Consider the following 53109-nt stretch of genomic DNA (forward strand, 5'->3'; position numbering starts at 1 on the left):
CCATTGAGATTGGAGGTGGTGCCTGTTTCGCCGTTGTTGACCACGATGCTCACGAAGGGCAGCCGTTCACGGGTGTTGGCATCCCGCACCGTGCCCTGCACCTGGTATACCTGTGCATGGGCAAAGCTCACCTGTAAGCACAGGCACACATAAAGCAGGAGGCGAAGCAGCGATAGGGGCATGCAGTAAAGATATGAAAAGAATGGTCGCCTCCTCTACTTGCGGGAGCGCCGGGCTATACCTGAATCGAAAGCGAATTTAGAAGGTAAGCGACATGGCCATACCCATTTGCCCGTTTGGCAGCACAACAGGGAACATGGCCGTGTTCAACCCGCCCCCCTGTGTGAGCTTGGCATGCACCCAGTAGACGGTGTTCACGGTGAGTATACCTACACCGGCGCCAGCCAGTACATCCGAGAGCCAATGCGCATCGTTCAGCACTCGCAGCACGCCGGTTCCGCCGGCTATACCATAACTCACCACACTCACCCAAGGGCTCTTGTGACGGAACTCCTTGTCCATGAAAGTGGCGATGGTGAACGCGTAAGCCGTGTGGCCAGACGGAAAGGCATACGGTTTGCCATTTGGTCTGTCCCTATCGGTAAGCTTTTTAGTAGGCCAGACAATGGCCGAGGCCAGCGCCCCCGAGGAAAGGAGCAGCAGCGTCTGGCGGCCCAGTTCGTGCCTGTTCTGCGACGAGATGATGTTGAAGCCATACAAGCCAACCAGCGGGGCCAGCATGGCAAAGTCATCGGCGTTGGTGGCAAAGTCCGGGAAAACCTTGTGTCGGTAGTTGAACACATCATCGCTGTTTAGGATACCGTGCCCGCCCATGGTATAGAGGCCGGCACCGATCAGCGCGACGGCAGGTATAACTGCCCGCTTCAGATAGCGTTTGTTGTCGCCCTCCAGTCGCTGCGACTCTGTGAAGGGGTGTTTCTGCCCAGGAAGAATCGTGTCGGCCGGAAGTGTGAAGAAATCTTTTCCCACAGACCTGAGCGTGTCGGGTTTTGGTTTCTGCTGCGGGGGCTTCTGTACCTGCGCCAGGGCTGTGGCAGGTGCGAAAAGTACACTAAGCCAAAGAAGGTGGATCGTTAATAGCTGGTTTAATTTTATCTGCATGCTCTGGGAAATTCGTCTGAACTCAATATGCAACAAAAGGCACATCCGTGAATTTTAACGGTTACCCTTGCCATGGGTTTTGAAAGGTAGCTACAAAGTATTGCACCACACAGTCACCAGCTGGAAGTCATAGGAACTTTATCGGTCTACTTCGCCCAGCACGATATCCACAGAGCCGACAATGGCAATAAGGTCGGCCACCATGCAGCCACGGCTGATTTCGGGTAGTACGGACAGGTTCACAAAGCTTGGGGCACGGCCGTGGCAGCGGAAAGGCACGTCGCTGCGGTCGGTGGTGCGGAAGAAGTAGCCCAGCTCGCCACGCGGTGTTTCGCCCCGGAAGTAGAGCTCCTGCGTGCCCGTCATGCGTAGCTTTTTGGGGCAGGCCGCCTGCGGGTCAAAGTCGGGGGTGCGCTTGTGCTCGCCCGTCAGTTTGTCGAGGCACTGGCTGATGATCTTCACTGACTCGCGGCACTCGAGTGCCCGCACGTAATTGCGGTCCCAGCAGTCGCCGGTGCTGCCCATCATGCCTTCACCGATCGGTACTTCAAACTCCAGTTCCGGGTATACGCTATACCCATCCACACGGCGCAGGTCGTGGCGCAGGCCGGAGCCACGCAGCATGGGGCCGGAGCAGCCGTAGTTGATGGCCACATCCAGCGGCAGCACGCCCACGTTCGCCGTGCGGTCGATAAAGATCTTGTTAGTTAGTAGGATGGTGTCGAGCTCGTCGAGCTTGGGCTGCAGGTAGTGGATGAACTCGCGGCAGCGCTCCTCAAAGCCAATAGGCAGGTCGTAGTACAAGCCACCTACCCAGATGTAATTGTACAGCATGCGGGCTCCGGAAGCCCACTCGAGCAGGCGCTGGATGTGTTCGCGGTCGCGCAGCAGCCACAGGAACGGCGTGAAAGCCCCGATGTCGATGGCGTAGGTGCCGATGGCCAGGAAGTGCGAGGCGATGCGGTTGAGTTCCGTTACCAGTACCCGGATGTACTCGACGCGTTTCGGAATCTGGTCTGTTATACCCAAAAGCTTTTCCACGCCCATGCACCACACATGCTCCGAATTCATGGCAGCCAGGTAATCCATGCGGTCCACGTAAGGAATGGTCTGGTTATAGGCCATGCTCTCGGCGTGCTTCTCGAAGCAGCGGTGCAGGTAGCCAATGTGCGGCGCCACCTCCTGCACAATTTCCCCGTCCGTGACCACCTCCAAGCGCAGTACACCGTGCGTGCTCGGGTGCTGCGGCCCCATGTTCACGATCATTTCACCCGCCTGCAGGTGTTCCAGGCTGAACTTGTTCGGCTCCGATTGTAGCAGGTATTCTTTGTGCGTGGTAGACAAGGTGCGAATGATGAGTGACGAATGAATAATGCGTGATGTAGAGCAAAGTTCGGAAAAATAGGGGAATTGTGAAGGGCTTTGTGAGGCAGAGATAAATGAAGAAGAAATATATAGTTTAGTGTATATATTGTATATTCGGTAGTCTGATTCGAATCATCTGCTAAAGTCGATCAAACCTGACTGTTTAAGCCATTTAAAAATGCCGTTGCAGTGCCAGCAATAAATAGAAACTATGAAAAGAAACTTGCTTCCAATCAGCTTACTCTTTCTATTCACTTCCTGCGAAAAAGAAGAAAGCCTGGATTACAAAGAAGGCCTTACAAAACAGGAGTGGGCACAAGTGACAGGTATAGTTGACAATATTTATTACGGAAATATCAAGCAATTCTACAGGATAAAATTCCGGGCGGACAATACCTATGAAATGATACTGGATTACGGCGGAGTTTCTGAATTTCCGGACCCGGTGAAGTTAGACACCCTATCTGGAAGATACGCTATCGACAAGGACATTATCGAATTCCATGGGCCAGTCGATACGCTTTATGCAGGCGACGAGAGAATCGAGACAAAGGTCTTTATCAATAGCTGGAAGATCACTTATCTAAACGCAAATACGCTCCGGACGGAACCTGTTGCCGGCTACTCCGCACCTGAACAACCCGGGTTAACCATCGGCGTGAACTCTTACCTATTTAAGCCCCATCAGCCATAATACTATCTATTGTGAAGCGGCGCTTTAAAGAAGCCTAAAACGGCGCGAAATACATGCTGCAAAATAATATCTGAATGAAAACAACTACAAAAATAGGGCTCATCGGGGGCATTGTGCTCATACTGGCCATCGGCATGGCATTCCTGTATAGCAAAGGGTTTTTTGAAGCCAGCGGTAAGAGTAACCAGGAGCTTGAAGATCTCCATCCACTTCTGTCGATCCAGAACCTCCATAGTTTCTATAACAGAGATGTGAGTAAGGAGTTTGATAAACTAGCTGAACATGCGTCTAGTGATCAGAACCTCAAATCGATCAAACTATATCAGTACAGTACTGGCTATGGAAAGATGCTTCTTGATAAAGAGTTTTTCTTTGATTTCAAGGGCAAGCCTGTCAGAAGTGTCGCTTACTCAGCTGATGGGGCGGATTTTTCGCACACCTACTACTTCTACAATGATCTTGGCCAAAACTACCTTGACGTATACATCGGCAGCAACAAGTATGATACCGTGTATACTTTTCGCAATTATAACGAGCAGAATCATGTCATTGATCAGGCGGAATATAACACCAAGGGAAATGGGTTAATAAAGTACACCACCTGGAATGCGAAATTGATTTCGGATAATGTACTGCGGCTGGAAGAGATTATCTATGATGATGACCTGGTGTCAAGCGACATCGTTCCCTCTTACAAACAGGACATGCACCTGACGCTGATCAGTCCAAACGAAGTAGAAGTCAGGACTGCCAGAACGGTGTATCAGGACACGGTACACAACTCTCACTACGAGGACGATTTTAAATTGGAAAATAGGCTGTTAGTTTCTGTTGAAAACCCGATTAGGTACGAGTTGGACAAAGACGGCGATTGGTTTACGGCAGCAGCAAAGGGTTATTCTTACAGAAGAGAGTTAAGCTACTATAAAGAAGGAGAACCAGAGCTAATACGAGACTTCAAGGTCAGTAAGGCAGTGCTTGAAAAGTTAAACGCGCTGGCGCAGACAGTACCTGCAAAAGCGTGGAAAAATCACAATAAAAAGCATTCGGCCATTTCACACAGGGCCGGGTTATTTAAAGCAGGCAAGTATGGCCAGCGCATCGACATAAGAGAGGCGAAAGCAATCGATGACTTTACGCCTGTGTTGTGGCACTTGGTGAGCCTGGACTCGGGAGACGTTGCCGGCTTTGAGAACAAGTGCTTTGTAGCTGGGTACAACACTCCTTTGCAGGATAAAGATGGGTTCAACCTCAGGTGTTTAGCCATTTATGAACGTGTGAATGGCAGTTACATCCTGCGTAAACAGTCCTTTAATGCGATCGAGACTTTCAATGACTACGAAGACGACTTTGCCTATGATGGTTTTAATGAAACAAATTTTTCTGTTAGCCTGGAAGGAGGAGAGGTAGTCGTTCATTACAGCTACATGAGAGGGGAAGCTTCCTATGCCTATGCCTATCAGGACGGAAACTGGGTTTTGGTGAACTATGAGTCAAGCCACAGGACCTGCTGCCAGGCAGAGTTCTACTCATATGATTACAGAACCCAGATGTACCATGCGTCCATCATGAGCACAACAGAGGATGCTACCGGAGATACGACCATCAATGTGCTGCAAAACAGGCCAATGGTGTACATGGATAGCATGGATGTGCAGCAATACGATTATGCGGAAACTGGATTGCTGATTAAGTAAGAAGCCAGGGTTAATCGTCTATGCAGGCGCGGGTTATAAGCCTGCTACTGCAAGGGTGCACACTCGATTTACTTTTGTCCATACTCCTCAACAGACGAAACAGCTTATACCGTGAATACGAAATAGCATTTCAGGTAGGGTTGCAGCACGAGTTGCCGCTGGTGCGAGCCTGTAGCCCCTACTGCTTCTCGGGTGGGAAGGTATAGCTGCGTCGGAAGGGGATAGGCATTGCGCCAGTAAACGATCTTTAAAGTCCTCTTAATCAAAACATAATATGCCTCAACAACAGGTGTAAAGTATATTCCCTATCTTTCACGCATCATGAAAGCAGCAGTACATACCAGGTATGGCCCTCCAGAAGTGGTCAGCATCAGGGAGGTTCCCAAGCCAGATCCGAAAGACAATGAGGTGTTGATACGGGTCTACACCTCGACCGTCAACCGCACCGACAGCGGGTTCCGAAGCGCCGAATATTTTATTTCAAGGTTCTGGAGCGGCCTGCTCAGGCCCAAGTGCCAAATACTTGGCTGTGAGTTCGCCGGCCAGGTAGAGGCGGTGGGCAAGGCAGTGAAAGCAGTAAAGGTCGGGGAAAAGGTATTCGGCTTCAACGACAAGAAATGGGGCGGACACGGTCAATACATCACGCTGGACGAAAACGACCCCTTCACGACCATACCCGAAGGCCTGACCTACGAAGAGGCCGCCCCGATCACAGAAGGAGCCCACTACGCACTGTGCCACATCCGGGCAGCAAAAGTCAGGAGCGGGCAGGAGGTACTGGTGTATGGCCCGACGGGTGCCATCGGCTCGGCCATGGTGCAGCTGCTCAAACATTTCGGGGCGCACGTAACGGCCGTGTGCCACACCCGGCATGTGCCGCTCGTCGAGTCGTTGGGCGCGGATGTGGTTATCGATTACACGCAGCAGGATTATGCCCAGACAGGCCGCAAGTATAGTGTGGTGTTCGATACCGTCGGGAAAACGTCGTTTGGGCACTGCAAACCGGTGCTGACGGAAAAGGGCCTGTACTTCTCTACTGAACTCGGCAAAAACTGGGAGAACGTATACCTGGCGCTGCTAACGCCGCTCAGAAAGGGCAAGAAAGTGATGTTTCCGATACCTACCATCAGCAAAGCAGATGTAGAGTTCCTCAAGCAACTGGTAGAGCGTAAGGAGTTTAAGCCTGTAGAGGACCGGCGCTATAACCTGGAGCAGATCGTGGAGGCTTACCGGTACGTGGAGACAGGGCAGAAAACGGGTAATGTGGTATTGACGCTGCCTTAAGAAAGCAAAACCCAGAACCGTAGGATAGAGCTCTTTAAGAGCTGATCGGCTCTGCAAAAACATGCTTTATCCCAACGGCTGCCTGATAAACAGTGCTGAAAATAAATTCGGCACCACCAGGCAGCTACGCCACAACCTAGGTTAGAAAAAAATACTTGTTTAATTTTCGGTTGCTGAACGAATGTCTTAATCACCTTCTTTGCAAAAAGAAACGTTATGACTTTCAAGCAACTACACGAGCAACCAGAGCCCCTCATGATCTGCAATGTATGGGATGCGGCCAGCGCCACGATAGCCGAACAGCAAGGCTTTCAGGCAATCGGAACATCTAGTGCCGCCATGGCCAGAATGCTTGGCTACGAGGATGGCGAAAAAATGGAATTCGCTGACCTGGTATACCTGGTTAAAAGAATTAAGGCCAGCACCAGCCTGCCATTTACAGTAGATATTGAAGCGGGCTTCGGCAGAACTCCTTCCGCCATCCTGGAAAACATCAAAGTGTTAGCCGATATAGGCGCCGCCGGCATCAACCTGGAAGACAGCGTAGTAGACAAAGAGAGAAGCCTCTGCGACAGCCATAGTTTTGCCAGAACGCTGGAATCGATCAAAGAGGCACTCCTCAGGGATGGAACGGATCTTTTCCTAAATGCCCGGACAGACACCTTCCTGCTCGGGCACCCTGACCAGCTGCAGGAAACCATCAGGCGGACCCAACTCTATGAGGCGGCAGGTGCAGATGGTGTTTTTGTGCCGTGCATGGTAAGCGAAGAAGACATTAGTGCCGTAACGCAATGCACCCGGCTGCCCCTCAACGTGATGTGCATGCCCAACCTCCCGGCATTTAAGCAACTGCAGGCTTTGGGGGTGAAGCGCATCAGCATGGGTAATTTTCTTTTTGAGAAGATGCATGAACAGTTTGGGCACACGCTGCATCGTGTAAAAAAGCAGGCAAGCTTTAACGCCGTGTTTGAGCCATGTTAGTGACAGATTCAGATAAAATAGAGACCTATTACAAAGCCCTGGTTGATCGAAATCAGGGTTTTGTAGGCATCTTCTTCGTCGGCGTGAAGACCACGTCCGTCTTCTGCATTGCCACATGCCGCGCCCGCAAACCAAAGGCAGCGAACGTGGAGTTTTTCACTACTTTCAAAGACGCGCTGGACCACGGCTACCGCCCTTGCAAAATATGCAGGCCAACCGAAAACGCCAACCTGGCCCCCGATCCGGTAAATGCCGCGATCGAGCTGGTCAGAAGTAACCCGAAGGAAAAAGTTTCTGACTATACCTTGCGGCAACAGCAAATCTGCCCTGTGTTGGTGCGCAGGTGGTTCAAGCAGCATTACGGCATCACCTTCCAGGCCTTTCAGCGGATGTACCGGATAAACCAGGCCTTGCTGGAACTGAAAGGAGGAAGAAGCGCCACCGATACCGCCTTCGACGCCGGCTACGAGTCGCTCAGCGGCTTTGGCTATACCTATAAAAAGGTGATGGGGAGTTCTCCCAACCAGGGCAAATCGAAGCGTGTGATCTTGCTGAATCGATTGACGACTCCGCTGGGCCCCATGATCGTGTGTGCCACCGAAAAAGGCATTTGCCTGCTCGAATTCGTGGACAGAAGAATGCTGGAAACAGAGTTTAAGGACCTGCAAAAGCTGTTGGGCGCTACCATTGTGACCGGGGAGAACCAGCATATTCAGCAAGCCCGTATGGAGGTAGCCGAATACTTTGCGGGCAGCCGCAAAACTTTTACTCTTAGCCTGGATACGCCGGGAACTGTGTTTCAGAACCTAGTTTGGGAGTCGCTCAGTCAGATTCCGTACGGGGAAACGCGCTCCTACCAACAGCAGGCCGAGTTGCTTGGAGCCCCAGCCGCCGTGCGGGCAGTCGCCTCGGCCAATGGATTCAACAGAGTAGCCCTCGTAATACCTTGCCACCGGGTTATCGGCAAAAACGGCAAACTGGTAGGGTATGGCGGTGGTCTGGAGCGGAAGCAATGGCTGCTGGAGCATGAAAAGCAGTATGCCGTGCAGTAGTCACCCAAAGTATATAACACTGACCTGATGCTATACCTCAAAAGAACTGATTCAGACGATCCCGACTTTGTAGCCTTGGTGAAATTGCTCGATGCTGACCTGGCCGTGCGCGATGGGGAGGAACATGCCTTTTATGCACAGTATAACAAGATCGATAAGATAAAGCATGTGGTGCTGGCTTGCGAGGGCGAAAAGGCGCTGGGCTGCGGGGCGATAAAGCAATACCAGCCGGGCGCCATGGAAGTAAAGCGCATGTACGTGCTGCCTGAGGGAAGGAACAAAGGTATAGCCAGTCAGGTGCTGTCGGAACTGGAAGCGTGGGCGCGGGAACTTCATTTTGAAAGGTGTATCCTCGAAACAGGCAAGAAGCAGCCCGAGGCCATTGCTCTCTACCAAAAGAACGGCTACCAGCCTATACCTAACTATGGGCAGTATGCAGAAGTGGAGAACAGTGTATGCTTTGAGAAAGTGCTGAACTAGGAGAAAGTGCTGAACTAGGTCACTTTTTACACTTCCGGCTTCGCCCGCTTGTCGGTAAAGGGTTCTTCGTGTGAGGTCAGCTTCACCGGCTCGCCCCTAAAGCCGCTGTTCTCGTTGTGCTGGTCGTAGGGCACTTTGATGCCGTGATAATAGTCCTGCAGTTGGTAGTCTTTGCGAAGCGGGTGGCCTTCCCAGTCGGCAGCGCAAAGGATGCGGCGCATGTCGGGGTGGTCTTTGAAGATGATGCCCAGCAGGTCGAAGATCTCGCGCTCCTGCCAGTCGGCGGTGCGCCAGATGTGGCTCACGGTCGGCACGACAGGTATAGGCTCTTCTGGTGTGTTGTTGCGCGGCACGATCACCTTGAGCATCAGTGAGTGGTCGTAAGGTATAGAGTAAAGATTGTACACCACCTCCATCGTACCTGCCTCCGGACCATTGTCTATACCTGTCACGCTGGAGAGAAAGTCGAAATAAGTCGCTTCGTTGTCGTGCAGCTCCAGGCATACCTCCGCCAGGCGCTCTGTTTGGATCACCAGGTAGGGCTGCAGGTTGTCGGTGTGCTCCGAAACGATCCCCTCCGGACCAAACTGCGCTACTATAAAATCCTTTATCTCCCCGAAGGTCATGTTATTTAGTGAATGAGTGATTTAGTGAATGAGTGAATTTTTAATGAGTAATAATTAATGACGAATGAATAATTCATCAGGCTCGAACTACCTGGCTGCTAACCTTAAGCTACCGGGTTTTGCTCTTCACTGGCCTCTGATGTTGTCGGGCCTTCAACAGACTTTTCATTCACTACTTCGGCCCCATCATTCGTGCTCACCGATTCTCCATTATTCATTATTAATTCCTCATTAGTCATTCCTTTTTCCATTCGTCTAGCCATAATCTGCTGCACGGCTCTGGGTTCGCGGATGGTTTCCTGGCGGATGATCTCCTGCAGGCGCAAAAAGCCGCCGATCAGTGCCTCCGGTCTGGGTGGACAACCGGGCACGTACACATCCACAGGTATGATGCGGTCCACGCCCTTTACCACATGGTAGCCGTGCTCCCAGTAGGGGCCACCGCAGTTGGAGCAGCTTCCCATCGAGATCACGTAGCGGGGCTCCGGCATCTGCTCGTAAAGACGGCGCACGCGGTCGGCCATTTTAAAGGTAACCGTACCAGCCACAATCATCACATCCGACTGACGAGGCGAGGCGCGCGGTATAATGCCGAAGCGGTCGAGGTCGTAGCCCGAGGCATAGGCCCCCATCATCTCGATGGCGCAGCAGGCCAGACCAAAGCCCATTGGGAACAGCGAGGTGAGTCGCGCCCAGTTGAGCAGGTCGTCCAGTTTGGTGATGATCACACCGCCTTCTCCCGTCTTGTCCTGTGGAATGTTCAATGGATAATGAATGATAAATAATGAGTAATGAATAGTGAGTAATGCTGGAGGTTCCTAAAATCGACTCCTTTCTATACCTTCCGTTTTCCTCTTTTGTCCTTTTTCACAAAGTCTTTTGTCAAGAACTATTTTCTTACTTCGTACTTCCGCTCGTTCACGCGCTGGTATACGTCCTTAGGTATACGGGATCGGCTTTGTGGCACCACGGGCTTGGGTCTGATCCAGTCGAGGTGGCCTTTTACCCAGGCATAAGCCAGGCCGAGCGCCAGTACACCAATGAAGATGAACATCTCGATCAGGGCAAACCAGCCCCACACGCCGTCGGTAGCTTCGATCAGGTCGCGGCGACCGAACACGGTGGCCCACGGAAACAGGAAGGCAAGCTCCACATCAAAAATGATGAAGATAAGCGCCACCACGTAAAACCGCGGGTTGAACTGCACCCACGAGTTGCCGATCGGCTCTTCGCCCGACTCATAGGTCGTCAGCTTCTCGGGGTTGGGCCGGCTGGGGCGGATAAGCCGGGCGGTAAACAGACCGATCACCACGAAAATAGCTCCCCCGATCAGGAAAAGCAGGATCGTTCCGAAGTCTGAAAGGTAGGTTTCCTCCATAGCGCCGCAGCAGTTTTACACAAATTTACGATAAAATAACTTCTTGGCATCATACCTGTGCACTGTCTCGCCTGAGGCAGGATACGCGTTAAGTTGAACAGGACATAATCAAAAGCGCCCGTTAATGATGGCTGACCAGTTCCTCGGCCGCCGCACAAGCCAGGGCCGGCCAACTTATACCTGAACACAGGGCAGGGGCGTTATACCAACAACCTTTCCCAGGCTATACCTGTACGAGAGAATCCACATCAAACGAAACCGCACATGCTCACCGGACGCGTCAATGCACCAGAGATCAACACCCCGCACGGCTGGCTCAACACCGACCGGAGCTGGTCTATCAAAGACTTCAGAGGCAAGATCGTATTGCTCGATTTCTGGACGCTGGGCTGCATTAACTGTCAGCACATCGTGCCGGACCTGAACCGGCTCGAGGAAGAGTTTGCTGATGTACTGGTCGTGATTGGCATACACTCGGCCAAGTTCGATGCCGAGAAGCAGACGGAAACCATCCGGCAGGCCATTCAGAAATTCGGAATAGCGCACCCGGTGGTGAACGATGCCGACTTTGCCATCTGGAACCAGTACGGCGTGCGGGCCTGGCCGACGACCGTGCTCATAGACCCGAACGGAAAAGTGGTGGGGCAACATGCCGGGGAGAATGTGTACAACACCGTGCGCCCCTATATCCAGCGCATGAAAGAGGAGTTTCAGGAGGAGCTCAACCAGAAGCCTATACCTGTGCAGCCTGAGAAGCTCGAGGCTAGTGTCCTGTCCTTCCCCTCCAAACTGATCAGCGACCCGGAAGGCAACCTATACCTGTCGGACAGCGGGCACAACCGCATCCTGAAGCTGAACCAACAAGGGCAAATATTGCAGGTGATCGGCAGCGGCGAACGGGGCATTAACAATGGCGGATATGCTGATTCTTCCTTCAACGAACCGCACGGACTGGCCTTACACGGCGATGTACTGTATGTGGCCGATGCCAAGAACAACGCCATCCGCAAAGTAGACCTGCAGCACCGGATGGTGAGCACGGCAGCCGGCACCGGCGAACTCGAATACTACTTTCACGACGATAAGCGCAGCGAACCCGTGAACCCCAACAGTCCCTGGGACCTGCTCATACACGGCAAAAGCATGTTCATCGCCAACGCCGGCAACCACCAGATCCTGCGCATGGACCTGGAGACCGAACAGATATACCGTTTTGCCGGCAGCGGCCGCGAAGCCCTCACCGACGGCCTGCTCGACGAAGCCGCCTTCAACCAACCCAGCGGACTCTCCATACGGGGAGAAGTGCTCTACGTAGCCGATGCCGAAGCCAGCGCCATCCGTACCGTCAACCTCAAAACAGGCATGGTGCTCACCCCGCTCGGTCGCGGCTTGTTCGACTTTGGTGATGTAGATGGCCACGTGGACGATGCCCTGCTGCAGCACTGCGTCGGGCTGGAAGTGATCGACAGCGACGTATACATCGCTGACACTTACAATGGCAAGATCAAAGTGCTTGATATGGAGCGCCACCGCGTGCGTACCCTCACCGCCGGTCTGCAGGAACCCAACGATGTGCTATACCTGAACGGCCGCCTCTGGGTCACCAGCACCAACAGCCACCAGCTCTTCCGGATCGACCTGCATACCGGCGCGAAGGAAGAAGTGAGCCTGAGTTAGAAAGTTAGAAAGTTTGGGAGTTAGAAAGTTAGTGCTTGTAGCGATATTACCCTGTAAGGTCGTTTCCTGTTTGGGAGCAATTATAGGAACAGGTCGCGACCTGTCCGGATCGCGCACGTGCAGCCATACCTAAACCTATACCTACGCCGCCACTTTCGCCTCGATCAGGTTGTTGCGCACCCGCTGGAAGAAGCGGAGTGTGACCTGGAAGATCGGGCTCATGATGAAGGTATAGAAGAAGGTGGCAATGAAGATCGGTCCGCCCAGCACATAGCCTATACCCAGAATCACACACTCCACCAGAATGCGGGTACGGCTTACAGACAGGTTCATTCGCTCCGACAAGGCCAGCATGAAGCCGTCGCGGGGGCCAGCACCCACACCACCTGCTATGTACAGGCCGCCGGCTATACCCGCTATTACCACCGAAACAGCCAGATTAAGATAGTCGAGGGGCGTGTTGGTGGCCGATGGCAGGATGTCGAGCCACAGGAACAGGTCCATGAAGGGGCCAATGAGCATAGCATTGAGGAAGGTGCCTACATTGATGTATTTCCGGTTGATGAACCATGAGATAATGACAAAAAGCAAGCCCACTGCCACGCTCCAGGTGCCAATGGTAAAGCCCATCTGCTGAAACAGCGCGACATTGAGCACCTCCCAGGGGTGCAGGCCCAGGTACTTCACCTTCACGGCAATGGCGTTGGCAAAGCCGAACAAAAGCAGGCCCAGGAAGAAGAAACTATAACTAACTACTTTTTCGCGCATAACTTGGCAGTCCCGGTTTAGTCAGGGACTGAGGAAGAACAAAATCGGGCGCAAGAAAGTTAATTTCAGCCGTAATAAGAAGAAACCAAAACGCACCACACACTATTGTAAAAGCAGTTATACCATAATTGACAAAAAAGTCTTATATTCATCCAGTATTTAGCTGTTTATTACCCCAATGAAGCGACCATTTTTGCTGCAATTGCTAGGCATTTGCTCTTTTTGTCTGCTGCTCGGTTCCGGAGCCTTTGCGCAAACCGAGATTGTCGACTACATGGGCCGCCCTGTCATGGCAAAGCAGTATCTGGACGTAAAAGGCTCGCCTTATTTAGATGATGAATGGCAGGAAGGCTGGGTTAAACTGCAGGATGGAAGAGAATACGCTGGTGTGCGGCTAAAGTACGACCAGGTGGCGGACGAATTGATGTTCAGTAATAAGAAAGGAGAAGCGCAGTTGTTTGTGCACCCAGTGGTAGCGTTTGAACTGAATAAACGGTTGTTTGTGAGCGGTTACAATCCAGTAGATGCTACACCACTGACAGCTTTTTATGAAGTGCTGGTGAATGGCCCCACCCAACTTTTAAAGCGCACATCTAAATGGGTGCATGAAGAAGTGCCATACAGTTCGGCTACGAAAGTGAGGAGCATTATAGAGCAGCAAAATTATTACCTGTCCGATCGGGAGGGTAGGCTAACTAAACTGAAGAAAGACAGAAAATCGCTGCTACAGGCGCTCGGCAGAAAGCAGGCAGATCTGGAAAAATACACAAAAGCTAACCGACTGGACCTAAGACAGGAACAAGACATGGCAAAGCTTGTGGCTTATTATAATACATTGTGATCAACCCTTAAACATTTAACTGAGTGATGTATGAAAACACTTGCTTTACGTTTTAGCCTGGCTTTGTTGGTAAGCTGTCTGTTTGGTCTGCAGGCAATGGCACAGTTCACACACACCAACGACATGGAGGCCCGTCCGGTACACGAGTACAATACCATCACCATGATAGGCTCCCCATACCTGCACAAAGAGTGGGCAAAGGGCACCCTCACGCTCAAGAACGGTACTGTATACCAAGGCATCGACCTGATGTACGATCAGGTGAAGGACGCCATTGTCTTCAGGACACAGAAGGGAGAGGTAAAAGAGCTGCTGGAGCCGGTGCAGGAGTTTAAGATAGGGTATATCGAAAGCAACAAGCAAATGGAGCGCACCTTCCGCTCGGGCTACACTGGCGAGGGCTTGTCGGCTAATGCCTTTCTGGAGGTGCTGGCCGACGGGCAGGTATCGTTGCTGAAGCGTACTTCCAAAAAGATTTTTGACCGCAAGCACTATAGCTCAGCTACCATCGACCGAGAGGTGCAGGCAAGCGAAGACTACTACATTGCAGTAGGCGACAAGGCAGTAAAGGTTAAGAAAACCAAGAACTCCCTCCTGACCGCTATACCTGACAAAAAGGACTACCTGGAGACTTACATCAAGTCGAATGCGCTGAACCTGCGTGAAGACCGTGACATGGCAAAACTAGTGGCCTACTACAACTCGCTGTAAACCGTTGTAAAGCGCTTTGAAGATATTTTAAGCAGCTGCCTCGTTCAGGGGTAGCTGCTTTTTTATTTGAAGGGCCTGCTGCAGGTGTCGCTCCTGGTGCAGCACCACAAACTCCAGCGCCTCCCCGATGCGAAGCTTCAGCAATCTGAAAAACTCCACAGGTATAGCTTTCTTGTGCAGGTTGGCTCCTTTGGCTTTGTCGAGAAGTTGTAGCAACTCGGTTTGGTGGTCGAGGAACTCCTCCAGCGTCTGACGGCCTAGCCGGCTGTTGTTGGGGTTCATATGCCGCACGGTTTTGCTCTTTTTCCCATTGTCGGGCCGCACCATGTCCAGCGACTTTATGCCCAGCCAGGTATAGCTGATCATCTGCTGCGGTTTAATGCCCGTGTTAGCAGCAATGCCCTTCGCCAGCGCCGGAATGTAGTAGCGGCTATACCTGTTGAGGTGCTCCAGGCACTCGAGTATACTCCAGCTATCCGGGGCAGGTTTGTGGTTGAGCAGTGAAAGCTCCAGCGGCACAAAAGCGGCTATCACAGTGTGCTTCTGGTTGCTAACGGTGCGGGAGAGTTGCTCTAAAGTGTTCATAGCGGTCAATCGTGTTCTGTTGTATGTACCGGAGGCAAACAAGCTCAACCTGATATGTATAATATAAAGTTAATATATAATTATACACCATCCAATACTTTTACCTCCGCTGCTCAAACCGCTCGAACCCTGCCAGCCCCTCCTTCTCCTCCACTTCCACTTTCTCGACCCGCGCACGGTCTGGGCCTTGGTGCGCCCATTTCTCCAGTTCCTTTAGCGCCTCAGGCTTTCCCTCGGCTTCCAGGTATACAGTGCCATCGGGCTCGTTCTGCACAAAACCATAGAGGCCAAGTTCCAACGCTTTGCCCTGGGTGCTGGCCCTGAAAAATACACCCTGCACCCGGCCGTGTATGCGCATGGCCACGCGCTTTTTGTCTTTGTTTTCCATCAGGTATAGGTATAGCTCGTTCACTCTCAAAAACGGAGTCGGCAGGTATAGGTTGAGAGGAATAGCAGCGCCCGCCGAAACAGAACGTTTCACCCCGCGAGCCGTGTTATCAAATGGAGCGGGAGTTTAGCGGATTCCTGAAATTTAGAGTATCTTTAACACCCCTGTCCGCCAAGTCGCGGGCCGGCTACAAGCTATACAATATGTCCCTATTATTCAACGATTTTAAGAGCTGGGAAAAGCATTGTGCTGAAACCGGCGAACCCCTATATCAGCCCGTGCTGGAGTACGAAATAGAGCAAAAAGGCCGCACCGAGGAGTTTATTTGGGAAAACATTGCCAAGGCCTACGAGGTGATGAAGGACGCCGTGCAGACCGGCCTGACCGAAGACATGACCTCGCGCTCCGGTATGGTGAACAACAGCGCCAAGAAAGTAGCGAAGTCGCCGGTAACGGTGCTGTCGCCGGAGTTTCAGATGCTGGTTTCGCGCGCGCTGGGTGCCAAGGAGGTGAACTCCTGCATGGGCCGCGTGGTGGCCGCGCCAACGGCCGGTGCTTCCGGCATACTGCCCGGCACGCTTACGACACTGCAGGAACTGCACGGCCTCGAAGACCGCAAGATTCATGAAGGTCTTCTGGTGGCCGCAGGTATAGCACTCATCATTGAGCAGAACGCCTCGCTGGCAGGCGCCGTGGGCGGTTGTCAGGCCGAAACAGGTAGTGCGGCAGCTATGGCAGCCGGCGCGATTGTGTATTGCCTCGGCGGCAATGTAGAGCAGGTGTTTGCGGCAGTGGCCATTACCATCCAGTGCATGTTGGGTTTGGTGTGCGACCCGGTAGCAGGCCTGGTAGAGGTGCCGTGCATTGTGCGAAACGCCAGTGCGGCGGCCATCGCCTACTCTTCTTCGCAGCTGGCCATCGCCGGCGTTAACCCGGTTATACCTGTCGATCAATGTGTGGCCGCCCTTGGTGAGGTAGGCGAGAGCATGGAGCGCAAGTACAAGGAAACCGCCCTTGGTGGACTGGCCAATACCCCCAAAGCCCGCGAGATCGAAAAATTCGTGCTGGTGCAGGACGTGGAGATTCTGCCGGACGAAGACGAGAACAGCTGATTTAAGTTAGAAAGTTAGAGAGTTAAAAAGGTAGAAAGTTTTCTGGCTGATAGGTATAGAAAGGCAGTGGCTGCAGAGGTCGCTGCCTTTCACTATCTATACCTATACCTGATGCCGCATCTCTTTGTGGCTTAATCTTATTTTCTATACCTGAAGATTGCTGGTCTGCTGACAAGTCGCTATACCTGCACTTCTCTCTTTTTGTCATTCTGTAAGAATCTTGGTAAAAAGGGGACCCTACACCGCTAGTAGCATCGGCTTAACCTCCCGGGTAAGGAGCTTTACGTGCAGATTCAGGCAAGTCACTATACCTGCGTTCGTGTACTTAAAATGGGGTGAGACGAGCCGTAAATACGTTGAACTTAACGGGCTCAGGCGTGTGTTGCCGCAGTAGCGGGGCAGTTCGTCACATTTTAGAGGTGGTTCATCACATTTTAAAGGATAAAAGTATTAAAGCCAGTAAGTTAGGCGTTGTTATTGCATACTGCCTTTGCATCAGCTTTAACCTGTACAGGACAATACATGAAGAAATTTTTTTGGTGGTGCGCCGGTGCCGACGATACCATACTTGAGAAATGCTCCAAGTCGGAGCACATAAAATATGCCGGTGTAGGCGCCACCGTTCTCTTTACAGGTGTGCTGGCCAGCTTATCGGGTGGCTACGCCCTCTACACTGTCTTTGATTCGGTGCCGATGGCCGTGACCTTTGGTCTGCTCTGGGGCGCCGTTATCTTCAACCTCGACCGTTTTATCGTTTCAACCATCCGCAAAGAAGGCCGCTTCTGGAAAGAGCTGCTGATGGTGACGCCGCGTATCCTGCTGGCACTGGTGCTGGCCGTGGTTATTTCCAAGCCGTTGGAGCTCAAGATATTTGACAAAGAGATACAGGCCGTCCTGAAAGAAAAGCAGGCTGAGCTCGCCATTCAGCACAAAGCGTTGGTGAACAAGCAGTTTGCCGAGGTCGACTCCGTAAAATCAGAGATTGCAGGTATACGGGCAGAGCTAGAAGCCAAAATACAGGAGCGTAACAAGCTTTACGAAATGGTAGCCGCCGAGGCCGATGGTACAGGAGGTACCGGCAAAATAGGCAGAGGCCCCATTTACGAGGAAAAGAAGCGGCAGTACGACAAAGTAGACGAGGAACTGAAGCTGCTGCAGGCCAGCGCCGCCGACAGAATCCTGGTAAAGGAGCAGCGCATCACCGACCTCATGAAGCAGTACGACAGCCAGGTAGCCGAAGGACAGCAGAGCTTCTCGAACTACGATGGCCTGATGGCCCGGATCGATGCCCTGAACCAACTGCCCTGGCTGCCGGTGTTCTTCATCACGCTGCTGTTCGTCTGCCTCGAAACTGCCCCGATCTTCACGAAGCTGATCACCAGCAAAGGCCCTTACGACGACATTCTGAAAGGCGTGGAGCACGAGCGCACCACGCAGGAAATGCACCGCGTGCAAGAGCGTCAGAAACAGTACGACACCCGCCATGCCGTGGCCGAAGCCAAATTTGCTGCCCGCCAGGAGTTTGAGATAGAAGCCAAGCGCGAGGAAGAGCGCATCAAGTCAGACGCTCACCTGGATGTGGTGCGTGAGTCTGCCGCCGTTTGGCGCGAGCGTAAACTGGCCGACATCAACCGTAGCCCCAACACCGCCGCTGATATATTGAACGACGGCGAGGAGAGTAGTTATTATCAATGGTAGGCAGGGCGTTGGAGCCTTTTAACTGGTTCTCCATTGGTCTGCATCCCTGTGTAAGATAGGGATCATGTGAGCAATGTTAGCCCAAGTGTCTTTACTGTCATTTCGACCTTTGGGAGAAATCTGAAGTAATGCCAATATACTGAATGCACCCAGATCTCTCCATTCTGTCGAGATGACAATGTTGGATAGTCCTGGCTAACGCCAATTGGCATCTCACTAGCTAATATCAGTTTTTGTATCGCTTTTGGGGCATACTTTTTCCAGAAGTTAGTATCTTGTTGCGTACTAACTTACAGGCTCATGACCGTTTCTAAAATGGCGCAAAACCTCATCGGCTCCGAGATTATCAAACTCGCCGGTGAAGTCAACGCAATGATTGCCAAAGGCGAGCAGATCTGCAACCTCACCATCGGCGACTTCGACCCCAAGATATTTCCTATACCTGGCGAGCTGCGTGCCGGCATTGCCGAAGCCTATTCCGAAGGCCATACCAATTATCCGCCTGCCAACGGTGTGGCCGTGCTTCGCAAAGCCGTAGCCGACTTCACCCGAGACCGCTTGGGCCTGACGTACCCCGAAAACGACATACTGGTGGCCGGCGGCTCCCGTCCGCTTATCTACGCTACCTACCTGGCCCTCGTAGACCCTGGCGACAAAGTGGTTTTCCCAACGCCATCGTGGAACAACAACCACTACTGCCACCTCTCCAGTGCCACGCCCGTGATGGTGGAGACCAGTCCCGAGAACAACTTTATGCCAACTGCCGCCGACGTGGCTTCCAGTCTGAAGGGCGCTACTCTGCTGGCGCTTTGCTCGCCGCTCAACCCGACGGGTACTATGTTCTCCAAAAAAGATCTGGAGGACATTTGCGATCTGGTGATAGCCGAAAACAAAAGCCGTGGCGCAGACGAGAAGCCGCTTTATATCCTCTACGACCAGATTTATTGGATGCTGACTTTCGGCGAGCACAAGCACTACGATCCGGTGAACCTGCGCCCTGAACTGCGCGACTACACCATTTACATCGATGGCACCTCTAAATGCTTTGCTGCTACAGGCGTGCGCGTTGGCTACGCCTTCGGCCCAACGGTGGTGATCGACAAAATGAAGGCGATACTCGGCCACGTGGGTGCCTGGGCGCCGAAAGCCGAGCAAATGGCTACCGCCCGCTTCCTGCACCAGACCGATGCGGTGGATGTGTTCCTGGATGAGTTCAAGCACAACGTGCGCGAGAGCTTAGATATCCTCTACCGGGCCTTCCAGGATCTGAAAAAAGAAGGGTTTAACGTGGATGCCATTGAGCCGATGGGTGCCATATACCTTTCCGCCAAACTCGATCTTGCCGGTAAAACCACACCATCCGGACAGGTACTCCAGACCAGCAAAGATATCAGCTTCTATATACTGCAGGAAGCCAAACTGGCTGTCGTGCCATTTTCTGCCTTCGGTTCTGCCCCGGAGTTGGGCTGGTTCCGTTTGTCTGTAGGCGGTGCCTCGCTGGACAGCATTAAAGACTCGCTGGGCAGATTGCGAGCAGCACTTCAAAAGCTGAAGTAAGGTATAGCTTAGCTCAAAGCAGTCAACTTTACGAATGAAGTAGCAGCAAAGCCGCTTCGGGTCAGTCCGGAGCGGCTTTGCTATACCTTCTCCGCCCCTACAGAGATTTGCCGCGAGATGCTTTCCTCCAGCGAGATAAACGTTTCGGTGCGGTGCACACCTGCTATACCTTGCATTTTTTCGTTGAGTACCTCGCGCAGGTGTTTGGTGTCGCGGCAAATGATCTTGACGAACATGCTATAGGCGCCAGTGGTGTAGTGCAATTCCACGATCTCAGGTATAAGACGCATTTTCTCCACCACTTCCTTGTAGGCCGACCCTTTCTCCAGAAACACTCCAATAAAGGCACATATGTCGTAGCCTATGGCAGCCGGGTTGATAAGCAACTGCGCACCCTGTACAACGCCCATCTCCGTCAGTTTTTTCAAACGTACGTGAATTGTGCCGCCCGATACGCCTAGCTCTTTGGCTATATCAGTATAAGCACGGTTCACATTCTGCATCAAAAGGTGCAGTATCTGGCGGTCGAGTTTATCAATTTGTAAATCCATACCCCTTTTTCTATCCTATATTTTAAAGATTTAACAAAAATGACTTCTATATATTTGATTATTTTCAACAAAATTACTTAAATGTTAAATATTTTTCAATAAAAAACTGTATTAGGTATGTTTGTAATACTATAAACCATTAAAAATTAGTTGAATGGAATTGCAAACACTCACACAGCCGACCGTGCTCGAAACTACCATGAAGCACTTGAGTCGCGCGTCTCTGCCCAAAGTGCTTAAAGTACAGCAAGGGATTATCCGTGCCACGCACGATTTTATGTTTAAAAAAGGCCTGACGCAGCTCATGCCGCTCATGCTATCACCTATCACCGATCCGCTCAACCACGGCGTAGTCGATGCCAGCATTGGCTATGCTGACCAACGCTGGAGCCTCACCAAGTCCATGATCTTCCACAAGCAACTGGCCCTGGTGAACTCCGAGCTCGATAGCCTCTACATCGTTTCACCGAACGTACGCCTCGAGTTTTCAGACCGCGCCGATACTGGCCGTCACTTATTCGAGTTCACGCAGGTTGATTTTGAGTTTCGTGGTAAAGACCGCTTTTTCGTGATGGAGTTTATGGAGGAACTGGTGAACTACATTTTCGCGAGTCTGAACCGCGATCTACCTGAAACCCTGATCGAATTGCGTGGCGAGTTGCTGCCACAGTACGAAAAGTGGCCCGTATACCGCACCGAAAAGCTGGAAGCCGCCCTTGGTCCGGATTATGAGAAGCTGAAATCGGAAGAAGCAACGGAGCCGTTCTGGCTGATCAACCACAAGCGAGAGTTCTACGACAAAGAAGACCCGAGCCGCCGCGGCACCTACCTGAACTATGACGTGATCTGGCCCGAAGGCTTTGGCGAAGGTTTGTCTGGTGCCGAGCGGGAGCACGAGTATAAGCAGATTCTGAAGCGCATGGAGGAAGTTGGAACCAGTCAGGAGACCTTCAAACACTACCTGGAAGTAGCCAAAGCGGGGTTATTGCCTAAAACGGCCGGTGCTGGTTTCGGGGTGGAGCGTATGACGCGGTTTATTTGTCGACTGAAGGATGTGGATGAAGTGACGGTGTTTTCGCGTAAGCCCTGCACTCCTGCAATTTTTTAAAGGTATAGGATATGGATGATGGTAATAATTGCCTGAGGAATCAGGCACTGAATGGAATGTAAAAGGCCTGCAAAGTTAATTTGCAGGCCTTTTTGTGTTTATGTGGTAGTCTATTGCGCGAGCGTCCACGCTCGTGTCTACTATAGAGAGACCTCTGGCCTCTAAAGCATTATTGGGTTAATTTAGCAGCTGGGGGCAAAAGGGCGTCGATTGTGCACGAGAATCCTGAAAATCCCTTAATCCTGCAAATCCTGATCCTACTTCCCCTCCCGCTCTCTCCAAAGCTGGTTAAACGACTTCGGCGCTACTTTGATAGGCTCGCGGCGCTTGCTCCAGGTATCTTTAAGCACTTGTTTCAGCACGAAGTTCTTTACGCCGGCAGGGGCCATGTTCAGCAGCTTGCGGCTCTTCATGGCCTTTAGCCACAGCTTAAATGTCGTGCGCTCGTTCTTCTCGGCAAAGCCTTGCTCTACACTCTGGCGGCGGTTAAGCAGCAGCAGGTTGTGGATATTTATCTTCACGGGACATACCGACGTACAGGCGCCGCAAAGCGAACTGGCAAAGCTCAAGTGCTTGTTTTCGGCCATGCCGTTGTAGTGCGGCGTGATCACGGAGCCAATCGGGCCGCTGTAGGTGCTCTCGTAGGTATGGCCGCCGATGTTCTTGTATACCGGACACACATTCAGGCAGGCGCCGCAGCGGATGCAGTTCAGAGCTTCGCGCTTCTCTGGCAAAGCCAGTAGCTCCGTACGGCCATTGTCGAGCAGCACCACATACATCTCCTCTGGTCCGTCCTTCTCGTTTGGCTGGCGCGGACCCGTGAAAATGGTGTTGTAAATAGTCACTTGCTGGCCGGTGCCGCTCGTGCTCAGCAGTGGCCAGAACAGGTCGAGATCCATCACCGAGGGCAGGATCTTCTCTATACCTACAATGGCAATGTGCGTTTTCGGGAAAGCGGTTGACAAGCGTCCGTTGCCTTCGTTCTCCGTTACAGCCACACCACCAATATCAGCCAGCAGGAAGTTGCCGCCGGTTATACCTACCTCGGCCTCGGTATACTTGGCGCGGAGCAGGCGACGGGCCGTGGCTACCAGTTCCTCTGCACTCTCGGTCGGGGCGATCTTGAGCTTCTTTACAAAGAGATCTGCAATGTCCTTTTTGGACATGTGCATGGCCGGGGTCACGATGTGGTAAGGCCGTTGCTCGGCCAGCTGCACAATGTACTCGCCTAAGTCAGTTTCCACCGTCTCCACACCATTCTTCTCCAGGAAGTTGTTCAGGTGAATCTCCTCCGTGGTCATCGACTTCGACTTTACCACCGAACGGGCACGTTTCTTCTTCATGATCTGGCCAATCTCCTTCAACGCCTCCTCGGCATTGCGGGCCCAGATCACTTTGCCACCACGGGCCGTGAAATTCGACTCAAACTCCATCAAATACTTATCGAGGTTGTTGATGGCGTTTGTTTTTATGAAAGAAGCCCTTTCGCGGGCGAGCTCGTGATCGCTGTATTGGGTAAGGCCACGCTGCACAGCGGCGTTGTACTTGCCGATGTTGAACTTGATGGTGGAGCGGTGGCCCAGGTCAAATGATTTCGTTTCGGCGTCCAGCAGAAACTGTTTTAGTCTACTCATATAAATAAACCCTGCGGTTTTCCCGAAAACGGCTAGTAATCAGGAAGTGCTATTAAAAGAAAAACACCCTTAAAGTTAGGGTGTTTTCCTTAAAGCTAATAAAAGCGGAATGTTTTTATGATAAACGGCCGCTTATGCGGGTTTAGTGTATTACTTTTTGTTGCTGTCCACCACAATGCGGTTGTCGCGGTTGGCCAGCTCCCATGCCACGTGGAACGCCAGACGAGCAGCCTTCTCAGCTTTCTCGAAAATGATCTTGTCTACTGTGTCAGTTGCCTTGTGGTAATCGGCGTGTACCCCGTTGAAATAGAATACGATCGGAATACCGTGCTTGGCGAAGTTGTAATGGTCAGAACGGTAGTAGAAGCGGTTCGGGTCGTTCTCATCATTGAATTTATAGTCGAGGCGAAGACCTACGTGCTTCTGGTTCATTTCTTCGTTGATCTGGTGCAGCTCCGAAGAAAGCTTGTCGGCACCGATCACATAGATGTAGTTCTGGTCGTTGGTCTTCTCCGCGTCGAAGTCCATGCGGCCGATCATATCGATATTGATGTTGGCTACCGTATTTGCGAGTGGGAAGATCGGATTGCTGGCATAGTACTCAGAACCCAGCAGGCCTTTCTCCTCTGCCGTTACCAGCATGAACAAAATGCTGCGACGTGGTCCGAAACCGTCTTTCTTGGCCTGCGCGAAAGCCTCCGCCAGTTCCACTACGGCTACCGTACCAGAGCCGTCGTCGTTGGCACCGTTAAAGATCTCGCCGTTTTCTATACCTACGTGGTCGTAGTGCGCGGTTACCACGATCACTTCGTCTTTCTTGTCAGTGCCCTCGATGTAGCCCAGCACGTTGTCAGATGGAAGTGCTTCGCTCTTACGCTCGGTCTTTACCTTCACGTCTTTCACAGCTGTGAACGTGCCCGGAGTCGGCTTGCCTGCTTTTGCTACTGCGTTGGCGTAGGCCAGCATTTTCTCCGGTGTAGTGCCCAGCAAAGCGGCCCCTACCTGTGGCGATACCATCATGGCGGCCGTAGCACCTTGTGCACCGTTGCTCTTCAGACCGATAGACGGACGAGTCAGGAAATTGCGGTAGCGTGCCGTCATGGTGCCAAACTCACCGGCATTGGCGCCAGTTACGATCAACACGCTCTTAGCGCCACGCTTGGTGGCAGCATTGCGCTTCGTGCGGAAGTCATTGCCCCAGTCAGAAGCCTTCTCAGTACCGCTGATCAGGTATTTGCCATCGGCGCCTTTCGGCTCGCCACCCAGCACTACCACCATTTTGCCTGTCACGTCGAGGTTGGCGTAGTCAGAATAGTTGTCAGCATCGATACCGTAGCCGGCGAATACGATCTCAGCAGCTTGCTCGGTCTGGTATGGCGAGGCTCCCAGCACGAAGAAGTCCTGCCCCATCATAAATTTCTGCTTGCCCACTATAATATAGCCGTCGCCCCACTGGCTGCGCTCCAGGGCTACAGGCTGGTAGTACGGGTTGCTGCTGTTCTTTACAGGACCAACCAGGCCATCTTCCTTAAACTCCCTGGAGATGTACTCAGCAGCCATTTGCAGGCCTTTAGATCCCGTGTCGCGACCTTCGTACTCGTCAGAGGCAATGATGTTAAGGTGCTTGGAAAGGTCGGCAGCCGTGATAGTGGCCGCATACTTAGGAGCAGCTTCGCGGAGACGGTCGGCGTCTGCAACCGGTGCCTCAGCGGTGGTGCTGGTGCTTGTGGTGGTAGGCGTCTGGGCGCAACCTGTTGTCAGGAAGGCTGCCAGCGCATACACATAAAACTTGTTATACTTCATGTTTGTGGAAGGTGATGAAAAGGGTTAGTGATTGTTATTGCTTATAGATTAAGACCGTTGCAAAAGCGGCCACGCCCTCTTTCTTGCCCACAAAGCCCAGGTGCTCGGTGGTGGTGGCCTTAATAGAAATGTCGTTTTCAGGTATACCCATCACCTGAGCCAGACAGGTTTTCATGGCAGGGATATGCGGGTTCACCTTGGGCTCCTGCAGGCAGATGGTTGAGTCGATGTTGCCGATCTCGTAGCCTTCGCGGGAGAGCAGGTGCACTACTTCTTTAAGCAAAATCTTGCTGTCGATGCCCTTGTACTGCGGGTCCTTGTCGGAGAAGTGGAAACCGATGTCGCGCATATTGGCGGCACCGAGCAGGGCGTCGCAGATTACGTGCACCAGCACGTCGGCATCGGAGTGGCCCAGCGCGCCGTGTGTATGCGGAATCTTGATGCCGCCAAGCCAGAAGTCCAGCCCTTCCTGCAGTTGGTGCACGTCGTAGCCGAAGCCCGTTCGTATTTTTAATTTCATAGTGTGTTGAAGGTATAACGCATGTCTTATACGGCAGGTATAAAAAGTAAATATAGTTCTTTTAACCTTTCAGTAAGATGCAGCAGGCGCATTTTTAAAGGGTATAGACTGAAATCCGAAAGAAAGGTTTAAAAAACAACAGCCAGCCACCGGTTAGGGTAGCTGGCTGTTATCAGACTATATATGAAAAAGCACCTTCGCCTTAGGCTTCTACCTCTGCCAGGGTAGGGTAATCCACGTAGCCTTCAGGGCCGGGCGCGTAGAATTTGCCTGGGTCTGCTTGCTGTAGCTCTGCATTTTCAGCAAAGCGCTCCACCAGGTCCGGGTTGCCAATAAACGGCACTCCAAAGGCCACCATATCGGCGTCGCCATCGGCAATCACCTGATTGCCGGTCTTCTGCTTAAAGCCACCGTTGATGATCAGGTTGCCGGTATACAGTGGGCGGTAGCGCTTGGCCACCTGCGGTTCGATGTGCGGTACATCTTTGTTGGCCGGCGATGCCTCCGTCAGGTGCAGGTAAGCCAGGCTATACTTATTCATCTGCTCCACAATGTAGTCGAAGGTCGGAATGGTGTCCTCGTTAACCGTGATGCCGAAGCCGCCGTGCATACTTGGGTTCAGGCGCACGCCAATACGATGCTGCGGCACCACTTCCCTGATGGCATCCAGCACTTCAAACAATATGCGGGCGCGGTTCTTAACGGAGCCACCGTATTCGTCGGTGCGCACGTTGGCGGTGCTCACAAAGAACTGGTGTAGCAGGTAGCCGTTAGAGGCATGCACTTCTACCCCATCAAAACCGGCGTCGATGGCATTGCGGGCAGCTGTTTTAAAGTCCTGCACAATCTGCTTGATTTCAGGTATGGTGAGCTCGTGTGGCGTAACGGTGTCTTTGAAACCCTCCGGCGTGTAGGCTTTGTCGTTCGGGTTGATGGGAGATGGGGCAACCGGTAGCTTTCCGCCATGGAAATCAGGGTGCGACATACGGCCCACGTGCCACAGTTGCAGGAAGATCTTGCCTCCCTCTTTGTGCACGGCATCCGTTACCTGCTTCCAGCCTTCTACCTGCTCTGCGCTGTAAATGCCGGGCGTGTTAATGTAACCAACAGCCTGCTCCGATATTTGCGATCCTTCGGATATGATAAGGCCGGCGCTGGCACGCTGGGCATAGTAAGTGGCCATCAAGCTATTGGCTACATTGCCAACGGCACGGCTACGTGTCATGGGTGCCATGATCACGCGGTTGTTCAGTTCCAGATCGTGTAACTTTATAGGTTCTAAAAGTGGTTGTGACATATGTTCGATTGTTAAATTACTAGTTGTTAAATTGTTTTTTTTCGTGCATGATTATAAATGATCGTCACTCGTTTATCTTCCGTGCACGATTCTGGCAGGTCGTGACCTATCCCTTTAAATTATGACCTCGTACCCAATGCTTTTCAGCGGGAACGCTTGGAAGTTAAGGTTTTGAAATTCCTAAACTCTCAAACTCCCTAGTCCCAGTCTGGCGCGAAAGGTGGGTTAACTACCCTTTGGTTGTCCTTTTTCAGCGCATCGATCCGGGCCATGTCTTCTGCAGACAGCTCAAAGTCGAAAATGTTCAGGTTATCCTTAAGCCGCTCCGCCTTCGAGGTTCTAGGTATAGCCATCACGCCGTCCTGCTGCAGGAGCCAGCGCAGCGATACCTGCACTTCGCTTTTGCTATACTGCTCGCCGATGCTCTTTAGCGTAGGGTTACCCAGCACTTTGCCTTGTGCAATGGGGCTATAAGCCGTCAGCGAGATGCCATGTTCACGCAGATAGGTATAGAGCTTGGTCTGGTCGATAAGCGGATGATATTCTACCTGGTTAGTGATAATGTCGGCACCGGTGGCCAGTACCTGGTCGAGCAGGGCGGTCGGGTGGTTGCTCACACCGATATACTTGGTATAGCCCTTGCGCTGCGCTTCCATCAGCTGGTCCATGTACTCGTTCACGGCCACGTTGCGGTTTGGCCAGTGAATGAGCAACAGGTCCACGTAGTCGGTCTTGAGCTTGCGCAGGCTTTCCTCCACTGATGGCAGAAAGTCCTTTTTAGCCAGGCTCTCTCTAAAAACCTTGGTCGTCAGGAAAATTTCATCGCGGGCTATACCTGCGTTCTTAATGGCAGAGCCTACGCCGTCTTCGTTCTGGTATACCTGTGCCGTGTCAATGTGGCGGTAGCCTGTTGAAATGGCCGCTGCCGTTATCTGGCGTGCAAGCTCATTCTCCAGCTGAAAAGTACCCAGGCCCAAGGCCGGTATCGTAGCTCCTTTTATCTTGATTTGCTTCATACTTATCTTGGTTTGTACATTATTTGTGCATACAAATATTCGATTAAAAAAATAGCTCAGCCTCTGAGCTTGTCGAGCAGCTTGCTTACCAGAACGGCCTCATCCTGCGTCAGATTGTGGAAGCGCTCAAAGAAAGCAGGCATTTGCTCGTCGATCTGTTGCAGCAGTTCTGTGCCTTTGGCTGTAAGCCGTACCTCGATCATGCGGCGGTTCGCCTGGCAGATGTCGCGGGTCACATAGCCTTTCTCAATCAGCTTGTCCACGAGGCGGGTTACATTGGAGTTGCGGTCCACCATGCGCTCCTGCACCTCGCCAAAGCAAACCGGCTTGGGGTGCTGGCCACGCACAATGCTCAGCACATTGTGCTGCTGCAGCGTAAGCCCAAACTGCTTAAAGAAAGGTATAAACTGCTGGTTCAGCCAATTGTTCGTGAACAACAGATTTACCACCATGCGGCGATGGTCATCTTTAAAGTCTTTCTGCTGTATTTCGTCTTCTATCCGCATAGGCTGAATGTAGGTGCAAAGGTATAATTCTTGTTTGTATATACAAATGTTGTGCCCAAAAAGTTGCGCCTGCCCCGTCATGCGTCTTGCTGAGCAGTAGGTCAGCTTCTGCTAATCCCAATACGGTTGCCGGAGTGTCTGACCGTCGGCTGAAAAAACCGCCTCAAGCTCTGCCGTGTTGCTTCTCAATACCACCTGGTAACAGGTAACATCGCCTTTCACAACCGCATCGACCTCCGTAATCATATACCCTGGGTGTTTGGCAGCAATGGCACTGGATACAGCCTCGGGCAACGCGGTGGCAGGTATAGCCTGCTTGTACTGCATCAGTTGCCCTGACTGCCGGAAGAGGGCGCTGTGTTCGGCGGCGTGTACCGTGAAGTCGGCTTCGAAATCCTTTCCGCTTTTTTCCCATTCGATATAGTAGGCCATCGGAAACGTTTTGAGTAAGTTCTGGCGCACCTGCAACGGTACTTTCTCTGGCATAACGTCGTCATCGCAGGAAAACAGGATGACTGAAAACAGAAGGGTGGCGGTAAGTTGCTGCTTCATAAAAGGGTTAATAGCACACAATTAGGTGAATAAGGTCTAAGATTACAAATTAAATCTGAAGACAATTTGTAGAAAGCCTCGATTTCTGTATTCGATTGCTGCTGAGATCACTAGGCAGGTGTAAGTGGCGCTGAGGAGAAGCAATGCATGAAGGCGGATAGCTCTTCAGTTTCCGGAAATAATGAAAAAGCCCGGGACGTGTTGTTCCGGGCTTCTTGTGAAAGTGTTTGCTACAGGTATTAGTCCCAGTAGGCGTGTGTTAGTTTTTGGCCATCGGTAGAAAAAACCAGTTTTTCGTCTGTGCTGGTTGTATGGTCGAGCTCCACCTGGTAGAGGGTGTCGCCATCCTGCACCAGCACCTCAGGGTCATCAATCTTATACTCGGCGTAATTCTGGGTGATATTGGCTCGGATTGGCTCCGGAAGTTCAGTCTCAGCAATGTCGTATTTATGCTTCATCAATGAACCCGACGCATTGAACAGCGTGCTGTAGTCTACTCTGTTTATATCAAAGTCGGCTTCATAATCCTCCCCTTTTTTCTCCCAGTCTACATCTGTGGCGTTCGGGAAGGCACTCGATAGGGCTTCACGCACAGTAGCAGGCACATCCTCAATCTTGATATCATCATCCTTATCGTCACACGATACTAAAGTGCCAGCCAGTAATAGAAATGCTAATGCGGTTGATTTCATGGTAATAAATTCTATGTTCTAAATGATTACTTATCGCTAGATACAGCACGATCCTGAAGGAAATCTGAAGAATTGTGATTTCTACGCATCAAAGGCAATAAAAAAACGCGACGACCATTTATCGGGTCGTCGCGTTTGCAATTTTCTAAGATGGGTTTATGCCTGGCCTACACCTCCTGCTCTGCCTGTTGCTCTTTCTTTTCAGCTTTGTAAAGCAGCGTAGAACAATTGTTCGGGTCAAGCACCTGCTTGGCGCAACGTAGGATATCCTGTGGCGTAATGGCCTGAATTTTCTCGCCTTCGGTGTTCACAAAGTTGGCGTCACCGAGTAGTTTGCCGTAGGCCAGGTTCATGGCGCGGTTCAGCAGCTCGATCTCGGAGAACACCAGCGAGGTCTCGGCCTGGTTCTTCACTTTGTTTAGCTCTTCTTCGTCTACCAGGTTTTCCATCAACTCTTTATTGATAGCCTCGATGGCGGCGTTGGCTTCCTGCAGGTCCACGCCCTCGTTCAGTTTGCCCTGGATGATCAGCAGACCCGGTTCGATGGAGCCGGTCACGGAAGCGGAGATGGAGTTAAACAGTTTCTGCTCCTTTACCAATTGCTCGTACAGGCGCGAGGACTTACCACGGCCCAGGATGTCGCTGATCAGGTCGACGGCATAATAGTCTTCGTGATTGCGGTGCGGCATGTGATAGGCCTTGTAGATGGCGCTCAACGGCACGTCGGCGCTGGTTTCAAGCACGCGCGGTGCCTGCTGCTTTGGCTCGTTAGGTATAGCGCGTGTATATTTCTCGCCTGCAGGTATAGGGCCAAACCATTTTTCAGTCAGCTCCTTCGCTTTTTCAAAAGTCACATTGCCGGCTACCACCAGAATGGCGTTGCTTGGCGAGTAATGTTTCCTGTGGAACGCTTTCACGATGTCCATGGTCGCGTCTTCGATGTGCGCGATCTCTTTGCCGATGGTGGCCCATTTGTAAGGGTGCTGCTCATAGGCAAGCGGGCGCAGCTTCAGCCACACGTCGCCGTAGGGCTGGTTCAGGTAGTTCTGCTTGAACTCCTCTACCACCACCTTGCGCTGCACCTCCAGCCCGTGCTCACTGAAAGCCAGGTCCAGCATGCGGTCCGACTCGAGCCAGAAACCCGTCTCGATGTTCTGGGCCGGCAGCGACAGGTAATAGTTCGTGATGTCGGGGCTGGTGAAGGCGTTGTTTTCGCCGCCCACGCGCTGCAGGGGCTCGTCGTATACCGGAATGTGCTTAGATCCGCTGAACATCAGGTGCTCAAACAGGTGCGCAAAACCGGTGTGCTGCTCTACCTCGTCGCGGGAGCCCACATCGTACAGCACGTTCAGCACGGCCATGGGAGAGGTATAGTCTTCGTGCACGATCACGCGCAGGCCATTATCCAGCGTAAATTCCTCGAACTGTATCATAATCTTCTTCTCTTTAAAGGGCGGCAACCCATGTTACCTTTGCCTGATTTCTTTCCTGTCTTTTCTTTTTTAACAGGTATACCTTGTGCCCTGTTCAATCAAAACCCGCAAACACTTGCAGGCCTGACAGGTTTTCTGTAGCTTTTGCTTTCTTTACGGGCTTCCGGACGCCGCTTGTTGCGTAGGCCGGGGCCGGTAAGGCACGAAGTACCGAACAAATTTATAAATTAGCACCATAATCGGCGGCCAAAGCAAACGTTATGCTGCCATACCACAACGAATTTCCCTGTCAATAAGATGAATTATAACCGCAAAGAATATTCTGACGACGAACTGATCGCTTTATATAAAGGTATCCTGAAACCCCGCATGATCGAGGAGCGCATGCTGGTGCTGTTGCGCCAGGGCAAGGTGAGCAAGTGGTTCTCAGGTATAGGCCAGGAGGCTATCTCAGTAGGCTCGGCCATGGCGCTGGAATCGGACGAGTATATTCTGCCGCTGCACCGCAACCTGGGCGTGTTCACGAGCCGCGAGGTGCCCCTGGACAGACTTTTTGCGCAGTTTCAGGGCAAGAAGACCGGCTTCACGAAAGGCCGCGACCGCTCTTTCCACTTCGGCTCCAACGAGCACCACATCGTGGGCATGATCTCGCACCTGGGTCCGCAACTGGCGGTGGCCGACGGTATAGCCCTGGCTGACCTACTGGATAACAGAGAAAAAGTGGCGCTTGTGTTCAGCGGAGACGGCGGTGCCTCCGAGGGCGACTTCCACGAGGCACTCAACGTGGCGGCTGTCTGGAACCTGCCGGTGATCTTCATGATCGAGAACAACGGCTATGGACTCTCCACACCAAGCAACGAGCAATTCAAGTTCAAGCACTTCATCGACAAAGGCCCGGCCTACGGGATTGACGCCCTCCAGATCGACGGCAACAACATTGTGGAGGTATACGACACCGTGCGCCAGGCTGCCTACAGCATGCGCAAGAACCCGCGTCCGATGCTGATCGAGGCCATCACCTTCCGGATGCGCGGACACGAAGAGGCCAGCGGTACCAAGTATGTGCCACAGGAGCTGTTCGAGAAGTGGTCGAAGAAAGATCCGGTAGAGAACTTTGAGCGCTACCTGCTCGAGGAGCTGATCCTGACCCAGAAGGCGATGGAAGGTATACGCGAGGAGATCAAAGCCGAGATCGAAGAAGGACTGCAAACAGCCTTTGCCACGCCAATGCCAGTGGCCGATCGCGAGGAGGAACTGGAGGACATGTACGCCCCGTTCCAGCAGGAGGTGATCAAACCCGCGACGGATGCCAAAACTGAACGCCGCTTTGTAGATGCTATTTCCGACGGACTTCGCCAGAGCATGGAGCGCTACCCGGAACTGGTGCTCATGGGCCAGGACATTGCCGAGTACGGCGGTGTGTTCAAAATAACAGAGGGCTTTGTAGACAAGTTTGGCAAGGACCGTGTACGCAATACCCCGCTTTGCGAGTCTGCTATACTAGGTATAGGTCTGGGGATGTCCGTGAAAGGCAAGAAGAGCATGGTGGAGATGCAGTTTGCAGATTTCGTGAGTGCCGGCTTCAGCCAGATCGTGAATAACCTGGCTAAGAGCCACTACCGCTGGGGCCAGAATGCCGATGTGGTGGTGCGCATGCCAACAGGTGCCGGTACAGCAGCGGGTCCGTTCCACTCGCAGAGCAACGAGGCCTGGTTCTTCCATACCCCGGGCCTGAAGATCGTATACCCGTCGTCGCCCTACGACGCGAAAGGCTTGCTGAACGCGGCCATTGAGGATCCGAACCCGGTGATGTACTTTGAGCACAAGCTGCTCTACCGTTCCATCTCGCAGGAGATTCCGGACGATTACTATACCGTGGAGATCGGCAAGGCCAGGTTGGTGGCTGAAGGATCGGATATTTCGATCATCACCTACGGCATGGGCGTACACTGGGCCAAGCAACTACAACAAGAGATGACCGACATCAGCTTCGACATACTGGACCTGCGCTCGCTTATACCTTGGGACAAAGAAGCCGTGCGCGATACCGTAGCCCGCACAGGCCGTGTCATTGTGCTGCACGAGGACACCATGACTGGAGGTATAGGCGGAGAGATAGCAGCCTGGATCGGGGAGCACTGCTTTGAGCTACTCGACGGACCGGTAACACGGGTTGCCAGTCTGGACACCGCCGTGCCATTTGCACCACCGCTGGAGCAGGAGTTCCTGCCGAAGCAGCGCCTGCGCGAGAAGGTGGAGAGCATTATGGCCTTTTAAGGAAAATAAAGCAAATACACGTATATTGCCTGTGATGCAGAAAAGTAGCTATTGGATAGTAGGCCTGCTGTGCCTGGCCCTGTTGTTTGGGTCAGGATGCCAGCGCAAAGGGATCATTCCCTGCCCGAAGCCGGGCAAAACGGCCAAGGTGTCGGGCAAGAACGCCACCGGGCTGGAGTCGGTGAAGGTAAGCATGGACAAGAACGGACGTGTGAAAAAGAAGCGAATGGGAATTTTTTAGGGGAGCAACCCCTATTCCTGAATTCAGTATAACAACTGTAGACGGAAAGCTGTTATGAAGAAGCTGGGATTTGATAAACAAACGAAACGTTTGGCGTTGATGACAGGTATGCTGCTGCTGGCGGCCTGGCCTGCATTTGGTCAGATCACCTATACCATGACAGACAAGCACGGGCGGCTGATGCGCAAGGCTCTTCGGGAGGCAGATCAGGTGGAGGCAACTACTTACAAAGAAACTCACCTGAACATGGACGCCTATACCTTAAAGAAAGGCGAGTCCGGCAAGGTGGAGCAGCGTCGGGTGCTGGGCCTGTTCAATCCAAAGCATATGAGCGCCAAAGACGCCGTGCAGACCGGCCCGGCTGACCGTGAAAAAAAGAAATTCAGGCTTTTCCGGAAGAAGGAAAAGTAAACCTAACCAGAAAATTATGAACTGGCATCCGCTTACAAGCGCAGAGCAAATAAATACCCTTATTGAAGAATCGAAACACACCCCGGTGGTGATATTTAAGCATAGTACGGCCTGTTCTATCAGCTCTACTGCCAAAAGCAGGCTGGAGCGCCAATGGGATGGTGCCAGTGTGGATCATATTAAACCTTACTATCTTGACCTGTTGCGCTACCGCCCCGTTTCAAACGAAATAGCGGAAGTGTTTCAAGTGCAGCACCAGTCGCCCCAGCTGCTGCTGATACAGGATGGTATGTGCACCTATGACGCCTCGCATTTGGGTATCAGCATCGATTCTATGAAAAAGAATATAGCAGTTTAATACGCCGCGCCTATACCGGCCGCTTAATTTCTGCAGTACCCCTTACCAGCATCCCTGCCTGCTCCGGAGCGGGCTTTTTGATAGAGCATACCTAACCCAAACTGTATAAAGGTGGCAAGAAACCTGGTACTCACAATTGCGATGACGCTGCTGCTGGTGTTGCCAGCCACAGCGCAGTCTGACGATGACTTCAGCAATGAGCTAAGCTACGGCATCAACCTGAACTCGAACGGCGGTTTGCTGGGCGGTGCGTTTGTGCGCAGTTCCTGGTTCATGAAAGAGCGGCTTTACCGCTTTGGCGGCCTGGAGATCGTAGAGATCAAACATCCGAAAGAGAACAGGCTCTACAACCCGGGTTCAGGCGACCACTTCATCGCGGGCAAGCAGAACCACTTTTTTGCCGTGCGCCCGCATTATGGGCTGGAGCATGTGCTGTTCCGCAAGGCGGCCGAAAGTGGGGTGCAGGTAAACGCCCTGGGAGCGGCCGGTCCGTCGCTGGGCCTGCTTATACCTTACTATATCCGATACGACTATGGTAGCGGCCTGGGCAACGATGTTCGCACGGAGGCCTACGACCCTAACAAACACCTGAGTTTTGAGAACACCCTAGGGAACGCCAACGTGCTCACCGGCCTCGGTGAAACAAACTTTAACTTGGGCGTGCACGCAAAGGCAGGTCTGAGCTTCGAGTACGGCCGCTACCGCGAAAGCATCACAGGTATAGAGCTGGGCTTTATGGTGGAGAAATACTTCAAAGACATGGTCATGATCCCCCAGACCGAGAATTACAGCACCTTCACCTCCGTATACCTGAACATCTACTACGGTCGCCGCAAATAAGCGCCGCCAAGAACAATTCCATGCCAGCTTTTGTTGACGAGGAAGCGTGCCAGGTAGAAGGGCCATTGCCTTAATTTCCTGGTGCATTTGCTGAAGTCTTAACGCATTATACCTATCTTTGCAGCATGGATGAAATGATGACACTTCCGGTGATACAACCCAATGCTAAGCCCGAGGGGCTCAATGCTTTGGGCCAGCCCCGCAAGCCAAACTGGCTGCGTGTAAAGCTGCCGGTAGGGAAAGAGTATGCGAAGGTAAGAAACATCGTAGACGAATATAAACTGCATACCATCTGTGAGAGCGGTAACTGCCCGAACATGGGCGAGTGCTGGGGTGCCGGTACAGCCACTTTCATGATTCTGGGCAATGTGTGCACACGCAGCTGCTCCTTCTGCGCCGTGGCTACGGGCCGCCCCAACGAATACGATGTAGACGAGCCGCGCCGTGTCGCTGAAGCGATTCAGCTGATGGGTGTGAAGCACGCCGTAATAACCTCCGTTAACCGCGACGAGCTGAAGGATCGCGGTGCTGCCATCTGGCACGAGACCGTGCGCCTGGTAAAAGAGCTTTCTCCTGCCACTACAATCGAAACCCTTATACCTGATGTGAAGGCCAGCTGGGACGCGCTGATCACCATGATCTCGCCAGGCCAGGAAGTGGTATCACACAACATGGAAACAGTGAAGGAACTGTACCGCCGTGTAAGGCCGCAGGCCAAGTACGACCGCAGCTTGGAGCAGATCCGCCGCACCAAAGAGTATGGCAAGCGCACCAAAACGGGCATTATGCTAGGCTTAGGCGAAACGCGCGAGCAGGTATACCAGGCCATGGACGATCTGGCGGCCAACGGTTGCGACATCTTAACGCTGGGCCAGTACCTGCAGCCAACCAAGCTGCATATTGAGGTAGCGGAGTTTATTCACCCTGACTTGTTTGAGCACTATCGTGAGGAAGGCCTGAAGCGCGGAATCAAGTATGTGGAGTCTGGTCCGCTGGTGCGCTCATCTTATCATGCTGAGCGCCACGTACATGTGTAGGTTTATACCGTGTATAACCTTTTAAAGAATTTTTAGAAAATTTTATTTTCTTATTTGAGGTGCCCTGTCGATACCTAAATACCGGCGGGGCACTTTTTTATTGTACTCATTCCCTTCCCTAAATTTCCCTACTTTGTTTAAGATTTTTTCAGTTCCTTTGCCCGCTCTAGTAACAAAAGGTATACAAAATGAGCCTTTGCAGGCAACAAAAGCCGAATTAGATTAGTATATGCGAATATTTAGACAATGCTTCAAAACTATATCTACATATTCAGATTCTTGCACTAGAAATCCAGACTGTTGAAAAAAAATTTTAACTGTAACATGTTAGAATAGTAATACAAGATTGCTGTTATAACATTTGATATGGAAACATATATTGTATTTTTTATATTGTATTAAACCTATCTTAAATATATAAGTATCAGGATATAGTAAAAGTTTATGAAAATACATTTATATTTATGCCTGATCCATTACGCTTTTTTACATATTTCCTATGAGTAGAATTTTACTGCTTCTCACCCTTTTTCTGTCTGCCATCCCCACCCTTAGCTTTGGGCAAACGGAAATCAACCTAGGCCGCGTAAACAGATTCATTGCATTGGCAAATGAACAGATTGTTGTGAACGGCCCGGGAACAACCTGGATTCGCGGAGACATTGGCATTAGCCCTGGCAAGGTCATTATTGGAGAAGAGTACCTGGAAGTAACAGGTAAGAAAGAAAAAGGAACAGCGCTGGCAGCAGAGGCGATGGCTGACGCCAACAGGTTGTACCAGGAATTCATGGCCATGCAGGAGACTGAAAACCTGAACCCCAACCTGGGTAATGGCCGTGAAATTTACCCCGGTGTTTACAGTATTTCGGGCAACGCCACGATCAGCGGTATTTCACTGTTGGTGACGCAAGGCAGCAGCTCTCCCATTTTCGTGTTTAAGATCAACGGCGACCTGAAAGTAAACCCGGGCGCACTAAGCCTTTCTGGGGTAGGCGTTGAGACAAAGAATATTTACTGGGTTGTAGACGGCGATGTGGAGATTCAGGCCCCGAGTAGCCTGTACGGTAACATCATTGCAACAGGCGACATTACTTTTGGGAAAGGCGTGTCGCTGTATGGCCGGGCCATTTCCATTGGAGGCACTATTTACTTCGACAACAACCCAACGGTGTTGCAGAACGTGACCAATGCCGACTTAACGGTAGTGAAGAACGTTGACAACAAGGATGTGGCGCTAGGGTCGCGGGTAACCTATACCATTACGGCCAGAAACAACGGCCCGGGCATTGCGCGCAACGTGGTCGTAAAAGAGCAGATACCATCCGGCCTGAGACTAATCGAGGTAAAGCCAGCCACAAGAGGAACGTATAACATAGAGAGAAACGAGTGGGTGATTGGCGACATGGACGTGTTCGAGAGCCAAAACATTCGCCTGGTGTTTGAAGTGACTGGAACCGGCAATATCAAGAACGAGGTAATTATTATCGGTGATGACCCGGACCCGAATCCGAATGACGATAAGGATGACGAAGAGATCGTGTTGCCGAACCTGGGCCTTACCAAGCGCATCGTAGATCCGAAATCGAGCTATAATCTGGGCGATGTGGTGGCCTACGAGATCAAGATTACGAACACATCTACAAAGGAAGAAACGAACATAAACGTAAGAGAGCAGCTGGCAAGCGGTCTCAAGTATGTGCGTCACGAAGCAACTACAGGCACTACCTACACACCTGCCACAGGCATCTATAACATCCCGACACTGGCTGGCAATTCGTCTGCCACGCTGATTGTCTATGCCGAAATCGTCAGCACCGGCAACATCCGCAACGTGGCTACCATCATCGACCGCCCGGATGACAAAGATCCGGATGACGATGAAGATGAAGTAGAGATCGTGTTGCCTGACCTGGGTATAACGAAAAAACTGATTGATCCGAAGGAAAAGTACATGGTAAACGATGTGCTGGCTTTCGAGATCAAGGTAACGAACAACGCCTCTACGCCTCAGACCAATATTAACGTGCGGGAGCAGTTGCCGAAAGAGCTGTCATTTGTAAGGTACACGGCAACCAACGGCACGACATACGATGCGGCTACAGGTATCTACAACATCCCGACGCTGGCCGGCAAAGCTTCCGCCACACTGATTGTCTATGCTAAGATCGTGGGTACAGGAGCCATTCGTAACGTGGCCACCATCACCGACCGTACGCCGGACAACGACAAGGACCCGGACAACGATGAAGACGAGGTAGAGATCATTCTGCCTGACCTGGGCGTGACCAAAACGCTGGTAGACGCTAAGGCAGAGTACATGGTGGGTGAGATGGTGCAGTACCGCATTGTGGTAACGAACAACGGCGCCAAAGTAGAGAAAAATATTGTGGTAGGCGAGAAACTGCCAGAAGGCCTTCGCCTGGTAGACTTTACGGTGAGCAATGGCGCATCCTACGATCCGGCCACCGGCGCTTTCAAGATTCCTTCGCTGGAGGCAAAAGCAACAGCCGAGCTGGTGATTAATGCGCAATTGATGAAGGCTGGCCAGGTGCGTAACATTGCACGCATCATCGGCAAAGATCCTGTAAACCCGACAGATCCAACCGATCCTACTGACCCGACTGACCCAACCGATCCAAATAATCCGGGTGACTCTGATCCGGACAACGACGAAGACGAAGTGGTGATTCCGGAAGTGAAATGTAGCCCGAACATTCAGCTGTCGTTTGTTGATGCGCCAACTTCGGTGTGCCGTGGCGGTGAGCTAACGTTCAAGGCAACTTCAGATGTGATCGGTGGCACCTATACCTGGACCTTGCCGGCAGGCTGGAAAACGGTAAGCAAATCAGCTGATGGCAGCACGATTACGGTGACTGCAGGCACTGCCTTGAATGCCCAGACGATAAAAGTAACGGTGAACACCCAGTGCAAGGACGTGAATAAGTCGGCCGAAACCACGGTGAGCGTAATTGGTGAACCAGCAGGAGTAGCGATTACGGGAGACGTGACCATGTGCTTCAACAGCACCACCGGCATCGTGCTGAGCGCAACGGCTGTAGACGGACTGACTTATAAGTGGACACTGGACAGCAACCTCGAGTTTGTAGAAGGCACAAACGATGCCGGCACCAGCGTGAGTGTTCGTCCGAAAGGCCAGAGTCTGCTGGGCGGCAAGGTATACCTGACCGTGACCAACGCCTGCGGCTTTAGCACCACCACCGAGAAACTGCTAATCGTGACGCCAACACCGGCTATACCTACTGCTATCGTAGGCAACTTGGATCTGTGCGAAGGTGAGGAGATAACTTATAGTACACCAGTAGTAACGGGTGCCACCCGCTATACCTGGACCTTCCCGGCAGCAGATTGGACCGTGGTGAGCGAAGAAGAAAACGGTAGAATCGTAAAAGTGAAAGTGGGCAAAACAGGAGGTCAGATTGGTGTGAAAGCCGGAAATGACTGTAATGCAAGTGCCGCCTTCAGCAGAGAAGCGAAAGTGACCCTGAAACCAAAGGCGCCATCTATTTCCAGCACCGCTACGACAGGTTGTATCGGGGCAACGCTTACCTTCAGCATCGAGTCGCCGGAAGCAGGCCATACCTATACCTGGGCAGTGCCGCAGGGCTGGAGCGCCGACAAACTAACAGGTACTAGCATCACGGTAACAGTAGGTGAGACAAGCGGCGATATTGAGGTATACGCTACCAACACCGTGAAAAACTGCGGCGCGGGTGCGGTAGCCAAAGTGGCTGTTTCGCCATCGCTGAAGCCGGCCACTCCAGGCGCCATCAAGAGCAACATGAACGTGTGCCTCAACAGTACGGGCAACGCCTTCAGCATCGAGGCTATACCTGGCGCGACCTCTTACGAGTGGGAAACGACCGGTGGCCTGACGATTGAAGGCGCCAACAACGGTACCAGCATTACAGTGAATGCTGCCGAAGCAGGCGGTACGGTGCGGGTGCGTGCCATCAACGCTTGCGGTGCCAGCGACTGGTCTACCCTGAACATCGACATCACCATGCCGCCTGCCCCTGTGACCCGCATTACTGATAACAGCAGCGTATGCGAAGGCCTGATCTATACTGCCGATCCGGTAGAAGGAGCCACCTCTTATACCTGGACCGTGACAGAAGGCTTCACCATTGAGTCTGGTCAGGGCACGGCTACCATCAAGGTAAAAGCCAACAGCCCGACTGCTACCGGCCGCGTGAGTGTGATCGCCTACAACGGCAGCTGCGCAGGCTCAGCAGAGTACAGCATCGACATGGACGCCAAAGTAGCAGACGGTCAGCTGGACTTCCCGAAAGCCTTCAGCCCGAACGGCGACGGCAAGAACGACGAGTGGCTGGTGAAGAACCTGGACAAGTTCCCGGACAACGAGATGGTGATCTTCAACCGCTGGGGTTCTGAGGTGTTCAAGCAGAAGAACTACAAGAACGACTGGGCTGCCAAAGGACTGGAGCAGGGTACTTACTTCTACAAAGTGAGGGTGAAACTATGCGATGGCAAGTACCAGGAGTATAGCGGCTACGTGACCATCTTCCGATAAGCGAGTGCATTCATTTGAAAATTTTATTACCATGAGAATACTTTATACCCTGCTGGCGCTGCTTTTCACCTTTGCCGCGAACGCCCAGCAAAACCCGCAGTACTCGCAGTACATCTTCAACAGTATGGCCATCAACCCGGCCTATACCGGTACCAAAGGTGTGCTCAACATCAACGCCTTCCACCGCTCGCAGTGGACGGGCATAGACGGCGCGCCCACCACGCAGGCACTGAGCGTAGACGGCCTGACCAGCCACGAGCGTCTTGGCTTGGGCCTAAACTTCACCCGCGACAAGATCGGTGCTTACTCCACTACTTCGGCTTATGCTAATGCGGCAGCCCGCGTGTCGGTGAGCGCCCGCGGAACGCTGAGCTTAGGTATAGCAGCTGGTGTGGTGCAGAGTGTGGTCGACGGTTCGGAGCTAGGTATACCAGATGATCCGAGCATACCTGCAGGAAAGGATGTGTTCTACCGTCCGGATGTTAAACTGGGTGTCTATTTCAACACGACGCGTTTCTACGCCGGCCTCTCTGCCTCTGACCTGATCCAGTACAAGGATGTTTTCCAGATCGAGCCGGTGCGCCACTATTACTTCACCACAGGCTACGTGTTCGATGTGAGCAACTTTGTGAAGCTGAAGCCAAGTGTGCTGATCAAAGAAGATTTCAATGCGCCTGCCAACGTGGACCTGAACGGTTTTGTGCTGCTTGGCGACCGCCTGTGGCTTGGTAGTTCTTACCGTACGAGCATGAACCTGTTCAACAAGAACGCAGAAGCCGACCCTGTGACAAAGCGTACGGCTATGGCCCTGATCGCGGAGCTGCAGGTGACCAACGCCCTGCGCCTGGGTTACTCTTACGACCGCATGCTCAACGACCTGAACGGTTTCCACTCGCACGAGATCTCGGTAGGTTACTACTTCTTCAAGAAGCAGGACACGAAAATGCTGACGCCGCAATACTTTTAATATTAGCTCTTACCGCATATGAATTTCAGACATATACCCTTATACCTTACCGCTGCCCTGTTGCTGGGCGCCGCCCCTGTAGCCCAGGCACAGCAGGAGCTCCGCAAGGCAGACAAGCACTACGAAAAGTTTGAATTTGCGCTGGCTTTGGAGCAGTACAAAAAAGCGGCCGAGAAGCGTAAGCCGGATGTGAAAACAGCTGAACGCATTGCCGACTCTTACCGCCTGACGCGCCAGACTGTGGAAGCGGAGCGCTGGTATGCCCAGGTGGTGGCCATGCCGGGCCGCGACCCCCAGAACATTTACCACTATGCAGAAGCCCTGCGCAGCAACGGCAAGTACGAAGAGGCCAAGCAGCAGTACATGCAATGGGCTGAGGAAGTGCCGCAAGTAGAGGAGCGTGCCCAGCACCTGATGGCCTCCTGCGACAAAGCCATGAACTGGATGAACCAGAAAATGCCACTGGCCGAAGTACAGCGCCTGAGCGGACTCAACGCCCAGGGTTTCTCTGACTTCAGCCCAATGAACTACGGCAAAGATGCGATCATTTTCACCTCGGACCGTGGCGTAGATCAGGACGGAAAAACTGCCGGCACCTACGGCTGGACCGGCCGCCCATACCTGCAGCTCTTTATGGCCAGCCGCGACGGCAGTGGCAACTGGGGCAAACCCACGGCACTGCACGAAATGATCAACGACCAGTACCACAACGCCACGGCATCGGCCACGGAAGATGGGCAGACGCTTTACTTCACCCGTACCCAACTGGTGCAGAAGCGCAAATCCGGCAACGCTGACCCTACGAGCTGGGTAGACAAGTCGCAGGTGCAGGAGTATATCAACCGACTGGAGATTTTCTCTTCGCAAAGACGTGGCACTACCTGGTCCGAGATCAAGCCTTTTGCCTTTAATAATGTAGAAGAGTACTCTGTAGGTCATCCGGCCCTTTCGCCTGACGGCAAGATTATGTACTTCGTGTCGGATATGCCGGGCGGTGTAGGCGAGACGGACATCTACTATACCTTGCGCCAGCCGGACGGAAGCTGGGGAGAGCCCGTGAATGCCGGTATCCTGATCAACACGCCGGGCCGCGAGAGCTTCCCTTACGTGGATCAGAACGGCAAGCTGTACTTCTCGTCTGACGGACACATGGGCATGGGCGGGTTGGACGTTTTCGCTGCAGAGGGCAAACACGCCGCCTGGACGGCCGTGAACAACATGGGCCACCCGATCAACTCGTCGAAGAACGATTATGGCATCATGTTCAATGAAGATGAAGAAACCGGCCTGCTGTCGTCTAACCGCGAAAGCAGCAATGGCACTGACGATATCTTTAGCTTTAAAGTGTTGCAGAAACCTGTTGTAATAGCCGTGACCACGTTGGAACGTAAGCAGAACGAGCAAAAGAAAAACGTACAGCTCCCGCTTCCACAGGTACAGCTTCTGATCGCGCAACAGAACCAGAATGATAGCAGCACAGCCTTGACGAACACGAAAGGGCAGTACTTTATGGATGGCCGTAAAGGGAACTCATATGTGATGCAGGGCTCCAAACAAGGCTACCTGAACCAAAATGTAAAGGTGGAAGTGCCTAAAACAGCCGCAGATACTGTGCAGGTTGCTATGGTATTTGACAGAGATGAGAAGAACGTCGCCATCGTGCTCGAAAACATCTACTACGACCTGGATAAGTGGGATATCCGTCCGGATGCTGCCAAGGAGCTGGATAAGCTGGCCGAAGTACTGGAAGCGAACCCGACCATCAAGATCGAGCTGAGCTCACATACCGACAGCCGCGAAAGCCTGAAGTACAACCAGGTGCTTTCGGAGCGAAGAGCCCAGGCTGCTGTGGATTACCTGATTGAGAAAGGTATAGCCAAAGACAGACTGACCGCCAAAGGCTATGGTAAGACAAGGCTGGTGAACAAGTGTACCGACGGCGTGTCTTGTCCGGAGGAAATGCACCAGCAGAACAGAAGAACCGAGTTCCGAATCAAATAGGGACTCCCTTATAGGGAAATCAAAGTTTCATTAGCTTTCATAGTTTGGAAAGGCTCCGCAGATTCTACGGAGCCTTTTTTCATGGTGTAGCAGGTATAAGTTTAGCGACGGTTGCGCTGGGTGTCGCGCTGTTGGTTGCCTCCGGTGTAAGCCACCCGGTATACCACGCCGTTCGAGTCGTCGGTTACCAGAAGTGAGCCATCGGTATGAGTAGCCAAACCAACCACACGGCCAAACTGCGCCTTGTTGTCGTCTACCAGAAAGCCGGTCACAAAATCCACAAACTCTTTCGGCTGTCCATTCTCGAAGCGAACGCGCGCCACTTTGTAGCCGGCCGGTTTGGAACGGTTCCAGGAGCCGTGAAAAGCCACAAAAGCATCGCCGCTGTACTCTTTCGGAAACTGGTTACCACGGTAGAAGATCATGTCGAGGCCGGAGGCGTGGGCGGTATAAGTGAGCAGCGGGTACCTGGTTTTCTTCTTGTATGCTTCGTAGCTCATGTCCTTGGGCTGATCGCCGGGGTTTTCCTTGCCCTCGCCGTAGATGTAAGGCCAACCGTAGTCAGCGCCTTGCTCGATCTTGTTCAGTTCTTCGCGCTGCTCGTCATCCCCGAGCCAGTCGATGCCGTGGTCCATGCCGAACATCTCTTTGGTTTGTGGGTGCCAGTCGAAACCGAGGGTGTTGCGCAGGCCTTTGGCGTATACCTTGCGGTTTTTGCCGTCGAGGTCGGCCTGCAGAATGGTGGCGTGTTCCTTGTTGGGTTCGTCGCAGGAGTTGCAAGTACTGCCAATGGAGATGTAGAGCTTGTTGTCCTGACCAATGCGCAAGGTACGGTTCGGGTGCTGACCGCCATCCGGCAGGTCGTCAGCCAAAAGTTGCAGTTCGGATAGAGTGCCGTCTTTGTTGATGTTAGCTGTGTAGAGTTCTTTAATAGTCGCCAGCCATACCTTGTCATCTTTTATGACGATACCATGCATATGCTCTTTCGTGGCCACCACTTTCTGCTCATCGGCCTTGCCGTCTTTATTCGTGTCACGGAGCATGGTCACGGTGCCTTTGTCGCGGTCGGTCACGTAGATTACACCTTCCTTGCTCACGGCGATCATGCGCGGCTTGTTTAGGTTTTCGGCGAATTTCGTGATCTGGAAGCCAGCTGGTACTTTGAGCTGTTTTACCCGGTCATCGGTGGCATCGACACGGGCGGGTTTAAAGATGTGGCCTTCTACGGAAGCGCTTACTGGTTTCTCTCCTTCCTGGGCAAATATCGGCGAACTGGTGAGCGCCAGTGCCAGGCTTAGGGAGGCGGTAGTTGACAATATTTTCTTCATAGCTTTAGTTCGGTTAAGTTTGTGGAGGTGATTTGTGTTTTGATTTAACCGAATACCGGCTATGATTGTTGCAACCGGTGAGGTATAGCAAATTCAGCGTGATGCTAACCTTGCCAGATAAAAGCCGTTTTGTTAGCAGCTAACTTGCACCCATGAACTTCATACTATCCCCGTTCCGTCTCTGTCTCCTGACTACCCTGATGCTACTGCCTTTGCTGACTCATGCCCAACAGCAGATTTCAGGGCAGGTGTTGAGAGCCCAAACCCGTCAGACGCTGGAAGGGGTAACCATCACGGCCAGTAGCGGCGAACAAACGTTGACCAATGCCTCCGGCCACTTCAATCTAACCGTGGCAGACCAGGCATCTTTTCTGTTGATCTCACACATTGGGTATAGATCCGACACAGTTTCATTGCAGCGCACCCGGCCAGGTATAGCACTGCAGGTACACCTGCAGCCGCTCACGGCAAGCTTATCAGAAGTGGTTGTAACGGGCTATGAAAGCAACCGGCCTCTGCTGGAAACCGCCGGCGCCCTGAGTATCATCGACCGGGAAGTGATGCAGCGCTTCGACGAAAGTTCTCTGGTGCGGGCGGTGAACACCGTGCCGGGCGTACGCATGGAAGAGCGGGCTACGGCCAGTTACCGCCTTTCGATCAGGGGCAGCAGTTTGCGTTCGCCCTATGGCATCCGAAATGTGAAGGTATACTTGGGTGAGGTGCCGCTCACCGAGTCTAATGGCATTACAAACCTGAACCTGTACGATGCGGCAAATTTCAACAGCATGGAAATTTTGAAAGGACCGGCAGGCAGTATTTACGGCGCAGGTACAGGGGGCACAGTATTGCTCGAGCCCCGCAGAGCAGCTCCCGGAGAGAAGACGTTTCAGGTAGGCACTACTTTTGGTTCCTTCGGTTTGCAGCGCTATACGGCCAGTGCCAGTGTGGGCGGCGTGAAGCAGAGCCTATACCTGCAGTACACTCGCCAGCAACTCGACGGCTACCGCGAGCAATCGGGTATGGACCGCGAAACACTCCTTCTCACCTCTACCTTTAACCCATCCGACCGCAGCACAATACAGGCAAATCTAATTTACTCTGATCTCTTTTACCAGCTGCCTGGCGGGCTAACGCGGGAGCAGTATGAGCAGAACCCGAAGCAGGCGCGCGGTGGGATGTTCGGGAGCGTAGCGCAAAATGCTTCGATGAACCAGCAAGGTATAAACCTTGGCTTGTCGCAGGAGTACCGTTTCACGGAGAACTTTAAAAACACGACAGCCGTGTACGGTCTTTTCAGGTATAGAGACCACCCCTTCAACACCGACTACGAGCGCAACACCAACCAGGAGTATGGAGTCCGCAGCCGCTTTGTTTACAACACCAATCTGGGTGCTATACCTACCACCGTCACCTTCGGCGGAGAGTACCAACGCGGTTTCGAAACGGCCCGCACTTATGACAACAATCGAGGTATACCTGACTCGCTCCGCACCGACGACGAAGTGCTGGCCAAAACAGGTTTGCTTTTCACTCAGGCTGAGTTCGAACTGCCCGGCAACTGGATAGCCACGGCCGCTCTCAGTCTGAACGATACCCGCTACGAGATCACCCGCCTGCACCAGGCCCCTGCCGGCGGCCCTTACCAGTATACCCGCGATTTCAGCGCCGTACTTTCGCCCCGGGTGGCCTTGCTCAAGCGCCTGACCGAGCAGGTATCGGTACATGGCAGTGTGAGTGCCGGTTTCTCGCCGCCTTCCGAAGAAGAACTGCTCACCTCGGACGGGGCCCTGAACCAGGAATTGGAAGCTGAGAAAGGCATTAACTACGAAGCAGGTATACGTGGCTATACCCTGGGCAGAAAACTGAGCTTTGATGTGGTGGCTTTTCACTTCCGACTACGGGAAACAATTGCGAGCCGACAGGATTTGTCCAGTATAGCCGTATTCCGCAATGTAGGCGCAACTTCACAAAGTGGACTTGAAACCGCCCTGGGCTATACCTTGCTCGAAGATGCTACGCAGCCGGTGAGTTTGCTCAAGGTATGGAGCAGCTATACCTACAGTCACTTCCGATTCCGCGATTACCAGAAGGACGACACCGACCTGAGCGGCAACAGACTCACCGGCGTAGCCCCGCATACCTTAACCGCCGGCCTCGACCTGGCTACCCGCGTCGGCCTATACCTTCACCTGACAGCCAATTATGTTGACGAGATCCCACTGACAGACGAAAACACGGTTTATGCAGATGCCTACTTGGTGGCTGGAACCCGACTTGGGTTGAGACGGGAGCTGGGACGAAATTTTTTGTTGGATGTCTTCGCCGGTGTCGAAAATCTGACCGATGAGAAATATAGCCTGGGCAACGACCTGAACGCTTTCGGCGGTCGTTACTTTCAGCCAGCTTCACCACGCAACTATTACGGCGGCTTCAGCTTAGCTTACCGACTATAAGTTATCGTGAGGTCGGTCTTTCAGAGGCGGGCCGATTGGGAGGGTATAGAGAGAGGATGCTAATGATAGACCTTCTTATTCTGCTTTCATCGGTCTGTGTCACATTGAGTTCACCTTCTGCCACACCTCGCCACAGCAGTTCATTCGTGCTAGCCGATACCAAATCTATGAGCATAGTGCCGGGTGTGTATTGAGCCACAGGCCTGAAATTCGGGAAATCAATCGTATTATAATTGAAACGATAGCCGAACCAGTAGGCATAACCAAATTCAGGCGAAGCTGTGGCAGCCTCCTGTGCGACTGATACATCATAAGCGACCAATAGATCCGGGTTATCTGCATCGAGGATCAATCCCTTCTTCACCAGTTCAGCCGCAATGGCATCGCGCACGCGCCTATCTAATAATGGTTCATATCGATTGGGATCAGCTGAGGTATTGGCCATTTCCGGTTCCAGCAGGGCAAAGGTGCGGTATACCTGAAAATCCACGCTGCGGTCGTAAGTGCTGTCAGCCACGATAGAAGGGAGGCAGCTACTCAGCCCAAGCAACAGAGCAGGTATCAGGTATAACCAATGTTTGAAGTAAGGTATAGTGTTTCGCATAGAGCTGTTGGTTTAGGACGTTTCTAAAACAGGTATACGGTTTGATGCAGGCAGTAGGTATAGCCAGGTATAAACAGATATAGCAGTCGGGGCCAGTGCGGCTAAAACAAAAAAGCCTGACCACAAGGCCAGGCTTTTCAGGTATAAGCATGGGATAGATTAGCCGATAGCTACCATCTCATTTCCATTTTCATTATAAGCTTCGATCGGAGCGCAAGAGCATACCAGGTTACGGTCGCCGTAGGCGCTGTCGATGCGGCTCACGGTTGGCCATACCTTGTTGTTGCGCAGGTATGCCATCGGGAATACCGCTTTCTCGCGAGAGTAAGGGCGCTCCCAATTTTCTACCAAGGCTACTTTCATGGTGTGCGGTGCGTTCTTCAGCACGTTGTTTTTCTGATCAGCCTTGCCCGCTTCGATCTCACGGATCTCCTCACGGATCGAGATCATCACGTCGCAGAATCTGTCCAGTTCTTCCTGTGCCTCCGACTCGGTTGGCTCCACCATCAGCGTACCTGCTACTGGGAACGATACGGTTGGCGCATGGAAACCATAGTCCATCAGGCGCTTCGCAATATCCTCTACCTCCACGCCATACTTCTTGAACTCGCGGCAATCGAGGATCATTTCGTGTGCGCAGCGGCCGTTCTTGCCCACATACAGCACTGGGTAGTGTTTCTCTAGACGCGCCTTGATGTAGTTCGCGTTCAGGATCGCCACTTTTGTAGCCTCTGTCAGACCTTCGCCGCCCATCATCGCGATGTAGGCATAAGAGATTGGCAGGATAGAAGCAGAACCCCAAGGCGCAGCCGAGATAGCGTTGATGGCCTCTTTGCGACCCAAGTCAACCACAGCGTGGCCAGGCAGGAACGGAGCCAGATCTTTCACCACACCGATCGGGCCCATGCCAGGACCACCGCCACCGTGAGGGATACAGAACGTCTTGTGCAGGTTCAGGTGACACACGTCAGCACCAATGTGAGCTGGCGACGTAAGGCCTACCTGGGCGTTCATATTGGCACCGTCCATGTATACACGGCCACCGTTGTCGTGGATGATCTGACAGATCTCGATGATAGACTCCTCGTACACACCGTGTGTAGACGGGTAAGTCACCATCAGGCAAGACAACTCATTCTTATATTGCTCAGCTTTCGCGCGCAGGTCGGCTACGTCAATGTTGCCTTTCTCGTCGCACTTCACGATTACCACTTTCATACCGGCCATTACCGCAGAAGCCGGGTTGGTACCGTGTGCAGAAGAAGGTATAAGCGCTACGTTACGGTGGTGGTCGCCACGTGACTCGTGGTAGGCACGGATCACCATCAGACCGGCGTACTCGCCCTGTGCACCTGAGTTAGGCTGCAACGACATCGCGTCGAAACGGGTGATCTCGCACAGCCAGGCCTCCAGGTTCTTGAAGATCTCAGCATAACCCTGTGTCTGGTCGGCAGGAGCGAATGGGTGCAGCTGTCCGATCTCTGGCCAGGTTACCGGGATCATCTCCGCCGTAGCATTCAGTTTCATGGTACAAGAGCCTAGGGAGATCATGGAGTGAACCAAAGAAATGTCTTTGTTCTCCAGGTGCTTCATGTAACGCAGAATCTCGTGCTCGGAGTGGTGCTTGTTGAACACCTCGTGCGTCAGGTACTCGCTGGTACGGATCAGTTTGTCTGACCAGGTGATCTCCGTGTCTTCCGGAAGCTCGTCTATACCTAGCACGTCAGCAGACTTACCTGCTACTTTCGCGAACACAGCCAGGATGTCTTTCACATCTTCCAGCTCGGTGTTCTGGTGCAGGGAAATGCCGATGAAGTTCTCTTCGAAATAACGGAAGTTGATACCTGCCGCTTCTGCCTCCGTGCGGATGGCATTTTTCATGTCAGCACTCTCCACCGCAATTTTCAGCGTGTCGAAGTAAGCTTCGTTCAGTTGCTCGAAGTCAAGGGCTTTCAAGCCTTTCTCGAGTTGCTGCGCCAATGCGTGCGTGTTCAGACCGATGTACTTCAGGCGACGTGGGCCATGGTACACGGCATACATACCGGCGATTACCGCCAGCAATACCTGCGCGGTACAGATGTTAGAAGTTGCTTTCTCACGACGGATGTGCTGCTCACGCGTCTGCAGGGCCATGCGGTAGGCTCTGTCACCGGCGGCATCCACCGAGATACCGATAATACGGCCCGGAATAACACGCTTGAAAGCATCTTTTGTAGCAAAGTAAGCGGCGTGCGGACCACCAAAGCCCATTGGCACACCGAAACGCTGGGTAGTACCCACTACCACGTCGGCGCCCATCTCACCCGGAGGTGTCAGGAGCGTCAGAGAAAGAATATCAGCAGCCACAGCTACCAGGATGTCCTGGGCGTGAGCTTTGCTGATGAAGTCTGTATAATCGAAAATGGCACCGTCGGCGGCGGGATACTGCACCAAGGCTCCGAATAGAGTCTCGTCAGAGAGATCCACTTCGCGGTGGTCACCGATTACCAGCTCAATGCCGATAGGTATAGCACGTGAAGTAAGAATGTCAATTGTCTGCGGCAACACCAGGTTGGATACGAAGAAGCGGTTGGCATTCTTGCGTGCGCCCTTGCGCTGGGCAAAGAACATACCCATGGCCTCGGCAGCGGCAGTGCCCTCGTCCAGCAAAGATGCGTTGGCGATTTCCATACCGGTCAGGTCCATCACCATAGTCTGGTAGTTGATCAGCGCCTCCAATCGGCCCTGCGCGATTTCAGCCTGGTAAGGGGTATAAGCAGTATACCAACCCGGGTTCTCCATAATGTTGCGGAGGATCACAGGAGGCATGATGGTGTCGTTGTAACCCAGACCGATATACGATTTGTATACCTTGTTCTTTCTGGCGATCTGTCCGAATTGCTTCAGGAAGTTTGTCTCAGAAAGTGCCTTTGGCAGGTTCAGCGGCTTCTTCAATCTAATGGCGGCCGGTACGGTCTCCTCAATCAGTTGATCCAACGAGTCTACCCCGATGGTTTTAAGCATGTCCTGCATTTGCTCTTTGTCGGGGCCGTTGTGGCGCTCCTTAAAAGTGTCAGCAGGTTTTGTTTTAAGTATCATAACGATGAAGTATTGATTGGGAATTTGGGATTTTCAATTGCTCTGGAAGACAGGCCAAAGGCGCTCTTTCAGTAATTTCTACAAAAGTAATAGTAATTGTTTATTATATTGAAGCATGAAAGCTAAATAGTTCGGGGTGTGGCGACTGGCCTTGGACACGATTATATAAGGCACACCTATATATAAGGTATAGCGCCTGGCGTTCCCCAGACTTTCAAACACAAATACTAGCAGAACAATTCACAAACACGCACCTATGGAAAAAGTTAAGATTGGCATTATTAAGGAGGGCAAAATACCAGTTGACAAGCGCGTACCGCTCACCCCTAAAAAGTGTGTGGAAGCCATGCAGGAGTTTCCGGGAGCAGAAGTGGTGGTGCAGCCCAGCGACGTGCGCTGTTTTACCGACGAAGAGTATGCCGAACTAGGTATAGCTCTGCAGCAGGATCTGAACGACTGCGATGTGCTGATGGGTGTGAAGGAAGTGCCGGTTGATCAGCTGATCCCGAACAAGACTTATTTCTTCTTTTCCCATACCATCAAGAAGCAGCCCCATAACGCCAAGCTCCTGCGGTGCGTGCTCGACAAAAAGATAACCTTAATAGACTACGAGCTCCTGACCAATACACAGGGGCAGCGGGTGGTGGCCTTTGGCCGATATGCAGGTATAGTGGGTGCCTACAACGGCATCCTGACCTATGGCAAAAAGTGGAAGCTCTTCGACCTGAAGCCCGCCTACCTCTGCCATGAGATGGAAGACATGCAAGAGGAGTACTTTAAGGTGAAGCTACCACCCATCAAGATCGCCGTAACAGGTGGTGGCCGAGTAGCAGGCGGCGCCATGGAAGTGCTCGATAAGATGGGAATCAAAAAGGTGAGTGTATTCGATTACCTGTACAAGCAATTCAACGAGCCCGTATACGCCCAGCTGCACTCGGGCGACTACAACAACCGCCCCGATGTAGAGGTATGGGACTCGCCTGATTTCTACGCACATCCAGAGCTATACCAATCGACTTTCCGTAAGTTCACTAAAGTAACCGACCTCCTGATGGCCTGCGCCTACTGGGATCCGCGTGCTCCAAAGCTGTTTTCAGAAGAAGATACCCGTCAGCCAGACTTCAAGATCGACACCATTGCCGACATCACCTGCGATGTGGACGGCTCTATACCTACCACCAAACGCGCTACTACCATACCTGAGCCCGCCTATGATTACAACCCGGAGACAGGGAAGACGGAGCCAGCCTATAGCAGAAAAGAAAATATCACGGTCATGGCAGTAGACAACCTACCATGCGAGCTGCCCCGCAACGCCTCCCGCGATTTTGGGCGCAACATTATAGATTATGTATTCCCGCAGTTCTTTAATAATGATGAGGGTGGTATGCTAGAGCGAGCTACTATTGCCAAAGCAGGAGAACTAACTGAAAGGTATAAGTACCTGCAGGAGTATGCTCAAGCGGCAGCGGTTTAAGTAGACACTATAACTATAGTAGACACTATAACTATAATAGAGTAGCAACAAAGTAAGGTATAGTCTAGGGATAGGCTATACCTTATTTGTTTAAAAAGGAGGTAGCATAAGGTTTATAATAGATAACGCATTAGAAAGAATCGATACAATAAAGGCAATGTGTAACATTAGATAGAAACTTTGAAACTATTTGAAAAATAATGAAGGTGCAATTCAGGTAGTTAGAAGAAACCATCTTGAAACACTAACTAATGTTATAACATACCCCTTGCGGAGAAGAAAACTTTTGCGACCTTTGCACTCCCAACCCGGACATACGGTTCGGGGGAGAGGGACAAGGCTAGCCGGCAGGGCGGC

Annotated in this window: 46 protein-coding genes and 1 pseudogene (1 of these 47 cut by a window edge); 24 read left to right on the forward strand and 23 right to left on the reverse strand. The window is 52.3% G+C overall.

All coding sequences use genetic code 11. The features are described 5' to 3' along the window. The 3 genes from BD749_RS12505 to BD749_RS12515 all read right to left on the reverse strand — a co-directional run. A protein-coding gene (locus BD749_RS12505) for a DUF5686 and carboxypeptidase-like regulatory domain-containing protein (RefSeq protein ID WP_101444645.1) crosses the window boundary here: on the reverse strand, positions 1-182 show its beginning. It extends 2239 nt beyond the left edge of the window; 182 of the gene's 2421 nt are visible here — the first part of the coding sequence; it begins with the start codon at positions 180-182; its stop codon lies off the left edge, out of view. A gap of 76 nt (positions 183-258) precedes the next feature. After that, positions 259-1122 (reverse strand): phosphatase PAP2 family protein, encoded by an 864-nt coding sequence (locus tag BD749_RS12510; protein ID WP_245869105.1) that lies wholly within the window; start codon positions 1120-1122, stop codon positions 259-261. Positions 1123-1260: 138 nt separating this feature from the next. Then, a complete protein-coding gene (locus BD749_RS12515; protein ID WP_101444646.1) occupies positions 1261-2466 on the reverse strand; it encodes an NADH-quinone oxidoreductase subunit D in 1206 nt (401 codons plus the stop codon). A 244-nt stretch (positions 2467-2710) separates the two neighbouring features. On the opposite strand from BD749_RS12515, the gene BD749_RS12520 reads away from it, so the two are divergent. From BD749_RS12520 to BD749_RS12545, 6 genes are all read left to right on the forward strand, one after another. Further along, positions 2711-3181, forward strand: a complete 471-nt coding sequence (locus BD749_RS12520) for a hypothetical protein (RefSeq protein WP_180336397.1) — start codon at positions 2711-2713, stop codon at positions 3179-3181. A gap of 74 nt (positions 3182-3255) precedes the next feature. Then, complete coding sequence (locus BD749_RS12525; RefSeq protein ID WP_101444648.1) at positions 3256-4878, forward strand: hypothetical protein; 1623 nt, start codon at positions 3256-3258, stop codon at positions 4876-4878. Between the two features lie 321 nt (positions 4879-5199). Next, on the forward strand, positions 5200-6162 hold the full coding sequence (locus BD749_RS12530) for an NAD(P)-dependent alcohol dehydrogenase (protein WP_101444649.1): 963 nt from the start codon (positions 5200-5202) through the stop codon (positions 6160-6162). Positions 6163-6378: 216 nt separating this feature from the next. Beyond that, entirely contained in the window at positions 6379-7143 is a 765-nt protein-coding gene (locus tag BD749_RS12535) for an isocitrate lyase/PEP mutase family protein (RefSeq protein ID WP_101444650.1), read from the forward strand. Then, a complete protein-coding gene (locus BD749_RS12540; protein ID WP_101444651.1) occupies positions 7137-8195 on the forward strand; it encodes a bifunctional transcriptional activator/DNA repair enzyme AdaA in 1059 nt (352 codons plus the stop codon). The genes BD749_RS12535 and BD749_RS12540 overlap by 7 nt, the downstream gene beginning before the upstream one ends. Positions 8196-8222: 27 nt before the next feature. Beyond that, entirely contained in the window at positions 8223-8675 is a 453-nt protein-coding gene (locus tag BD749_RS12545; protein ID WP_101444652.1) for a GNAT family N-acetyltransferase, read from the forward strand. 26 nt (positions 8676-8701) lie between these two features. On the opposite strand, the gene BD749_RS12550 is transcribed toward BD749_RS12545, so the two are convergent. The 3 genes and pseudogenes from BD749_RS12550 to BD749_RS12560 form a co-directional block, all read right to left on the reverse strand. Continuing rightward, entirely contained in the window at positions 8702-9301 is a 600-nt protein-coding gene (locus tag BD749_RS12550) for an NADH-quinone oxidoreductase subunit C (protein WP_101444653.1), read from the reverse strand. A 185-nt stretch (positions 9302-9486) separates the two neighbouring features. Then, positions 9487-10065 (reverse strand): annotated as a pseudogene (gene nuoB / locus BD749_RS12555) (NADH-quinone oxidoreductase subunit NuoB); the annotation flags it as partial. A gap of 125 nt (positions 10066-10190) precedes the next feature. Continuing rightward, on the reverse strand, positions 10191-10679 hold the full coding sequence (locus BD749_RS12560; RefSeq protein ID WP_101444654.1) for an NADH-quinone oxidoreductase subunit A: 489 nt from the start codon (positions 10677-10679) through the stop codon (positions 10191-10193). A 264-nt stretch (positions 10680-10943) separates the two neighbouring features. Here BD749_RS12560 and BD749_RS12565 point away from each other — a divergent pair, with 264 nt between their 5' ends. Then, positions 10944-12356, forward strand: a complete 1413-nt coding sequence (locus BD749_RS12565) for a thioredoxin-like domain-containing protein (protein WP_101444655.1) — start codon at positions 10944-10946, stop codon at positions 12354-12356. A gap of 141 nt (positions 12357-12497) precedes the next feature. Here BD749_RS12565 and BD749_RS12570 read toward each other — a convergent pair whose 3' ends face one another. Further along, positions 12498-13124 (reverse strand): YczE/YyaS/YitT family protein, encoded by a 627-nt coding sequence (locus BD749_RS12570; RefSeq protein ID WP_101444656.1) that lies wholly within the window; start codon positions 13122-13124, stop codon positions 12498-12500. Between the two features lie 178 nt (positions 13125-13302). On the opposite strand from BD749_RS12570, the gene BD749_RS12575 reads away from it, so the two are divergent. Continuing rightward, positions 13303-13965: a hypothetical protein gene (locus tag BD749_RS12575; protein WP_101444657.1), complete on the forward strand. Its 663-nt coding sequence runs from the start codon at positions 13303-13305 to the stop codon at positions 13963-13965. A gap of 30 nt (positions 13966-13995) precedes the next feature. Then, positions 13996-14676, forward strand: coding sequence for a hypothetical protein (locus BD749_RS12580; protein ID WP_101444658.1), 681 nt, complete (start codon positions 13996-13998; stop codon positions 14674-14676). A gap of 27 nt (positions 14677-14703) precedes the next feature. Here the strand turns inward: BD749_RS12580 and BD749_RS12585 are convergent, their stop codons facing one another. Both BD749_RS12585 and BD749_RS12590 read right to left on the reverse strand, forming a co-directional pair. Further along, on the reverse strand, positions 14704-15261 hold the full coding sequence (locus BD749_RS12585) for a DinB family protein (protein WP_245869112.1): 558 nt from the start codon (positions 15259-15261) through the stop codon (positions 14704-14706). A gap of 100 nt (positions 15262-15361) precedes the next feature. After that, positions 15362-15742: an acylphosphatase gene (locus BD749_RS12590; protein WP_317046356.1), complete on the reverse strand. Its 381-nt coding sequence runs from the start codon at positions 15740-15742 to the stop codon at positions 15362-15364. 110 nt (positions 15743-15852) lie between these two features. Between BD749_RS12590 and sdaAA the strand changes: the two genes are divergently transcribed. Then, positions 15853-16761, forward strand: a complete 909-nt coding sequence (sdaAA, locus tag BD749_RS12595; RefSeq protein ID WP_101444791.1) for an L-serine ammonia-lyase, iron-sulfur-dependent, subunit alpha — start codon at positions 15853-15855, stop codon at positions 16759-16761. A gap of 22 nt (positions 16762-16783) precedes the next feature. Here the strand turns inward: sdaAA and BD749_RS19255 are convergent, their stop codons facing one another. Further along, positions 16784-16969, reverse strand: a complete 186-nt coding sequence (locus tag BD749_RS19255; protein WP_143741263.1) for a hypothetical protein — start codon at positions 16967-16969, stop codon at positions 16784-16786. A gap of 314 nt (positions 16970-17283) precedes the next feature. Here BD749_RS19255 and BD749_RS12600 point away from each other — a divergent pair, with 314 nt between their 5' ends. Together BD749_RS12600 and BD749_RS12605 are read left to right on the forward strand one after the other, a co-directional pair. Next, the gene (locus tag BD749_RS12600; protein WP_101444660.1) at positions 17284-18459 is read left to right on the forward strand and encodes a DUF4407 domain-containing protein; all 1176 of its coding nucleotides are present in this window, start codon (positions 17284-17286) and stop codon (positions 18457-18459) included. 300 nt (positions 18460-18759) lie between these two features. Continuing rightward, positions 18760-20016: a pyridoxal phosphate-dependent aminotransferase gene (locus BD749_RS12605; protein WP_180336398.1), complete on the forward strand. Its 1257-nt coding sequence runs from the start codon at positions 18760-18762 to the stop codon at positions 20014-20016. A gap of 80 nt (positions 20017-20096) precedes the next feature. Here BD749_RS12605 and BD749_RS12610 read toward each other — a convergent pair whose 3' ends face one another. Continuing rightward, positions 20097-20567 carry an Lrp/AsnC ligand binding domain-containing protein gene (locus BD749_RS12610; RefSeq protein ID WP_101444662.1) on the reverse strand — a complete coding sequence of 157 codons (471 nt, stop codon included), beginning with the start codon at positions 20565-20567 and terminating at the stop codon, positions 20097-20099. Positions 20568-20721: 154 nt separating this feature from the next. Here BD749_RS12610 and BD749_RS12615 point away from each other — a divergent pair, with 154 nt between their 5' ends. After that, on the forward strand, positions 20722-21675 hold the full coding sequence (locus BD749_RS12615; RefSeq protein ID WP_101444663.1) for an asparagine synthetase A: 954 nt from the start codon (positions 20722-20724) through the stop codon (positions 21673-21675). A gap of 257 nt (positions 21676-21932) precedes the next feature. Here the strand turns inward: BD749_RS12615 and BD749_RS12620 are convergent, their stop codons facing one another. From BD749_RS12620 to BD749_RS12660, 9 genes are all read right to left on the reverse strand, one after another. Beyond that, positions 21933-23309: a LutB/LldF family L-lactate oxidation iron-sulfur protein gene (locus BD749_RS12620; RefSeq protein WP_101444664.1), complete on the reverse strand. Its 1377-nt coding sequence runs from the start codon at positions 23307-23309 to the stop codon at positions 21933-21935. Positions 23310-23459: 150 nt separating this feature from the next. Continuing rightward, positions 23460-25112 (reverse strand): M28 family peptidase, encoded by a 1653-nt coding sequence (locus tag BD749_RS12625; protein ID WP_101444665.1) that lies wholly within the window; start codon positions 25110-25112, stop codon positions 23460-23462. 34 nt (positions 25113-25146) lie between these two features. Continuing rightward, positions 25147-25632 (reverse strand): 2-C-methyl-D-erythritol 2,4-cyclodiphosphate synthase, encoded by a 486-nt coding sequence (ispF, locus tag BD749_RS12630; RefSeq protein WP_101444666.1) that lies wholly within the window; start codon positions 25630-25632, stop codon positions 25147-25149. A gap of 202 nt (positions 25633-25834) precedes the next feature. Continuing rightward, positions 25835-26929 (reverse strand): alkene reductase, encoded by a 1095-nt coding sequence (locus BD749_RS12635; protein ID WP_101444667.1) that lies wholly within the window; start codon positions 26927-26929, stop codon positions 25835-25837. A gap of 197 nt (positions 26930-27126) precedes the next feature. Next, a complete protein-coding gene (locus BD749_RS12640; protein WP_101444668.1) occupies positions 27127-27945 on the reverse strand; it encodes an aldo/keto reductase in 819 nt (272 codons plus the stop codon). A gap of 56 nt (positions 27946-28001) precedes the next feature. Further along, positions 28002-28451 carry a MarR family winged helix-turn-helix transcriptional regulator gene (locus BD749_RS12645; RefSeq protein WP_101444669.1) on the reverse strand — a complete coding sequence of 150 codons (450 nt, stop codon included), beginning with the start codon at positions 28449-28451 and terminating at the stop codon, positions 28002-28004. 111 nt (positions 28452-28562) lie between these two features. After that, positions 28563-29003 (reverse strand): hypothetical protein, encoded by a 441-nt coding sequence (locus BD749_RS12650; protein WP_101444670.1) that lies wholly within the window; start codon positions 29001-29003, stop codon positions 28563-28565. Positions 29004-29242: 239 nt separating this feature from the next. After that, entirely contained in the window at positions 29243-29695 is a 453-nt protein-coding gene (locus BD749_RS12655) for a PepSY-like domain-containing protein (protein ID WP_245869115.1), read from the reverse strand. Between the two features lie 167 nt (positions 29696-29862). Beyond that, the gene (locus BD749_RS12660) at positions 29863-31128 is read right to left on the reverse strand and encodes a M16 family metallopeptidase (RefSeq protein WP_101444671.1); all 1266 of its coding nucleotides are present in this window, start codon (positions 31126-31128) and stop codon (positions 29863-29865) included. Positions 31129-31425: 297 nt separating this feature from the next. Between BD749_RS12660 and BD749_RS12665 the strand changes: the two genes are divergently transcribed. From BD749_RS12665 to BD749_RS12705, 9 genes are all read left to right on the forward strand, one after another. Beyond that, the gene (locus BD749_RS12665; protein WP_101444672.1) at positions 31426-33405 is read left to right on the forward strand and encodes an alpha-ketoacid dehydrogenase subunit alpha/beta; all 1980 of its coding nucleotides are present in this window, start codon (positions 31426-31428) and stop codon (positions 33403-33405) included. A 34-nt stretch (positions 33406-33439) separates the two neighbouring features. Beyond that, positions 33440-33646, forward strand: a complete 207-nt coding sequence (locus BD749_RS12670; RefSeq protein ID WP_101444673.1) for a hypothetical protein — start codon at positions 33440-33442, stop codon at positions 33644-33646. A 54-nt stretch (positions 33647-33700) separates the two neighbouring features. Beyond that, positions 33701-34057, forward strand: a complete 357-nt coding sequence (locus BD749_RS12675) for a hypothetical protein (protein WP_101444674.1) — start codon at positions 33701-33703, stop codon at positions 34055-34057. 16 nt (positions 34058-34073) lie between these two features. Then, entirely contained in the window at positions 34074-34415 is a 342-nt protein-coding gene (ytxJ, locus tag BD749_RS12680) for a bacillithiol system redox-active protein YtxJ (protein WP_101444675.1), read from the forward strand. A gap of 111 nt (positions 34416-34526) precedes the next feature. Next, complete coding sequence (locus BD749_RS12685; protein ID WP_245869117.1) at positions 34527-35255, forward strand: hypothetical protein; 729 nt, start codon at positions 34527-34529, stop codon at positions 35253-35255. 134 nt (positions 35256-35389) lie between these two features. Further along, positions 35390-36292, forward strand: a complete 903-nt coding sequence (gene lipA / locus BD749_RS12690; RefSeq protein ID WP_245869138.1) for a lipoyl synthase — start codon at positions 35390-35392, stop codon at positions 36290-36292. Between the two features lie 499 nt (positions 36293-36791). After that, on the forward strand, positions 36792-40844 hold the full coding sequence (locus BD749_RS12695; protein WP_101444677.1) for an ice-binding family protein: 4053 nt from the start codon (positions 36792-36794) through the stop codon (positions 40842-40844). A 31-nt stretch (positions 40845-40875) separates the two neighbouring features. After that, entirely contained in the window at positions 40876-41811 is a 936-nt protein-coding gene (locus BD749_RS12700; RefSeq protein WP_101444678.1) for a PorP/SprF family type IX secretion system membrane protein, read from the forward strand. 18 nt (positions 41812-41829) lie between these two features. Beyond that, positions 41830-43812: an OmpA family protein gene (locus BD749_RS12705; RefSeq protein WP_101444679.1), complete on the forward strand. Its 1983-nt coding sequence runs from the start codon at positions 41830-41832 to the stop codon at positions 43810-43812. 101 nt (positions 43813-43913) lie between these two features. On the opposite strand, the gene BD749_RS12710 is transcribed toward BD749_RS12705, so the two are convergent. Then, entirely contained in the window at positions 43914-45140 is a 1227-nt protein-coding gene (locus BD749_RS12710) for a PQQ-dependent sugar dehydrogenase (RefSeq protein ID WP_101444680.1), read from the reverse strand. Between the two features lie 152 nt (positions 45141-45292). On the opposite strand from BD749_RS12710, the gene BD749_RS12715 reads away from it, so the two are divergent. Continuing rightward, positions 45293-47593 carry a TonB-dependent receptor domain-containing protein gene (locus tag BD749_RS12715; protein ID WP_245869120.1) on the forward strand — a complete coding sequence of 767 codons (2301 nt, stop codon included), beginning with the start codon at positions 45293-45295 and terminating at the stop codon, positions 47591-47593. Position 47594: 1 nt separating this feature from the next. On the opposite strand, the gene BD749_RS12720 is transcribed toward BD749_RS12715, so the two are convergent. Then, entirely contained in the window at positions 47595-48197 is a 603-nt protein-coding gene (locus BD749_RS12720) for a DUF4136 domain-containing protein (RefSeq protein ID WP_101444681.1), read from the reverse strand. A 159-nt stretch (positions 48198-48356) separates the two neighbouring features. Continuing rightward, positions 48357-51275, reverse strand: a complete 2919-nt coding sequence (gcvP, locus tag BD749_RS12725) for an aminomethyl-transferring glycine dehydrogenase (RefSeq protein ID WP_101444682.1) — start codon at positions 51273-51275, stop codon at positions 48357-48359. 256 nt (positions 51276-51531) lie between these two features. On the opposite strand from gcvP, the gene BD749_RS12730 reads away from it, so the two are divergent. Then, positions 51532-52752: an NAD(P)-dependent oxidoreductase gene (locus BD749_RS12730; RefSeq protein ID WP_101444683.1), complete on the forward strand. Its 1221-nt coding sequence runs from the start codon at positions 51532-51534 to the stop codon at positions 52750-52752. Positions 52753-53109: the final 357 nt, after the last annotated feature.

It is taken from the genome of Pontibacter ramchanderi, assembly GCF_002846395.1.
Taxonomy (GTDB): Bacteria; Bacteroidota; Bacteroidia; order Cytophagales; family Hymenobacteraceae; genus Pontibacter; species Pontibacter ramchanderi.

Coding starts and splice junctions, on each gene's coding strand:
- BD749_RS12710 (WP_101444680.1), bottom strand. CDS start 45,140: ATGAAGAAAATATTGTCAACTACCGCCTCCCTAAGCCTGGCACTGGCG.
- BD749_RS12525 (WP_101444648.1), top strand. CDS start 3,256: ATGAAAACAACTACAAAAATAGGGCTCATCGGGGGCATTGTGCTCATA.
- BD749_RS12730 (WP_101444683.1), top strand. CDS start 51,532: ATGGAAAAAGTTAAGATTGGCATTATTAAGGAGGGCAAAATACCAGTT.
- ytxJ (WP_101444675.1), top strand. CDS start 34,074: ATGAACTGGCATCCGCTTACAAGCGCAGAGCAAATAAATACCCTTATT.
- BD749_RS12540 (WP_101444651.1), top strand. CDS start 7,137: ATGTTAGTGACAGATTCAGATAAAATAGAGACCTATTACAAAGCCCTG.
- sdaAA (WP_101444791.1), top strand. CDS start 15,853: ATGTCCCTATTATTCAACGATTTTAAGAGCTGGGAAAAGCATTGTGCT.
- BD749_RS12610 (WP_101444662.1), bottom strand. CDS start 20,567: ATGGATTTACAAATTGATAAACTCGACCGCCAGATACTGCACCTTTTG.
- ispF (WP_101444666.1), bottom strand. CDS start 25,632: ATGAAATTAAAAATACGAACGGGCTTCGGCTACGACGTGCACCAACTG.
- BD749_RS12600 (WP_101444660.1), top strand. CDS start 17,284: ATGAAGAAATTTTTTTGGTGGTGCGCCGGTGCCGACGATACCATACTT.
- BD749_RS12560 (WP_101444654.1), bottom strand. CDS start 10,679: ATGGAGGAAACCTACCTTTCAGACTTCGGAACGATCCTGCTTTTCCTG.
- BD749_RS12620 (WP_101444664.1), bottom strand. CDS start 23,309: ATGAGTAGACTAAAACAGTTTCTGCTGGACGCCGAAACGAAATCATTT.
- BD749_RS12715 (WP_245869120.1), top strand. CDS start 45,293: ATGAACTTCATACTATCCCCGTTCCGTCTCTGTCTCCTGACTACCCTG.
- BD749_RS12640 (WP_101444668.1), bottom strand. CDS start 27,945: ATGAAGCAAATCAAGATAAAAGGAGCTACGATACCGGCCTTGGGCCTG.
- BD749_RS12720 (WP_101444681.1), bottom strand. CDS start 48,197: ATGCGAAACACTATACCTTACTTCAAACATTGGTTATACCTGATACCT.
- BD749_RS12625 (WP_101444665.1), bottom strand. CDS start 25,112: ATGAAGTATAACAAGTTTTATGTGTATGCGCTGGCAGCCTTCCTGACA.
- BD749_RS12510 (WP_245869105.1), bottom strand. CDS start 1,122: ATGCAGATAAAATTAAACCAGCTATTAACGATCCACCTTCTTTGGCTT.
- BD749_RS12675 (WP_101444674.1), top strand. CDS start 33,701: ATGAAGAAGCTGGGATTTGATAAACAAACGAAACGTTTGGCGTTGATG.
- BD749_RS12635 (WP_101444667.1), bottom strand. CDS start 26,929: ATGTCACAACCACTTTTAGAACCTATAAAGTTACACGATCTGGAACTG.
- lipA (WP_245869138.1), top strand. CDS start 35,390: ATGATGACACTTCCGGTGATACAACCCAATGCTAAGCCCGAGGGGCTC.
- gcvP (WP_101444682.1), bottom strand. CDS start 51,275: ATGATACTTAAAACAAAACCTGCTGACACTTTTAAGGAGCGCCACAAC.
- BD749_RS12700 (WP_101444678.1), top strand. CDS start 40,876: ATGAGAATACTTTATACCCTGCTGGCGCTGCTTTTCACCTTTGCCGCG.
- BD749_RS12705 (WP_101444679.1), top strand. CDS start 41,830: ATGAATTTCAGACATATACCCTTATACCTTACCGCTGCCCTGTTGCTG.
- BD749_RS19255 (WP_143741263.1), bottom strand. CDS start 16,969: ATGACAAAAAGAGAGAAGTGCAGGTATAGCGACTTGTCAGCAGACCAG.
- BD749_RS12645 (WP_101444669.1), bottom strand. CDS start 28,451: ATGCGGATAGAAGACGAAATACAGCAGAAAGACTTTAAAGATGACCAT.
- BD749_RS12605 (WP_180336398.1), top strand. CDS start 18,760: ATGACCGTTTCTAAAATGGCGCAAAACCTCATCGGCTCCGAGATTATC.
- BD749_RS12535 (WP_101444650.1), top strand. CDS start 6,379: ATGACTTTCAAGCAACTACACGAGCAACCAGAGCCCCTCATGATCTGC.
- BD749_RS12615 (WP_101444663.1), top strand. CDS start 20,722: ATGGAATTGCAAACACTCACACAGCCGACCGTGCTCGAAACTACCATG.
- BD749_RS12580 (WP_101444658.1), top strand. CDS start 13,996: ATGAAAACACTTGCTTTACGTTTTAGCCTGGCTTTGTTGGTAAGCTGT.
- BD749_RS12550 (WP_101444653.1), bottom strand. CDS start 9,301: ATGACCTTCGGGGAGATAAAGGATTTTATAGTAGCGCAGTTTGGTCCG.
- BD749_RS12575 (WP_101444657.1), top strand. CDS start 13,303: ATGAAGCGACCATTTTTGCTGCAATTGCTAGGCATTTGCTCTTTTTGT.
- BD749_RS12665 (WP_101444672.1), top strand. CDS start 31,426: ATGAATTATAACCGCAAAGAATATTCTGACGACGAACTGATCGCTTTA.
- BD749_RS12695 (WP_101444677.1), top strand. CDS start 36,792: ATGAGTAGAATTTTACTGCTTCTCACCCTTTTTCTGTCTGCCATCCCC.
- BD749_RS12660 (WP_101444671.1), bottom strand. CDS start 31,128: ATGATACAGTTCGAGGAATTTACGCTGGATAATGGCCTGCGCGTGATC.
- BD749_RS12545 (WP_101444652.1), top strand. CDS start 8,223: ATGCTATACCTCAAAAGAACTGATTCAGACGATCCCGACTTTGTAGCC.
- BD749_RS12670 (WP_101444673.1), top strand. CDS start 33,440: ATGCAGAAAAGTAGCTATTGGATAGTAGGCCTGCTGTGCCTGGCCCTG.
- BD749_RS12655 (WP_245869115.1), bottom strand. CDS start 29,695: ATGAAATCAACCGCATTAGCATTTCTATTACTGGCTGGCACTTTAGTA.
- BD749_RS12565 (WP_101444655.1), top strand. CDS start 10,944: ATGCTCACCGGACGCGTCAATGCACCAGAGATCAACACCCCGCACGGC.
- BD749_RS12650 (WP_101444670.1), bottom strand. CDS start 29,003: ATGAAGCAGCAACTTACCGCCACCCTTCTGTTTTCAGTCATCCTGTTT.
- BD749_RS12530 (WP_101444649.1), top strand. CDS start 5,200: ATGAAAGCAGCAGTACATACCAGGTATGGCCCTCCAGAAGTGGTCAGC.
- BD749_RS12570 (WP_101444656.1), bottom strand. CDS start 13,124: ATGCGCGAAAAAGTAGTTAGTTATAGTTTCTTCTTCCTGGGCCTGCTT.
- BD749_RS12585 (WP_245869112.1), bottom strand. CDS start 15,261: ATGAACACTTTAGAGCAACTCTCCCGCACCGTTAGCAACCAGAAGCAC.